Origin of the sequence: Paenirhizobium cremeum (assembly GCF_047553425.1) — a bacterium.
GTDB classification, from domain to species: Bacteria; Pseudomonadota; Alphaproteobacteria; order Rhizobiales; family Rhizobiaceae; genus Allorhizobium; species Allorhizobium cremeum.
Genome location: NZ_CP180219.1, coordinates 114609 through 170083, shown reverse-complemented (window position 1 = coordinate 170083; position 55475 = coordinate 114609). Strand labels below are relative to the sequence as shown.

56 protein-coding genes (2 of these 56 cut by a window edge) are annotated in these 55475 nt (G+C 61.9%); 24 read left to right on the top strand and 32 right to left on the bottom strand.

The window, feature by feature from the left end; translation table 11 throughout:
* The 9 genes from nifK to ACLBKR_RS22215 all read left to right on the top strand — a co-directional run.
* On the top strand, positions 1–876 hold the 3' portion of the coding sequence (gene nifK / locus ACLBKR_RS22255) for a nitrogenase molybdenum-iron protein subunit beta (protein ID WP_414902107.1). 666 nt of this gene lie to the left of the window's left edge; 876 of the gene's 1542 nt are visible here — the last part of the coding sequence; its start codon lies beyond the left edge, outside the window; it ends in the stop codon at positions 874–876.
* 67 nt (positions 877–943) lie between these two features.
* On the top strand, positions 944–2449 hold the full coding sequence (gene nifE / locus ACLBKR_RS22250) for a nitrogenase iron-molybdenum cofactor biosynthesis protein NifE (protein ID WP_414902105.1): 1506 nt from the start codon (positions 944–946) through the stop codon (positions 2447–2449).
* Positions 2449–3837, top strand: coding sequence for a nitrogenase iron-molybdenum cofactor biosynthesis protein NifN (gene nifN, locus ACLBKR_RS22245; protein WP_414902103.1), 1389 nt, complete (start codon positions 2449–2451; stop codon positions 3835–3837). The genes nifE and nifN overlap by 1 nt, the downstream gene beginning before the upstream one ends.
* Positions 3803–4300 carry a nitrogen fixation protein NifX gene (gene nifX, locus ACLBKR_RS22240; protein WP_112829773.1) on the top strand — a complete coding sequence of 166 codons (498 nt, stop codon included), beginning with the start codon at positions 3803–3805 and terminating at the stop codon, positions 4298–4300. The genes nifN and nifX overlap by 35 nt, the downstream gene beginning before the upstream one ends.
* A 15-nt stretch (positions 4301–4315) precedes the next feature.
* Complete coding sequence (locus ACLBKR_RS22235; RefSeq protein ID WP_113438521.1) at positions 4316–4801, top strand: NifX-associated nitrogen fixation protein; 486 nt, start codon at positions 4316–4318, stop codon at positions 4799–4801.
* Positions 4802–4816: 15 nt separating this feature from the next.
* Entirely contained in the window at positions 4817–5017 is a 201-nt protein-coding gene (locus ACLBKR_RS22230; protein WP_113340033.1) for a CCE_0567 family metalloprotein, read from the top strand.
* Positions 5017–5337 (top strand): ferredoxin III, nif-specific, encoded by a 321-nt coding sequence (gene fdxB / locus ACLBKR_RS22225; RefSeq protein ID WP_113438520.1) that lies wholly within the window; start codon positions 5017–5019, stop codon positions 5335–5337. The genes ACLBKR_RS22230 and fdxB overlap by 1 nt, the downstream gene beginning before the upstream one ends.
* A 17-nt stretch (positions 5338–5354) precedes the next feature.
* Positions 5355–5981 carry a nitrogen fixation protein NifQ gene (locus ACLBKR_RS22220; protein ID WP_113438519.1) on the top strand — a complete coding sequence of 209 codons (627 nt, stop codon included), beginning with the start codon at positions 5355–5357 and terminating at the stop codon, positions 5979–5981.
* Positions 5982–6194: 213 nt separating this feature from the next.
* Entirely contained in the window at positions 6195–7004 is an 810-nt protein-coding gene (locus ACLBKR_RS22215) for a TOBE domain-containing protein (RefSeq protein ID WP_113490178.1), read from the top strand.
* Between the two features lie 132 nt (positions 7005–7136).
* On the opposite strand, the gene ACLBKR_RS22210 is transcribed toward ACLBKR_RS22215, so the two are convergent.
* The 7 genes from ACLBKR_RS22210 to ACLBKR_RS22180 form a co-directional block, all read right to left on the bottom strand.
* On the bottom strand, positions 7137–7496 hold the full coding sequence (locus tag ACLBKR_RS22210; RefSeq protein WP_113340030.1) for a cupin domain-containing protein: 360 nt from the start codon (positions 7494–7496) through the stop codon (positions 7137–7139).
* 20 nt (positions 7497–7516) lie between these two features.
* A complete protein-coding gene (locus tag ACLBKR_RS22205; RefSeq protein ID WP_113446857.1) occupies positions 7517–8902 on the bottom strand; it encodes an NAD(P)/FAD-dependent oxidoreductase in 1386 nt (461 codons plus the stop codon).
* 16 nt (positions 8903–8918) lie between these two features.
* The gene (locus ACLBKR_RS22200) at positions 8919–10034 is read right to left on the bottom strand and encodes an ABC transporter ATP-binding protein (protein WP_113340028.1); all 1116 of its coding nucleotides are present in this window, start codon (positions 10032–10034) and stop codon (positions 8919–8921) included.
* A 2-nt stretch (positions 10035–10036) separates the two neighbouring features.
* Complete coding sequence (locus ACLBKR_RS22195; RefSeq protein WP_113425637.1) at positions 10037–10822, bottom strand: ABC transporter permease; 786 nt, start codon at positions 10820–10822, stop codon at positions 10037–10039.
* Between the two features lie 4 nt (positions 10823–10826).
* On the bottom strand, positions 10827–11729 hold the full coding sequence (locus ACLBKR_RS22190) for an ABC transporter permease (protein WP_162757704.1): 903 nt from the start codon (positions 11727–11729) through the stop codon (positions 10827–10829).
* Positions 11730–11789: 60 nt separating this feature from the next.
* A complete protein-coding gene (locus ACLBKR_RS22185) occupies positions 11790–12827 on the bottom strand; it encodes an extracellular solute-binding protein (RefSeq protein ID WP_414902096.1) in 1038 nt (345 codons plus the stop codon).
* A 78-nt stretch (positions 12828–12905) separates the two neighbouring features.
* Positions 12906–13601: a helix-turn-helix domain-containing protein gene (locus ACLBKR_RS22180; RefSeq protein ID WP_414902094.1), complete on the bottom strand. Its 696-nt coding sequence runs from the start codon at positions 13599–13601 to the stop codon at positions 12906–12908.
* A 177-nt stretch (positions 13602–13778) separates the two neighbouring features.
* On the opposite strand from ACLBKR_RS22180, the gene ACLBKR_RS22175 reads away from it, so the two are divergent.
* The 5 genes from ACLBKR_RS22175 (at position 13779) to ACLBKR_RS22155 (ending at position 19662) form a co-directional block, all read left to right on the top strand.
* Positions 13779–14570, top strand: coding sequence for a shikimate dehydrogenase (locus ACLBKR_RS22175; RefSeq protein WP_113444217.1), 792 nt, complete (start codon positions 13779–13781; stop codon positions 14568–14570).
* 7 nt (positions 14571–14577) lie between these two features.
* Positions 14578–15393 (top strand): sugar phosphate isomerase/epimerase family protein, encoded by an 816-nt coding sequence (locus ACLBKR_RS22170; RefSeq protein WP_113425633.1) that lies wholly within the window; start codon positions 14578–14580, stop codon positions 15391–15393.
* Between the two features lie 158 nt (positions 15394–15551).
* On the top strand, positions 15552–17315 hold the full coding sequence (locus tag ACLBKR_RS22165; RefSeq protein WP_414902091.1) for an FAD-dependent oxidoreductase: 1764 nt from the start codon (positions 15552–15554) through the stop codon (positions 17313–17315).
* Positions 17305–19023 carry an FAD-dependent oxidoreductase gene (locus tag ACLBKR_RS22160; RefSeq protein ID WP_113446859.1) on the top strand — a complete coding sequence of 573 codons (1719 nt, stop codon included), beginning with the start codon at positions 17305–17307 and terminating at the stop codon, positions 19021–19023. The genes ACLBKR_RS22165 and ACLBKR_RS22160 overlap by 11 nt, the downstream gene beginning before the upstream one ends.
* A gap of 27 nt (positions 19024–19050) precedes the next feature.
* Positions 19051–19662, top strand: coding sequence for an NIPSNAP family protein (locus ACLBKR_RS22155; protein ID WP_113446860.1), 612 nt, complete (start codon positions 19051–19053; stop codon positions 19660–19662).
* A gap of 66 nt (positions 19663–19728) precedes the next feature.
* Here the strand turns inward: ACLBKR_RS22155 and ACLBKR_RS22150 are convergent, their stop codons facing one another.
* From ACLBKR_RS22150 to ACLBKR_RS22135, 4 genes are all read right to left on the bottom strand, one after another.
* Positions 19729–20523, bottom strand: a complete 795-nt coding sequence (locus ACLBKR_RS22150; RefSeq protein ID WP_113446861.1) for an IclR family transcriptional regulator — start codon at positions 20521–20523, stop codon at positions 19729–19731.
* A 154-nt stretch (positions 20524–20677) separates the two neighbouring features.
* Positions 20678–21883 (bottom strand): 3-oxoadipyl-CoA thiolase, encoded by a 1206-nt coding sequence (gene pcaF, locus ACLBKR_RS22145; protein ID WP_113444220.1) that lies wholly within the window; start codon positions 21881–21883, stop codon positions 20678–20680.
* A 10-nt stretch (positions 21884–21893) separates the two neighbouring features.
* Positions 21894–22583 carry a CoA transferase subunit B gene (locus ACLBKR_RS22140; RefSeq protein WP_113446862.1) on the bottom strand — a complete coding sequence of 230 codons (690 nt, stop codon included), beginning with the start codon at positions 22581–22583 and terminating at the stop codon, positions 21894–21896.
* Positions 22580–23287: a 3-oxoacid CoA-transferase subunit A gene (locus ACLBKR_RS22135; protein ID WP_112829894.1), complete on the bottom strand. Its 708-nt coding sequence runs from the start codon at positions 23285–23287 to the stop codon at positions 22580–22582. The genes ACLBKR_RS22140 and ACLBKR_RS22135 overlap by 4 nt, the downstream gene beginning before the upstream one ends.
* Before the next feature lie 146 nt (positions 23288–23433).
* On the opposite strand from ACLBKR_RS22135, the gene ACLBKR_RS22130 reads away from it, so the two are divergent.
* Complete coding sequence (locus ACLBKR_RS22130; protein WP_113446863.1) at positions 23434–24195, top strand: IclR family transcriptional regulator domain-containing protein; 762 nt, start codon at positions 23434–23436, stop codon at positions 24193–24195.
* A gap of 5 nt (positions 24196–24200) precedes the next feature.
* Here ACLBKR_RS22130 and pobA read toward each other — a convergent pair whose 3' ends face one another.
* From pobA to ACLBKR_RS22115, 3 genes are all read right to left on the bottom strand, one after another.
* Positions 24201–25367: a 4-hydroxybenzoate 3-monooxygenase gene (pobA, locus tag ACLBKR_RS22125; RefSeq protein WP_112829794.1), complete on the bottom strand. Its 1167-nt coding sequence runs from the start codon at positions 25365–25367 to the stop codon at positions 24201–24203.
* A 22-nt stretch (positions 25368–25389) separates the two neighbouring features.
* Entirely contained in the window at positions 25390–25953 is a 564-nt protein-coding gene (locus ACLBKR_RS22120; protein WP_113425629.1) for an NIPSNAP family protein, read from the bottom strand.
* Positions 25954–26048: 95 nt separating this feature from the next.
* Positions 26049–26951, bottom strand: coding sequence for a helix-turn-helix domain-containing protein (locus tag ACLBKR_RS22115; RefSeq protein ID WP_414902086.1), 903 nt, complete (start codon positions 26949–26951; stop codon positions 26049–26051).
* A 113-nt stretch (positions 26952–27064) separates the two neighbouring features.
* Between ACLBKR_RS22115 and ACLBKR_RS22110 the strand changes: the two genes are divergently transcribed.
* Genes ACLBKR_RS22110 through ACLBKR_RS22100 form a run of 3 tightly spaced genes read left to right on the top strand, consistent with a single transcriptional unit; the run spans position 27065 to position 30301 of the window.
* Positions 27065–28777 (top strand): FAD-dependent oxidoreductase, encoded by a 1713-nt coding sequence (locus tag ACLBKR_RS22110; protein ID WP_113446864.1) that lies wholly within the window; start codon positions 27065–27067, stop codon positions 28775–28777.
* Positions 28774–29553 carry an SDR family oxidoreductase gene (locus ACLBKR_RS22105; RefSeq protein ID WP_113446865.1) on the top strand — a complete coding sequence of 260 codons (780 nt, stop codon included), beginning with the start codon at positions 28774–28776 and terminating at the stop codon, positions 29551–29553. Before ACLBKR_RS22110 ends, ACLBKR_RS22105 begins: the two co-directional genes overlap by 4 nt.
* Positions 29546–30301: an SDR family oxidoreductase gene (locus ACLBKR_RS22100; RefSeq protein WP_113446866.1), complete on the top strand. Its 756-nt coding sequence runs from the start codon at positions 29546–29548 to the stop codon at positions 30299–30301. Before ACLBKR_RS22105 ends, ACLBKR_RS22100 begins: the two co-directional genes overlap by 8 nt.
* Positions 30302–30379: 78 nt before the next feature.
* Here the strand turns inward: ACLBKR_RS22100 and ACLBKR_RS22095 are convergent, their stop codons facing one another.
* The 6 genes from ACLBKR_RS22095 to ACLBKR_RS22070 form a co-directional block, all read right to left on the bottom strand.
* Positions 30380–31102, bottom strand: a complete 723-nt coding sequence (locus ACLBKR_RS22095) for an ABC transporter ATP-binding protein (RefSeq protein ID WP_112829800.1) — start codon at positions 31100–31102, stop codon at positions 30380–30382.
* A 1-nt stretch (position 31103) separates the two neighbouring features.
* Positions 31104–31871 carry an ABC transporter ATP-binding protein gene (locus ACLBKR_RS22090; protein ID WP_244711577.1) on the bottom strand — a complete coding sequence of 256 codons (768 nt, stop codon included), beginning with the start codon at positions 31869–31871 and terminating at the stop codon, positions 31104–31106.
* Entirely contained in the window at positions 31868–32842 is a 975-nt protein-coding gene (locus tag ACLBKR_RS22085) for a branched-chain amino acid ABC transporter permease (protein WP_113340011.1), read from the bottom strand. The genes ACLBKR_RS22090 and ACLBKR_RS22085 overlap by 4 nt, the downstream gene beginning before the upstream one ends.
* Entirely contained in the window at positions 32839–33717 is an 879-nt protein-coding gene (locus ACLBKR_RS22080; protein WP_414902081.1) for a branched-chain amino acid ABC transporter permease, read from the bottom strand. The genes ACLBKR_RS22085 and ACLBKR_RS22080 overlap by 4 nt, the downstream gene beginning before the upstream one ends.
* Before the next feature lie 94 nt (positions 33718–33811).
* Positions 33812–34939, bottom strand: coding sequence for an ABC transporter substrate-binding protein (locus tag ACLBKR_RS22075; RefSeq protein WP_112829803.1), 1128 nt, complete (start codon positions 34937–34939; stop codon positions 33812–33814).
* Positions 34940–35227: 288 nt separating this feature from the next.
* On the bottom strand, positions 35228–36127 hold the full coding sequence (locus tag ACLBKR_RS22070) for an NAD-dependent epimerase/dehydratase family protein (protein WP_113446867.1): 900 nt from the start codon (positions 36125–36127) through the stop codon (positions 35228–35230).
* 211 nt (positions 36128–36338) lie between these two features.
* Here ACLBKR_RS22070 and ACLBKR_RS22065 point away from each other — a divergent pair, with 211 nt between their 5' ends.
* Positions 36339–37397, top strand: coding sequence for a Gfo/Idh/MocA family protein (locus ACLBKR_RS22065; RefSeq protein ID WP_162757801.1), 1059 nt, complete (start codon positions 36339–36341; stop codon positions 37395–37397).
* Between the two features lie 30 nt (positions 37398–37427).
* Here ACLBKR_RS22065 and ACLBKR_RS22060 read toward each other — a convergent pair whose 3' ends face one another.
* Entirely contained in the window at positions 37428–39329 is a 1902-nt protein-coding gene (locus ACLBKR_RS22060; RefSeq protein WP_113446918.1) for a bifunctional sugar phosphate isomerase/epimerase/4-hydroxyphenylpyruvate dioxygenase family protein, read from the bottom strand.
* Positions 39330–39440: 111 nt separating this feature from the next.
* Here ACLBKR_RS22060 and ACLBKR_RS22055 point away from each other — a divergent pair, with 111 nt between their 5' ends.
* Complete coding sequence (locus tag ACLBKR_RS22055; protein WP_113425621.1) at positions 39441–40136, top strand: TetR/AcrR family transcriptional regulator; 696 nt, start codon at positions 39441–39443, stop codon at positions 40134–40136.
* Here ACLBKR_RS22055 and aroQ read toward each other — a convergent pair.
* The 11 genes from aroQ to pcaD form a co-directional block, all read right to left on the bottom strand.
* Entirely contained in the window at positions 40114–40551 is a 438-nt protein-coding gene (gene aroQ / locus ACLBKR_RS22050; RefSeq protein WP_113425620.1) for a type II 3-dehydroquinate dehydratase, read from the bottom strand. The two genes, ACLBKR_RS22055 and aroQ, sit on opposite strands and share 23 nt — an antisense overlap.
* Positions 40548–41417 (bottom strand): shikimate dehydrogenase, encoded by an 870-nt coding sequence (locus ACLBKR_RS22045; protein ID WP_112829808.1) that lies wholly within the window; start codon positions 41415–41417, stop codon positions 40548–40550. The genes aroQ and ACLBKR_RS22045 overlap by 4 nt, the downstream gene beginning before the upstream one ends.
* Before the next feature lie 56 nt (positions 41418–41473).
* Entirely contained in the window at positions 41474–42235 is a 762-nt protein-coding gene (locus tag ACLBKR_RS22040) for an amino acid ABC transporter ATP-binding protein (RefSeq protein ID WP_113425619.1), read from the bottom strand.
* Positions 42236–42247: 12 nt separating this feature from the next.
* Positions 42248–43102 (bottom strand): transporter substrate-binding domain-containing protein, encoded by an 855-nt coding sequence (locus ACLBKR_RS22035; RefSeq protein ID WP_113425618.1) that lies wholly within the window; start codon positions 43100–43102, stop codon positions 42248–42250.
* 94 nt (positions 43103–43196) lie between these two features.
* Positions 43197–43847 (bottom strand): amino acid ABC transporter permease, encoded by a 651-nt coding sequence (locus ACLBKR_RS22030; protein WP_113425617.1) that lies wholly within the window; start codon positions 43845–43847, stop codon positions 43197–43199.
* Between the two features lie 10 nt (positions 43848–43857).
* Positions 43858–44526 carry an amino acid ABC transporter permease gene (locus ACLBKR_RS22025; RefSeq protein WP_112829812.1) on the bottom strand — a complete coding sequence of 223 codons (669 nt, stop codon included), beginning with the start codon at positions 44524–44526 and terminating at the stop codon, positions 43858–43860.
* Positions 44527–44886: 360 nt separating this feature from the next.
* Positions 44887–45948 (bottom strand): 3-carboxy-cis,cis-muconate cycloisomerase, encoded by a 1062-nt coding sequence (locus ACLBKR_RS22020; RefSeq protein WP_113446869.1) that lies wholly within the window; start codon positions 45946–45948, stop codon positions 44887–44889.
* 7 nt (positions 45949–45955) lie between these two features.
* Positions 45956–46576, bottom strand: coding sequence for a protocatechuate 3,4-dioxygenase subunit alpha (pcaG, locus tag ACLBKR_RS22015; RefSeq protein WP_112829814.1), 621 nt, complete (start codon positions 46574–46576; stop codon positions 45956–45958).
* Position 46577: 1 nt separating this feature from the next.
* Positions 46578–47318 (bottom strand): protocatechuate 3,4-dioxygenase subunit beta, encoded by a 741-nt coding sequence (gene pcaH, locus ACLBKR_RS22010; protein WP_112829815.1) that lies wholly within the window; start codon positions 47316–47318, stop codon positions 46578–46580.
* Positions 47315–47734 (bottom strand): 4-carboxymuconolactone decarboxylase, encoded by a 420-nt coding sequence (gene pcaC, locus ACLBKR_RS22005; protein ID WP_112829816.1) that lies wholly within the window; start codon positions 47732–47734, stop codon positions 47315–47317. Before pcaC ends, pcaH begins: the two co-directional genes overlap by 4 nt.
* A 4-nt stretch (positions 47735–47738) precedes the next feature.
* A complete protein-coding gene (pcaD, locus tag ACLBKR_RS22000) occupies positions 47739–48536 on the bottom strand; it encodes a 3-oxoadipate enol-lactonase (protein ID WP_113446870.1) in 798 nt (265 codons plus the stop codon).
* 86 nt (positions 48537–48622) lie between these two features.
* Between pcaD and pcaQ the strand changes: the two genes are divergently transcribed.
* The 4 genes from pcaQ to ACLBKR_RS21980 form a co-directional block, all read left to right on the top strand.
* Positions 48623–49561, top strand: coding sequence for a pca operon transcription factor PcaQ (gene pcaQ / locus ACLBKR_RS21995; RefSeq protein ID WP_113446871.1), 939 nt, complete (start codon positions 48623–48625; stop codon positions 49559–49561).
* A gap of 563 nt (positions 49562–50124) precedes the next feature.
* Positions 50125–51276, top strand: coding sequence for an efflux RND transporter periplasmic adaptor subunit (locus ACLBKR_RS21990; protein WP_112829819.1), 1152 nt, complete (start codon positions 50125–50127; stop codon positions 51274–51276).
* A gap of 2 nt (positions 51277–51278) precedes the next feature.
* Positions 51279–54419, top strand: a complete 3141-nt coding sequence (locus ACLBKR_RS21985; RefSeq protein WP_113446872.1) for an efflux RND transporter permease subunit — start codon at positions 51279–51281, stop codon at positions 54417–54419.
* A gap of 581 nt (positions 54420–55000) precedes the next feature.
* Positions 55001–55475 carry the 5' portion of a TetR/AcrR family transcriptional regulator gene (locus ACLBKR_RS21980; protein ID WP_112829821.1) on the top strand. Its footprint extends 131 nt past the window's final position, so 475 of the gene's 606 nt are visible here — the first part of the coding sequence; it begins with the start codon at positions 55001–55003; the stop codon falls past the right edge of the window.

Here is a 55475-nt window from a genome sequence, read left to right as displayed (position 1 = left end):
CTGATCCCCGGCTTCGACGGCTTCTGCGTCGGCAACAACCGCGAAATCAAGCGCATGCTGTCGCTGATGGGTGTCGATTACACCTTCATCCAGGATGCCTCGGACCAGTATGACACGCCGTCCGACGGCGAATACCGCATGTATGACGGCGGCACGAAGATCGATGACGTCAAGGATGCGCTGAACGCCGAATGGACGCTGTCGCTGCAGCATTATTGCACCCGCAAGACCGAAGAATATTGCGCGGAGGTTGGCCAGAAGGTCGCCTCGCTGCATTATCCGCTCGGCGTTCGCGGCACCGACGACTTCCTGATGAAGGTCTCGGAAATGACCGGCAAGGACATTCCGGAGGCTCTTCGTCTGGAACGTGGTCGCCTGGTCGATGCCATGGCTGATAGTCAGGCCTATCTGCACGGCAAGAAATACGCGATCTACGGCGATCCGGATTTCGTCTATGGCATGGCCCGCTTCATTCTGGAAACGGGCGGCGAGTCGACCCATTGCCTCGCGACCAACGGTTCCACGGCCTGGGAAGCCGAGATGAAGGAACTCTTCGCCTCCTCGCCGTTCGGCAAGGATTGCCAGGTCTGGGCGGGCAAGGATCTCTGGGCCATGCGCTCGCTGCTGTTCACCGAGCCGGTCGATCTCCTGATCGGCAGCTCCTACGGGAAGTATCTGGAACGCGACACCGGCACGCCGCTCCTGCGTCTCACCTTCCCGATCTTCGACCGCCATCATCATCATCGTTTTCCGCTGATGGGCTATCAGGGCGGCCTGCGCGTGCTGACGACGATCCTCGACAAGTTCTTCGACGTCTACGACCAGCAGACGATCCTCCCGTCGAAGACCGACTATTCCTTCGATTTGACACGCTGATCCTTGCCGGCCCCCGAGTGGGGGCCTGCTTCCAACGGTTTCAACTTCCATGGTGGAGACAGGTGCGATGTCGGCATTGAAGGCGAAGATCGAGGATGTGTTCAACGAGCCCAGTTGCGACAAGAACCAGGGCAAGGACGCCAAGGCTCGCAAGAAGGGCTGTTCCAAGCCGCTGACGCCGGGGGCGGCGGCCGGCGGTTGCGCCTTCGACGGCGCCAAGATCGTGCTGCAACCGGTGACCGACGTCGCCCATCTCATCCATGCGCCGCTCGCCTGCGAGGGCAATAGCTGGGATAACCGGGGCGCCGCCTCGTCCGGCTCCAGCCTCTGGCGCACCAGTTTCACCACGGATCTCACCGAACTCGACATCGTCATGGGGCAGGGGGAGCGGAAACTCTTCAGGGCGATCCGCGAGATTGCCGAGCGCTACGCACCACCGGCCATCTTCGTCTACTCCACCTGCGTGACCGCATTGATCGGCGACGATATCGAGGCGGTCTGTCGGCGCGCGGCGGAAAAGTTCGGCCTGCCGGTCGTTCCGGTCAATGCGCCTGGCTTCGTCGGCTCGAAGAATCTTGGCAACAAACTTGCCGGCGAGGCTCTGCTCGACCACGTGATCGGTACGGAAGAGCCCGATGATGTCACGCCCTACGACATCAATATTCTCGGTGAGTTCAATCTTTCCGGCGAATTCTGGATGGTGAAGCCGCTTCTCGAAAAACTTGGCATGCGCGTCAGGGCCTGCATTCCCGGCGACGCCCGTTACCGCGACATCGCCACCGCCCACCGGGCCAAGGCGACGATGATGGTCTGTTCGACAGCCCTCATCAATCTCGCCCGCAAGATGGAGGAGCGCTTCGGCATCCCCTATTTCGAGGGTTCATTCTACGGAATCTCCGATACCTCGGAGGCGTTGCGGCAGCTTGCTGCCTTGCTGGTACAACAAGGAGCGCCCCCTGAGCTCCTTGACCGGACGGAATCCCTCATCGCGGAGGAGGAGGCCAGAGCCTGGGCCGCACTTGAGGGATTCCGTCCCCGCCTTGAGGGCAAGCGCGTACTGCTCAACACCGGTGGGGTGAAGAGCTGGTCGGTTGTCCATGCGCTTCAGGAAATCGGCGTGGAGATCGTCGGCACCTCGGTCAAGAAGTCGACGCCCGAGGACAAGGAGCGCATCAAGCAGATCCTCAAGGACGATAACCATATGTTCGATTCCATGGCGCCGCGCGACCTCTACGCCATGCTCGCCGAACACAAGGCCGACATCATGCTGTCGGGCGGGCGCACCCAGTTCATCGCGCTGAAGGCGAAGATGCCCTGGCTCGATATCAACCAGGAACGGCACCACCCCTATGCCGGCTATGACGGCATGGTGGAACTGGCGCGCCAGATCGACATCGCCATCCACAATCCCGTCTGGGAGACCGTGCGCGAGGCCTCACCATGGGACGCAGACGGCAATCTGGTCTCAAGCGCACCGAACCCCGGCGAAAACGACGACACGCCGCTTGCCGAGCCAGTGCACGCCTTCCGCAAGTTCGCCAATTCCAATGCCGATGAAATGGGAGAATGCTGATGGCCCGTATTGTGCATCAGACGAAACAAGTCGCGATCAATCCGCTCAAGTCCTCGCAGCCACTCGGGGCCGCCTTCGCCTATCTCGGGGTCGATGGCGCCATGCCGCTCTTTCACGGCAGCCAGGGCTGCACCTCCTTCGCGCTCGTCCTGTTCGTCCGCCATTTCAAGGAAACGATCCCGTTGCAGACGACGGCAATGGACGAAGTCGCCACCATTCTCGGCGGCGCCGATCATCTGGAGGAGGCGATCCTCAACCTCAAGAACCGCACGAAGCCGAGTCTGATCGGCATCTGCACCACTGCGCTGGTCGAAACCCGCGGCGAGGATTTCGCCGGCGATCTCGCGAGGATCAAGGCGAAGCGCGCGGAAGAACTCGCCGGCACCGAGGTGGTGCTATCCAACACGCCGGATTTCGACGGTGCGATGGAGGAGGGCTGGGCCAAGGCCGTAACCTCGATGATCGAAGGCGTCACCATTCCCGGGGAGCGGGTGCGGGACCCGAAAAAGATCGCCATCCTGCCCGGCTGGCACCTGACGGTCGCCGACATCGAGAATATCCGCGAGACGGTGGAGAGCTTCGGCCTAACCCCGATAATCCTGCCGGACATTTCCGGCGCGCTCGACGGCACGGTTCCCGACCGCTGGATACCGACCACCTATGGCGGCACGAAAGTCGAGGACATCCGCAATCTCGGCGAATGCTTCCAGGCGATCGCGATCGGCGAGCACATGCGCGGGCCGGCGGAGGCGCTGCAGGCGGCGACCGGTGTTCCCTATGCGCTCTTCCAGCAGCTTTCCGGCATGAAGGCGATCGACCGCTTCATCACCATGCTGGCAATGATTTCCGGCAATCCCGTGCCGGCGAAGGTGCGTCGCCGTCGAGCCCAGTTGCAGGATGCGCTGCTCGACGGGCACTTTCATTTCGGTGGCAAGCGGATCGCGATCGCGGCCGAACCGGACCACCTTTACCAGCTTTCGACCTTCTTCACCGGACTTGGCGCTGAGATCGCTGTCGCAGTCACTACCACGGGCACCAGCGGCATCCTGCAGAAAGTACAGACCGAGGTGGTGCAGGTGGGTGACCTCGCCGATCTGGAGGCGATGGCTCAAGCCGCCGAAGCCGATCTGATCGTGGCCCATTCCCACGGCCGCCAGGCGGCGGAAAGGATCGGCGTGCCGCTGATGCGGGTCGGTTTCCCGATCTTCGACCGGCTGGGCAGCCAGCACAAGCTCACCGTTCTCTACGAAGGCGCGCGCGACATGATCTTCGAGGCGGCCAACATCTTCCAGTCCGTCCAGCTCCAGCCCACCCCGGAAGAGCTCAATCCTTTCCGCAACAGGGAGACCGACAATGACAGCCGTCCGACGTCTTTCACTCGTCACTGACGAGGGGCCAGCGCCTGCACCGGACCGCCCGAAGGGCGCCTTGCGCATTGCCATCGCCACTCAGGACATGAAAGGCCTCAACGCCCATTTCGGCTCTGCCAAGCTGTTTGCCGTCTATGACATCACGCCTGAAAGCTGGACCTTCGTCGAGGCTGTCGGTTTCGGCGACGTCTCCGACGAGAGCGGCAAGCACAAGACGGAGGGCGATGACCGGATCACGCCTAAGGTCGAGGCGCTGAAGGGCTGCCACCTTCTGTTTTGTCTCGCGATCGGTGGTCCCTCAGCAGCCAAGGTGGTGTCCGCGAAGATCCATCCGATCAAGGTTCCGCAGCCTTCCTCCATCGAGGAGGTGCTGTCGCGCACCCAGACCATGCTGAAAACCGCGCCGCCCCCCTGGCTGCGCAAGGTGCTGGCCGAGGCCGGCGTTTCCGTCACCAAGCCATCCTTCGATGATGAAGACTGAAAAAGGAGATTGCCCATGACCCCGACTGCCGTTCTTGAAAAGACCGCCGCCAACGACGACGTCGACGCCATGGCGACGCCGTTCATGAAATGCCTCGTCCGGCTGATGCGTGCGCAGGATACCTATGACGCCTGGGAGGGGCGCTCCGATGCTTCCATCCTCGGCGATTTCATTGTGACGAAGGAGCAGCGCCGTGAGATCCCGATTATTGGGGACCCCGATCCGGATGTGTTGTGGCGGCTGGAAATCTTCTATTCGGCGGTCGGACTTGCCATCGAGCAGGAGACCGGGATCATCGCGTCGCCGATGATGAAGATGAGCCATGAGGGGTTCGGGCGCGTGCTGCTGACGGCCGGGCGTCTTGTCGTCGTGCTGAAATCCCTGCGCGACGTCCACCGCTTCGGTTTCGAGACCCTGACCAAGCTTGCCGATGCCGGCAACAAGCTTGTGCAGGATGCCGTCGAAATGATCGGCAAATTCCCTGAAGTCGCCAGATACTGACAGGGGGAGGCGAACATGTCCGAACTTGAGGAACTCCAGAAAAAGGTCCGAAAGCTCAACTCCAGGGCCGGAAATGCCAAGATGGAGCTACACGACCTTGCAGAGGATCTGCCGGTCAACTGGACCGAGATCAGGGCGGTCGCCGAACGCACCTACGCCGTCTTTGCCGAACTGGAGGCCGCCAAGGCCGAGTTGGCGGCCCTGGAGGGGGTATGATGGGCAATTCCTTCTCCACCCGCGACGGCTCTCCATGGATGCCGGAATACCTGACGGCGATCGATGGCGGGACCTGCATCGGCTGCGGCCGCTGCTACAAGGTCTGTTCGCGCGATGTGATGCATCTCCATGGCGTGAACGAGGAAGGGGAGATCCTCGGGCTCTACGATGAGGAGGAAGGGGACGACTTCGATGGCGAACTCAACCGCATGATTATGGTCGTCGATCACGCTGGCGCCTGCATCGGCTGCGGTGCCTGCGCGCGCGTCTGTCCGAAGAACTGCCAGACCCACGTCGCGGCGGGCGAACTCGCCGCATGACCTGAAGGAGACATCCGATGTTTGCCGATCATTATGCCTGCCTGATCGCCGGCCAGTGGCCGGCCATCGATGCCGACACCGCTTTCGACCGCCACGCGCTGGCCTGCGTCCTGTCGATTGCGCGCGACGAAGACCTTTCGGGCCGTGCGACCATCGCCGAGGCGACAGGCCTCGGTCCGAAGGAACTGATGCGCCTCGTCGCCCGCAATTTTCCTGCCGTTCCCTTCGACAGCTTCGGCATCGATCCGGACGAGGCCGAGCCCGAACGGGACGAGGAAGAGGAAATCCTGTTCGAACTGCTCCTGCAGCATCGCAATCCGGGGATTGCGGCGAGCCTGCACTTTGCCCGCATTGTTGCCCGCCGCGCCATGCGTGATGACCATCTCTGGCAGGATCTCGGCCTGTTCGAACGCGCCGAGCTCACGCGGCTCCTGAATCGCCACTTTCCGATGCTGGCGGCAGGAAACACCGAGAACATGAAGTGGAAGAAGTATTTCTATCGCAGGCTCTGCGAAGCGGAAGGCTTTTCGCTCTGCACGGCGCCGAGCTGCCGTGAATGCGGCGACTTCAATGCTTGTTTCGGCGAGGAAACCGGCGAGAGTCGTCTGGCGCGCCTGAAAAACGGGGTGGTTCAATGGGCCTGACGGTCATCACCGGTCCGGTCGCCGGGTTTTGTAGCAATCGCGACCACGGCAATTGTCTGGTTCGCGACAATGTCAGGCCTGGTCGTCTGTTCTTCATATCAAAGTATTGATTTTAAATGATTATTTTAATTGGAATGGAGATTGCTTCCGATCGTTTATCGGTTTTGGTCACCGATATGAAGTCAAACTTCCTAACGATTGATCGAGGTTTCCATGCGTCCAAACTCACTGCGCCCCGTTCTCGATTTCCGCGGCGCCAATGGCAACCGCGCCGGTGAAGACCGGTTCCAGCTCCTGGCGGCGATCGACCGCACCGGCTCGATCGCCGCCGCCGCCAAGGTTGTCGGGATCAGCTATCGGGGGGCGTGGGACGCGGTGAATTCACTGAACAACCTCTTTCCCCGGCCGATCGTCATCGCCAGTCCGGGCGGGCGGCATGGCGGCAGCGCCCGCGTCACAGCGGAGGGTCTTCGGGCGCTCACCGTTCATCGGTTACTGACCGCCTCGATCGGCGAGATCGTCGCAAATCTGGAAACCACCATTTCCGGAGATCCCACTGTTTCCTTTCCTGCCCAGTCCCTGCTTTGGAGCCCGATCATGAAAACCAGTGCCCGCAATACCTATCACGGCATCGTCACCGATGTTCATCACGGGGCGATCAATGCTGAGGTGATGCTGAAGATCGCCGAAGACGTCACCTTGACCGTGATGATTACCGAGCAGAGTGTTGCAAACCTCAACATCGTCCCGGGAGTCGAGGCTTATGCGCTCATCAAGGCGAGCACGCCTATCCTGATGACCGAGACCGACAGCATGAGGACATCGGCACGCAACCGCATCTGCGGCACTGTCGTTTCCGTCGAGCCCGGCGCCGTCAATGCCGAGGTCATTCTCGATATCGGGGACGGCAAGACACTCTGCGCCATCGTGACGGACGATAGTACCGAGGCGCTCGAAATCACGCCCGGTCTGCGGCTCTGCGCCCTCGTCAAAGCCTCGCAGATCATCCTCGCTCTCGCCTGAGCCACTCGCGCAACCGGCGTCTGGCAAGCTCTAAAAACGCTTTTGCCGGCTGCCCGGGACAGCTTGGTCCTTCCTCGTCTTGAGGTTTCCTGGCGCAATCCCGTTCAGGAGCGCTCCCCGGGACCGCTGGGCCTACACGCCTTCATCGATCATGGTGTAGATCTTGCGGGTTTGTTCGTGAATGGTCCACTCGCCCCGCCATCCGATCGGCAAAACGAACATTTCTCCGGCACCGATCCTTTGCTCGGTGCCGTCGCCATTGTGCAGGGTCACGCTGCCGGAAAGAAGGTGGCAGATTTCGGAATTCCGGCTGCGATCGGCGGTAAAGCGGCCGGGTGTGCACTCCCATATGCCGGTTTCGAGCTTGCCGTCAGGGCTGGTCCAGAGCGCCATCGCAGCTTCTTGCTGATCTCCCTCGATCGAAGTGGGTTTTGGCGAAAAGGTCCCGATGTCGAGGTTGAGAAGGTCGCCGAAATTCTCGAAACTAATCATGAAGTTACCCTTTGGAAGGCTCAGTGGCCGGTAATGCTGTCGGCAATTGCCGCGAGCTTTGAGGTGTGCGGCAGGCCGGCGAACTCACGCCTGTCTGCCATACGGTAGAGTTGGTACATGGAGTGCACGCCAAGCCAGCGGAACGGCTCCGGCTCCCATTCGCGCACGGTACGGTTGACCCATGGAAGGCCCGTCAGTTCCGTTTCTCGGTTCAGGATCAGGTCGGCAAGCGTGCGACCGGCGAGGTTGGAACTGGAGACGCCGAGGCCGACATAGCCGCCCGCCCAGCCGATGCCCGTGGAGCGGTCGAAGCCTGCCGTCGTGCACCAGTCGCGCGGCACGCCGAGCACACCGCACCAGGCATGATCGATCCTCAGCGATTTGGTTTGGGGCAGGAGACGGGTCAGGATGCCATAGAGCTGGTCGATGGTCGCCTGCTGCGTCTGGCCGTTGACGTCCGTCTTCGAGCCGTAACGGTAGGGTACGCCGCGTCCGCCCATGGTGATACGGCCTTCCCGGGTGCGCTGGGCGTAGCAATAGGCATGCGCTGCGTCGCCGAGCAGTTCATGTCCCTCCCAGCCGATCTCCCGCCAGAGCGCTTCCGGTACCGGTTCCGTGACGATCTGTGCGCTGTTCAGCGCCAGCCAGGTGCGCTCGAAGCCGGGCAGGCCTGCGGAAAATCCTTCCGTCGCGCGGATGATGACGGGAGCACGTACTGTACCGCGATCCGTCTCGACGCGGCCCTTCTCGAAGCGGGTGACGGTCGTGCCCTCGTAGATCCACGCTCCCAGTGCCTCGACGACGCGGGCGAGGCCACGCACCAGCTTGGCCGGCTGTACCCGCGCCATTCCCCGGTAAGACACCGCCCCCTGAATATTGGCAAGGCGAATACGCGCCGCAGCCTGTTCCGCGGACAGGAGTTGTATGCGTTCTCGCGGTACCTGCCAGTCGAGGGCGTATTGATATTCCTGGCGTATCCGTTTCATCTGGGCCGTATTGGTGGCAGCAATGAGATTGTCGACGCGGATAAGGTCGGCATCTATGCCCTCGACCTTGGTGACACGCTCGACCTCGTCGACCGTGCCGGCCATGGCGTTCTGCATGTCGACAACGGCGCCTCGACCGGAGGTCTTTTCATACTTTTCCCGCGACCAGCTGAAGCCGCCCGAAAGCCAGCCGCCATTGCGGCCGGAAGCGCCGAAGCCCGCGAATTCCCGCTCGACGATCACGACGTCGAGCGAAGGATCGGCCTTCTTCAGGTAGTAGGCTGTCCAGAGGCCGGTATAGCCCGCGCCAATGATGCAGACATCGGCCTCGCGATCACCGGGCAGGGGAGGGCGCTTTTCCGGAATGCCGCCGATATCGGCATACCAGAAGGAGATGTTACCGTTGGTCTTGATGTCCATGGGGATGCTTTCTGGTTCAGGTCAGCGTCACGTCGGCGCTGGTATCATCGGGCAGGAGAATGGGATCGGTGGGCAGGAAGGCGATGTCGACCGCGTCGCCGATGGAAAACTCGGCCTCGCCGAGGGAGCAGCGGACGACGGCGCCTGTCCCGTCTGCGAGCCGCACCTCGTATTTCGAGCCGGAACCCAGATAGATCGCTTCGATGACATTGCCGGACAACCTGTTTTCGCCATCTGCCGCTTCTGCGCCGGATCGTTTTAGTGCCATGCGTTCGGGTCGAAGCAGGAAGACCGGGCGGGCATCGCCGCTGATGCGGCCGTGGGCGACGATCCTCTGATCGCCGATCGTCATGATCGTGTCGCCATCGGAAATCTCGGTTTCGCCACGCAGAATGGTGGATTCGCCGATGAAGCGGCCGACGAAGAGTGTTGCGGGGCTGTCATAGAGCTCGCGGCCCGTGCCGATCTGTTCGATGCGGCCGCCATTGAAGACGGCGATGCGGTCGGAAAGCACCAGCGCCTCTTCCTGATCATGGGTGACGTAGACGAATGTGGTGCCGAGTTCGCGATGAATGCGCTTGATCTCAAGCTGCAGCCATTCGCGCAGTTTCTTGTCGAGGGCGCCGAGCGGCTCGTCCATCAGGAGCAGCGGCGGATCGAAGACCAGCGCTCGCGCCAGCGCCACCCGCTGCTGTTGACCGCCGGAAAGCTCGTTCGGATAGCGATGGGCGAAATCCGCCATCTTCACCATGTCGAGCGCGCGCTTTACACGAGCCTCCCGGTCCTTCCCCTTTATCCCGCGAAGCATCAGCGGATAGGCGACATTCTTTCCGACCGTCATGTGCGGGAAGAGCGCATAGTGCTGGAAGACGACGCCGATATTGCGCTTGTGTGACGGCAGACCGGTGACGCTCCTGCCGCCGATTTCGAGAGTGCCGGAACTGATGTCCGTAAAGCCGGCGATCAGGTTCAGCGTCGTCGTCTTGCCGGAGCCGGAGGGGCCAAGCAGCGTCATGAACTCGCCGGGGCGGATGTGAAGATCGATGTCGTTCAAGGCGGTAAACGCGCCATAGCGTTTTGTCGCCTTGCTGATTTCGATCGCGGCGCCGGCCGATTGTCTGGTTGCGGTCATGGTCATGTCCTTCCGCGGCGCATGCCGAACAGCAGGCCGGCGATGATGATGAGCGACGTTGCGAAAAACAGCAGTGTACCAACGGCTGCGACGGTCGGGTCCGCATCGCGGGTGATCGAGGTGTAGATCTGCACCGGCAGGGTCTTGAGGTAAGGACTGGTGATGAACAGCGCCACGATGATCTCGTCGAACGAGGTGATAAAGGCAAAGAGCGCGCCTGAGAGGATGCCCGGCAAGATCAGCGGCAACGTCACGGTGCGGAACACCGTCAGCCGGCCTGCTCCAAGACTGGCGGCTGCAGTCTCCAGCCGCCGGTCGAAGACTTCGAGGCTGGCCTGTACCGCAATCAGCACGAAGGGGATGGCGAGCATCGTATGCGCCAGAACGAAGCCAGTGACGGTGCCAACGAGATGTGCGTCGAGATAGACCGCATAGATGCCGATCGCCAGCACGACACCCGGCACGACCATCGGCGTGATCAGAAGCGCGCGCAGCAAGCCACCGACGCGTGTGGTGGCTCTCGTGATGCCGAAGGCGGCAAGCGTGCCGAGCACCGTTGCCACCACAGCGACGATGAGCGCGATAGCAAGCGAATTGGAAAAACTCGTGGTCCAGTCCGGATTGCGGAAGAAGTTTTCATACCATTGCCAGGAGAAGCCGACCGGGGGGAAGGCGAGTGACTTGTTGCCGTTGAACGACATCGGGATCACGACCAGCGTCGGCGCAAGCAGAAGCACGGCAACAAGCAGGCAGAAAAGACCGAGAAGAACGCGGGAGAACAAGGGCATCTCGTTACGCCTCCCTGCGTGAGGAGGTGTGCTTCTGGCGCATCAGCGGAGCGGCGATGGCAAGAAGCACGAAGGTCGCGACCAGAAGGACAACGCCCATGGCGCCGCCGCGACCCCAGTTGAGGAGGCTCAGCACCTGGTTCTGTACGAGGGAGGAAAGCATGTTGCTGCGTGGTCCGCCGAGCAGGGCGGGCGTGATGTAAAAGCCGAGAGACAGAATGAAGACGATGATGGCGCCCGCATAGACGCCGGGGAGCGACAGCGGCACGTAGACCTGGAGAAAAGCTTTCCACGGTTTTGCGCCGAGGCTTCGGGCGGCCTGCAAGAGGCGTGTGTCGATGCCCCTCATCACGGAATAGATCGGCAGGATCATGAAGGGCAGCAATACCTGCGTCATGCCGATGATGACGCCGGGCATCGTCCGGATCAGCTTGACCGGTGAAAGACCGAGGCTGCGCAGGAAGGAATTTATCACGCCGGAATCCTGCAGGAGGATAACCCAGGCGAGCGTACGCACCACGCCGCTCAGCCAGAAGGGCACGAGTACGCAGAGGATGAGCGCGAGGCGCAGGTTCCGGCCGACGATAGTCATCGCGTAGGCGTAAGGGTAGGCGCAGATGAGGGAGGCGAGCGTGACCCAGGCTGCGACAACGAACGTCCTTTGCAGCACGGTGCGGTTTACCGCGGACTGGAAGAACCAGACATAATTGGCGAGGCCGGGCGCAGGGTCGGTGAAACTGCGCAACACGACGATGCTCAGGGGGTAGGCGAGCGCGGCGAGAAGCACCAGCACGGCCGGTGCGGCAAGCCACACTGCGCCGCGCGGCCGGAAACGCGAAAGCGGGGCGGGCTGGGCTGAACCGGCCACGGGGCCGGTCTTCAGGCCTCCGTCGGGGGTAGTGGTCATGGACATCTCCCGTGTTGGAGACAGGCCCGGCTCCGGCCGGGCCTGCGGTCAATCAGCGGCTCAGTTGCCCGAAAGCAGCGCGTTCCACTTCTCGGCGGCGAGGTCGTAATTCTTCACCCAGAACGGGATGTTCTGCTGGTAGCCCTGTGCGATGCGCTCGGGCGTGCTGGTGAGGAAGGCGGCCGTCGCATCGTCCACCTTCGGCTTGGCGTCCATGTTGATCGGCGTATACGAGGTCTTCTCGGTCAGGATCGCCTGGGCGTTCGCACCGAGATAGGCGTTGAGCAGCGCATAGGCCGCATCCGTGTCCTTGACGCCGACCGGGATAGTCATCTGGTCCATGACGACGAGCCAGTCTTGCCAGACGGGCGTGTATTTGGCGCCGTTCTTCACCGCAGTCATGGCGCGGCCGGTCCACATCATGACCATGTCGGCTTCGCCGGACTCGGCGAGCTGCTGGGATTCCGCGCCGGTCTTCCAGTAGATCGTGTCGGGACCCAGATCGCGCAGCTTTTGGATGCCCTTTTCGATGTCTTCGGGCGTCATTGCCTTCGGGTCGCCGCCGGTCGCCTTGAAGGCCTGCTCGATCAGCCCGCCTGTCGGATCGCCGGAACCGTCGATGGCGCGCACGCCGGGAAATTTTTCCGTATCGAAGAAATCGGCCCAGCTCTTCGGCGGGTTATCCTTGTAAGTTTCGTTCTTGTACATGAGAACGACGCCGTAGTTCATCGCCGGAACCGAGCACTCGCCGACCTGGCCCGGCGGGATTTTCGAGATGTCGAGTTTTGAAAAATCCAGTTTCTGGAACAGCGTCCCGCAATGGACATAGGGCGGCAGGTCGGCGGTGTCGACGACGTCCCAGGTGACGTTGCCGGCATCGACTTGCGCCTTCAGTTTGGCAATTTCGGTCGGGCCGTCGTTGAGCAGCGTGACGCCGGACTTGTCCACGAATTCCTTGAGAGCGGCGACCTGACCGTCCTGATAGATGCCGCCATAGGAGACGAAGGTCAGCGTCTTGCCCTTGAGCGATCCTTCCTTCACTTCGCCGGCGACCGGTTTTTCCTGCGCGAAGGCCGGCAAAGCCAGGGCACACGTCATCGTTAGGGCCAAGGCCCTCGCAAATTTCTTCATCGTTGATACTCCCAGTAACGCTCGTTTCCGTTGTTCCCGCCGCGGCTACGAGCCGGGCCGTGGCAGGTATTTGTCCAAGTCATCAGCAACGCTGGTAGGCGGCGCAATCATCCAGATAACTTCGGCCGGTTCCCTGCCGATATTGACGGTCTTGTGCGGAACCGAGGTCGGATATTCGATGCTGTCGCCGGCCGACAGCACATGGCGCTCTTCGCCGAGGGTAAGCTCGACCTCGCCGCGTATCACGAAGAAGAGTTCATGCGAATCTCCGTGGCTATAGGGCTTGTCGCCCGTTGAGCCACCCGGATCGAACTCGCCGATATAGACTTCCATGTCGCGGATCGGTCGTCGCGAAAGAAGCATTTTGCGATAACCTTCGGCCGGCGGAAGCGCGGGTCGTTCGTGTTTTCGCAGGACGCGGCCAACGGGCGGCGCTGCGTCTTCGAACAGGTCGGAAAGGCTGATCCCGAGTGCACCGGCAATACGCATCAGTGTGCTGATGTTCACGCCGCTCAGCCCTCGCTCGAGCTGGCTGAGAAAGCTCGCGGTGGTCCCGGTCGCATCCCCCAGCGCCCGGAGCGACATTCGGCGAGCCGTGCGGAAAGCTTTGACCTTCTCGCCGATGACGGCCTGATTTTTCGACGTTGCTGCGATGTCGTCCATGGCCCGCTCCTTACTTAACACCATATTAAGTAAGTCCGGGATTTGCAATGGGGAGCGGTGATAATTCGGCGTCTTCAAGAAAGCGGAGAATCCGCCCTCTCGCCCGTGCTTACCGGAAAACATATGCCCTGTGCGGGTAACCGACCTCCCTTGATCTGGCGGAAACGGTCGACCCCTCCGTTAAACTCTTCTGGACGGAAGATAAATGGATGTGTATTCAATAATGAAATTACATTCAATTTTCTGGAGGAGAGGATGAATCTGGAACTCGATGGGGCGTCGCGCCTGTGCTTTGTGATTGGTGATCCGATCGCGCAGGTAAAATCGCCGGCGGGGGTGAGCGAGATGCTGCAGGCAAGGGGACAAAACGCTCTTTGCGTTCCCGGCCATGTCGCTCCGAAGGACCTTGCAGCTTGCTGGGCGGGTCTGAAGACCCTCCAGAATCTTGACGGCGTTATCATCACCGTCCCGCACAAGATCGCGGCGATTTCGATGGCGGACCGGCTCTCCGAACGGGCCGCTTTTCTTGGGGCAGTCAACACGCTTCGGCGCACGGCCGAAGGCTGGGAAGGCGATATGTTCGACGGTCTCGGCCATGTGTCCGCGCTGATGAAGGCCGGCTGCGTGCTGGAAGGCCGGCGCGCCATCCTTGCCGGCGCCGGCGGCGCGGGCAGCGCCATCGCCCATGCCCTCGTTCTTGCGGGGGTGTCGGAGCTTGCCATTCATGAAATGGACGCTGCGCGCCGAAACAGCTTGATCGAAAGGCTCTCGTCGCTCGGCCAGGCGAGGATTTTCGCCGGAAGCGCCGACCCGACCGGTTTCGATGTGGTGGTCAACGCGACACCCGCCGGCATGAAGGAAGGCGATCCGCTTCCTTTCGACGGCGACAAGCTTACGCCGTCCATGTTCATCGGCGAGGTCATCACTCAGCCGGCGATCTCTCCGTTCGTTGCCCGGGCGCGCCGGATCGGTTGCAGCGCGATCACCGGTGTCGACATGTTCGTCGAGGTCCGCGACCTCATGGTCGATTTCCTTTGCGCGGAGTGAGGCGGATATGACGAGACAATTCGGGTTGGCATTTCTCACGGTCGCCGATCTTTCCCCCGCCGCGGCTATCCGTGTCGCAGCGGAAACCGGTTACTCCACCGTCGGTCTTCGTTTGCTGCCTGCGGCCGCGAGCGGCGAGGGACCCTATCCGGTCCTTACCGACAGGGCTGTTTTGGCAGAGGCGCAGTCCGCGCTCGACAATACTGGCGTCAAGGTCGGAGACGTCGAAATCGTCCGGCTGAAACCGGAAACGCGCCCTGAGGACTTTCTGCCGTTTCTCGAATGCGCGCAGGCACTCGGGGCCGCGAACATTCTCGTCGCTGGCGACGATACGGAACACGGGCGATTGATCCAGACCTTCGCGGCCTTTGCAGAACTTGCCGCCCGCTACGAACTGACCGCGGACCTCGAATTTATGCCCTGGACCGGCGTGCGCAATGCTGCTGAGGCGCTCGCTATCGTGGATGCCGCCGGTCAGCCGAATGGTGGTGTCCTGGCCGATGCCCTTCATTGGGATCGTACAGGAGGCGACATCGAGGAACTGCGGCGAATCCCGCGGGAGCGCATTCATTATTTCCAGCTATGCGATGCGCCCCGCGATTACGACCCGAGCGATGCCGGATTGATTTCGATTGCCCGCGGCGGTCGTCTCTTTCCGGGCGACGGTGGCATCGACCTGCGGTCCTTTGTTCGGGCCTTGCCGGCGGATGTTCCGGTCAGTGTGGAGGTGGCGTCGGTCGACCTGATGAAGCGCCTGACGCCGCGCGAGCGCGCGGAGAGAGGGCTTGCATCGGCAAGGCGCGTTATTCAATATTCGGAATGAAATTATTAAATTGAATATCATTCCAATTTATGTATAAAGGAGAGGAGGAAACGGGAAGTACGCGCCGGCGAGGAGAGGCGCGTTTCTCCAAAGCACCGGAAGTCTTGTCTCCGTCGTTTCGGCGGGGTCGGCTGTTTGCGCTCCTGAGGAGGAGGTAGATGAGCGGAGAGAATGCAACGGGCAAACAGGCCGCCGCCGAAGTCGTGTGCGACGTTCTGGTGATCGGGTCGGGAGCGGCCGGCCTTTCGGCCGCCGTCGTTGCCGCGCATTCGGGCCTTGATGTTATCGTCGTGGAAAAGGCCGACGTGTTCGGAGGGACGAGTGCCTATTCCGGCGGCTGGCTTTGGGTGCCGAACGCCCCTCATGCTGTCGCCGCCGGCTGCGGAGAAGACCCCGAGGGGCCGAAGACCTATTTGCGCGCCGTTCTCGGCAATCGCTACGACGAAACGATGATCGGTGCCTTTCTTGAGGCCGGTCCCCGGATGCTGGATTTCCTGGAGAAAAATACGGAGGTCCGTTTCAGCCCGGGGAGCGGGGTGCCGGATTTCCATGGAACCCTGCCGGGCGCGGCAACCGGCTGGCGGTCGGTGGTCGCCGCCCCCTATGACGGGCGAAAACTCGGTTCACTGATGGCGAAGCTGCGGCCGCCGATCAGGGAGACAACTTTTTTTGGCATGGGTATCGCCTCCGGCGTCGACATGCGCATGTTTCTGACGGCGCTGCGTTCGCGGAAGGCTTTCTTCTATGTCACGCGGCGCGTGCTCAAGCATGTTCGCGATCTTGTCGTGCATCGGCGCGCCATGCAACTCGTCAACGGCAATGCGTTGATTGCCAGGCTGCTGCGTTCTGCGGTGGATGCCGGCGTTGAGCTTCGGTCCAGCACACCGGCGCGCGCGCTGATGCGTGAGGGACGCCGGGTTACGGGTGCGATACTGGAAACGAAGGCGGCCCCGATCCGCGTGAAGGCGCGGCGCGGCGTCGTCCTCGCTGCCGGCGGCTTTCCGCACGATCGGCGCCGTCTTCACGATCTCCTTCCCCATGTGCAAACCGGTACCCCGCATGAATCGGCGGCCCCTGACAGCAACAGTGGAGATGGACTGCGGCTCGCCGAGAGCGTCGGCGGACGCGTATCCACGACGCTTGCCCATGCCGCGGCCTACGCGCCTGTGTCCCTGGTTCCCCGTCCGGATGGCAGTATCGGACGTTTTCCGCATCTGGTGGAACGCGGCAAGCCGGGCGTCATTGCGGTGACTGCCGCAGGCAGGCGTTTCGTGGATGAGGGTGGGCCTTATCACGACTATGTCCGCGAGATGATTGCCGCGACTGCGCCGGGCAAACCCACGGTGTCCTGGTTGATCTGCGACCGCCGGTTTCTCAGACGTTACGGTCTCGGTGCGGTGAAGCCCGCGCCGGTTCCGATCGGCCGGTTTCTGAAAAATGGATATTTGACCGAAGCGCCGACGATCGCCGAACTGGCGAAACGCTGCGACATCGATCCAGTCGCATTGGTGAAGACCGTCGAAGCCTTCAATCACCATGCGGCGAAGGGTGATGACCCGGAATACCACCGGGGCACGACGCCGTACCAGCGGGTGCAGGGCGATCCGGACCACAAGCCGAATCCCTGCCTCGCCCCGATCGAGCGCGCTCCCTTCTATGCCGTCAAGGTCGTGCCGGGCAGTCTCGGCACGTTTGCCGGCATCGAGACGGATGCGCAGGCTCGCGTGCTTGACGGGTCCTGTATGCCGATCCCGGGCCTTTTTGCCGTCGGCAACGACATGAACAGCATCATGGGTGGGCATTATCCGAGCGGTGGCATCACGCTCGGACCGGCCATGACATTCGGATTTATCGCCGCCGAGACCATTGCAGCCGACGCGGCGCAAGACGGGCATAAGGGGAGGAGAGAGCATGCGGTCTGACGATAACCGGGAGATAGCCGAAGAGGTGGATCTTCTCGTCTGCGGTGCCGGCGCGGGCGGCATGACCGCCGCCCTCATTGCAGCGCTCGAGGGCATGGACGTCGTCCTCGCCGAAAAGACAGCGCAGGTCGGTGGTACGACCTCCACTTCGGGCGGCACGACCTGGGTGCCGGGTACGCATCTTTCGGAACTGGCCGGGGTGCCCGACAAGGTCGAGGACGCGCGCGCTTTCCTAGACTCCGTGGTCGCGAACCGGGGCGGTGCGCGCCTGCGGGAGGCCTTTCTCGACTCCGGCCGTGCGGCGATCGAGGAACTGGATCGCAAGACCGATGTGAAGTTTGTCGCCTCGGCCGCCCACCCGGATTATCTCGATGGTCCGGGAGCCGCCTATGGCGGTCGCGCTCTGGCGCCCGTGACTTTCGACGGGCGGCTCCTGTCTCCTCAAGACTTTGACCGTGTGCGCCCTCCGCGCCGCGAGTTCCTGGGGCTCGGCGGCATGATGGTGGGGCGAAACGAACTCGGCGCGCTGCTGTCGCCCTTCTCCTCCGTCGCCAATCTGCGCAGCACGATCGAGATCGTCGGCCGCTACGCGCTGGACCGCCTGCGCTATCGGCGGGGGACACGGCTTCTGATGGGCAATGCCCTGGTGGCACGGCTGCTCCACAGCCTGCGCAAGGAAAATGTGCGGATTCTGTTCGAGGCTGGTGTGAAGGAACTGATCGTCGAGCATGGCCGCGTTATCGGCGCGGTGCTGGAAGGCCCGGCTGGAGAGCGTCGTGTCCGCGCCCGCAAGGGCGTCGTTCTGGCGACGGGCGGGGTCTGCTGGAACCGCAGGATACGTGAGCGCCTCTTCCCGGCCGGCACCCGCGATTATGCGCTCGGTCCGGAAACGAACACGGGTGACGGCGCCGATGTGGCAACTGCTATTGGCGCGCGTTTCGACGACGGAGGCGACAGCCCGGCGCTCTGGATGCCATGCTCGTCCTATCGCCGCCCCGACGGCACGCTTGCGGTCTGGCCGCATATCATTCTCGACCGTGCCAAGCCCGGCATTTTCGCCGTCGATAAAAACGGACGTCGTTTCGTCAATGAGGCGAATTCCTATCACGATTTCGCCATGGGCCAGCTCGCCAGCGGAGCAATTCCCGCTCATCTCGTCTGTGACGCAGTCTTCATGCGTCGCTACGGCATGGGGATGATCCTCCCCGGAGCGGGCAATCTCAGGGCCATGCTCAGGGCGGGCTATGTGATCGAGGCAAAATCGCTGGCCGAGCTGGCGTCGAAGATCGGCTGCGATCCCAAGGCACTCGCGGAAACAGTCGACGCCTATAATCGGGCCGCCGCTTCCGGCGTGGACCGGGAGTTCGGCCGTGGCGGGACGGTGGTGAACCGTTTCAACGGTGACGGGGAGGCCGGAGGCTTCAATCCCTGCCTCGGTCCGGTTGGAGCCGGTCCCTATTACGCCATGGCCGTTCGTCCGGCAGATCTCGCCTCGAGCGCCGGGCTTGCAGGCGACGAATTCGGCCGTGTGCTGGGAGAAGACGGGGAACCGATCCCCGGCCTCTATGCCTGCGGCAACGATCTCGCTTCGATCTTCCGCGGCACCTATCCCGGCCCGGGTACCACTCTCGGTCCCGCCATCGTCTTCGGCTGGCGGGTCGCCAAGCATGCTGCGGGCAAGTTGAAGAATATTGCGGCGGCCGCGTGAAGGCTGCGACAGATGAAAGGACAGTTCATGCAACGTTATGAAATCGCCACGCTTTCCACCGCCATGGGGGCGGCCGCCAAAGCCGCCCCTGCAATCGAGAGCTTCGCGGCGGAAGGCAAGGGCAGGCTGCTCGGCATCTTCTATGCCGATATCGGTGTGCTCAATCGTGTCCTCGTCTTACGGGGTTTCGACACGGCGGCCGATTATGACGCGGAACGCGAGCGCACCTTGCGGGCCGGCAACCCCTTCGGATCGGCGGAATGGCTGACCGGGCTGGACCTCGAGGGCTATGCGCCGTTTCCCTTTTTGCCGCCGGTCGAGACCGGTACGTTCGGCCCCGCCTACGAGTTCCGTACCTACGTGCTGAAAACCGGCGGGCTCGAACCGACTATCAAGGCCTGGGAAGCTGCAGTGCCGGCACGCACCGAACTGTCGAAACTGACCGTCTGCATGTACGGCCTCGATGGCAGGCCGCGCATGACCCATATCTGGCCTTTTTCGTCCGTCAACGAACGCGGCCAGATCCGCACCGACTCCGTGGCGCAGGGTGTGTGGCCGCCGAAGGGCGGACCGGACTGGCTGACCACCGACATGCGCTCGACCATCGCCTTTCCGACGGCAAATTCGCCGCTGAAGTGAGCCGGCGACAAACGAGAAGAAAGGCTCGCATCCTCGGCGATGCGGGCCTTCTTTGTGTCGGGACCGTCAGGCCCGCTTGTGCAGGCCGGGAAAATAACGCGATCCGCTCGCGGCAATGCCGATTTCCTCTGCCGCACGGGCAAGATGAGGTGCAAGTTCTTCCATTCGCTCCGGCGTCATGCGAACCGCTGGTCCGGCGATCGATAGGCAACTGATGACCTGGCCGTTGCTCAAGACCGGCATGGCCATGGCAGCCATGCCGACGATGTAGCTGTTGACCGAGACGGCATAGCCGCGCTTCCGGGTCTCGGCCAGAATCTCCAGAAGTTCGGTGATGGTCCTCGGCGCACCTGGTCCGCTCGGCTTGCCCGTTTTGGCGAGACCTTGCCGGGAAACACGTTCAAGCGCCTCTTCGTCGCTCATGGAAGCGAGCCATGCCTGTCCGCCGGCGCTTGAGGCAAGATGGACGACGACGCCCTGTTCCTGGCCGGGATCGTATCGCAGGCCTCCGGTTGCCCCCTGTGCGACCGCAACCCAGATCAGGTCGTCGCCATCGATCACCGAAAGGCGAATCAGTTCGCCGCTGGTCTGCGCCAGCCGGTCCAAAATCGGTTGCGCCACGTCGCCCACACCCGTTCGGCCGAGAAAGCCCACGCCGAGGGCGGCGAGTTTCATGGTCAGCGCGTAGTCGCCCTGGTCCTGCACTTGCCGTACATAACCCAGTCTTATCAACTCGTTGAGCGTGCGGTGAACCCCGCTCGCCGGCTGGTTTACCTGCTGGGCGATGGTGGACACGGAAAGGCCGCCGGGTTTGGCCGCAAGAAGCTCGATGATGGTCAGGGATTTTTCAAGAGTACTCATGTGCTTTCCAATCTGGATTACCATTCCAGTTTTGGCATGCGCTGGTGGCCAGTCAAGGTTTTTCCATCGGCATCGGCCGGAATATGTCGGCCAAAGAAAAAGCCGCATGCGATTTCCGCATGCGGCTTTTCCGGGAGGAGGGCGTCAAAGGATGTCAGGCGGCTTCCAATGCGATGGCGACGCCCTGTCCGACGCCGATGCACATCGTGGCGAGTGCCTTCTTCTTGCTTGTAAGGGACAGTTCAAGGGCCGCCGTCCCGGCTATGCGCGCTCCCGACATGCCGAGCGGGTGGCCAAGCGCGATGGCGCCTCCGTTCGGGTTGGCGCGCGGATCGTCGTCGGCAATGCCAAGCGTGCGAAGCGTTGCAAGACCCTGGGAGGCGAAAGCTTCGTTGAGTTCGATTACATCGAGATCCGCTGCCTTCCACCCGATACGGGCAAGCAGCTTCTGCGAGGCCGGCGCCGGCCCGATTCCCATGATGCGCGGCGGAACGCCGGCTGTAGCGCCACCAACAATCCGGGCAATCGGGGTGAGACCATATTTCTTCGCCGCCGCTGCCGAGGCGACAATCAGTGCCGCCGCACCGTCGTTAACGCCTGAGGCGTTGCCGGCCGTCACTGTCGCGCCGTCCATCCGGTTCACAGGCTTCAATTTGGCCAGTGCCTCGATGCTGGTGGCGCGGGGGTGTTCGTCTCGCGTCACTGCCAATGGCTCCCCCTTCTTCTGAGGAATGACGACTGGAACGATCTCCCTCTCGAGGCGGCCGTTCTCCTGAGCCGCAGCGGCCTTCGCCTGGCTGCGCACAGCAAATGCGTCCTGATCCTCGCGCGAGACGCGATAGTCGATTGCGACATTGTCACCGGTCTCCGGCATGGAATCGACGCCGTATTGCGCTTTCATCTGCGGATTGACGAACCGCCAGCCGATGGTGGTGTCGTAGATCTCGGCCTTGCGGGAAAAAGCGGCGTCCGCCTTCGGCATGACGAAGGGCGCGCGGCTCATGCTCTCGACCCCGCCGGCAATCATAAGTTCCGCTTCGCCCGATCTGATGGCGCGCGACGCGGTGATGACGGCGTCCATCCCCGAGCCGCAGAGGCGATTGATGGTTGTTCCTGTCACCGAAACTGGCAGCCCGGCCAAAAGTAGCGACATGCGGGCGACGTTACGGTTGTCTTCGCCGGCCTGGTTGGCGCAACCGAAGATCACGTCGTCCACCGCTTCCCAATCCACGGAGCGGTTGCGCTCGACGAGTGCCCGAAGCGGGATTGCGCCGAGGTCGTCGGCCCTGACCGAAGAAAGCGCGCCGCCGAAGCGACCGATGGGCGTGCGGATGTAATCGCAGATGAAAACTTCTGTCATGGGAAATTCCTCACAAATCCGGTGCCACGAGATCGATGACCGTGCCGTCGATGTGCAGCTTCGCTCCGGTCATGGCCTGAAGTGCTTCCAGGCTGATGCCCGGCAGCTTCTCGCGCAGCACGAACCGGCCATCGACGATGTCGATCACGGCATGGCTGGTATAGATCCGGGTGATGCAGCCGACGCCGGTCAGGGGAAAGGTGCAGCGTTCCACCAGCTTCGGCTTGCCGTCCTTGGTGACGTGTTCGGTGATGACGAAAACCTGTTTTGCACCATGCACCAGATCCATGGCGCCGCCGACAGCGGGCACCCCCTTCGATCCGACGCGCCAGTTGGCGAGATCGCCGTTTTCCGCGACCTGATAGGCACCGAGGATCGCTACGTCGAGATGCCCCCCGCGTACCATGGCAAAGCTGTCGGCGTGATGGAAGAAGGCCGCGCCCGGCTTCAGCGTCACCGCCTTCTTGCCGGCATTGATGAGATCCCAGTCTTCCTCGCCCTCGGACGGCGGCTCGCCGAAATCGAGAATGCCGTTCTCGGTGTGGAAGATCGCCTGCCGGCCCGGCGGCTGGTAACGCGCCACCATTTCCGGGAAGCCGATCCCGAGATTCACATAGGCGCCATCCTGAATGTCCTGCGCGGCGCGCCAGGCGATCTGGCCGTTGGAAAGCTTTATGTCGTCTTGGGCTTCGGCGATCATGCGTAAACGGCTCCCGACCGGATGAGAACTTCTTCCTGTTGCGGATTGGCGATCTCGACCACGCTGTCGACGAAAATGCCGGGCGTGACCACCTGCTCCGGGTCTATGCCGCCGAGCGGCACAAGTCTGGAAACCTGCACGATGGTCTTTGCCGCCGCCATGCACATCAGGGGGTTAAAGTTGCGGGCGGCCTTGTTGTAGGTGAGGTTGCCGTGGATATCGCCGACATGCGCCTTGATGAGGGCGAAATCGGCCTTCAGCCAGCGTTCCTGAACGTAGGAGCGGCCGTCGAAGTCGGCAATCACCTTGCCCTCGGCCAGTTCCGTGCCGTAGCCGGTCGGCGTGTAGAAGGCGGGAATTCCCGCCCCGCCTGCGCGAATGCGTTCTGCAAGTGTGCCCTGCGGCACGAGTTCCAGTTCGATCTTGCCCGCCAGATAGGCGTCGGTGAAGGCGCGGGGATCGGATGAGCGCGGGAAGGAGCAGATCATCTTCTTCACCATGCCGGCGTCGATCATCGCGGCGATGCCGATGCGACCGTTACCGGCATTGTTGTTGATGACGGTAAGCCCCTTGGGCCCCTTGTCGATCAACGCATGAATGAGCTCGATTGGTGCGCCGGAGCCGCCGAAGCCGCCGATCATCACGGTCGCGCCATCGCCGATCCCGGCGACGGCCGCTGCCGCGCTCGCGATTGTCTTGTTCATGTTCGAAACCTCCATGCAGCGCCGGATGCCCGGGCAGGGTCGGCGCTGTTTCCGGTGCTGAAATTAAGGCCGTTGGCCGCTCGACGGCAACCGATTTGTGCGTTATATGATTTTTGTTCGGTTATCGCACAAAATGGAGATATGCCATGACGGTCAAGGAACGGGACATCATGGGCGGTCTTGCCAAGGGGCTCAGGGTAATCGAAGCGTTTAGCGCCGAGCGCCCGCGCCTTTCCATTGCGGAGGCCGCCGAAATCGTGGGGCTTGATCGAGCCACTACACGCCGGTGCCTGCTGACGCTTTCGGAACTGGGCTACGCCGCTTACGACGGCAAGTTCTTCACGATGACGCCCCGCGTGCTGCGGCTCGGAACGGGATGCCTTGCGACCATGCCTTTGCCGCGCATTGTGCAACCGACGCTTAATCGGCTGTCGGAGGAAATTGGCCAAAGCACCTCCGTCTCGATCCTCGACGGCGGTGAGATCGTCTACGTGGCGCGCGCCGCCCAGCGGCGCGTCATGTCGATAGCCCTGATGCCCGGTTCACGGTTGCCAGCCTATTGCACGTCGATGGGGCGTGTGCTGCTCGCTGCGCTTTCGCCGGAGGAGGCGAGGCTTGTGCTGGACGCCTCGCCGCGCCCGGCGAGAACGCAGCGCACGGTCACGGATGTGGATGCCTTGATGGCCGAACTGGAGGCCGTACGGGAAAGCGGCTACGCCCTCATCGATCAGGAAGTGGAGATCGGCTTGCGTTCCATTGCCGTGCCGTTGAAGACCATGCGCGGCAAGACGATTGCGGCCCTCAATGTGGGATTGGCTGCCACCGCCGAACCGGCCGACATCCTAGTGGAACGCTACCTGTCGTCCCTGCTTGCCGTGCAGGCCGATCTGGCGGGCATGCTGACCTGACCGGGTCAGTAGGGCAGACCGACATAGTTTTCGGCAAGCGCCGTCTGCGCAGCCTTCGAACCGGCGAGATAATCGATTTCCGCTTCCTGCATGCGGTCCAGAAAATCTCCCTCGTCGGGAAAATTATGCAGCATGCGGGTCATCGACCAGGAGAAGCGCGAGGCCTTCCAGACGCGGGCGAGCGCAGTGGCCGAATAGGTCTTCAGCAGCCCTTCGTCGCCAGCGTAGCGGGCGATCAGCGCCCGGGATAGATAGTAGACGTCCGAGGCAGCAAGGTTCAGCCCCTTGGCGCCGGTTGGGGGCACGATATGGGCCGCATCTCCGGCAAGATAGAGACGCCCCCAACTCATCGGCTCGGATATGAAGCTGCGAAGCGGTGCGATGGATTTTTCGATGGAAGGCCCGGTTTCGAGCGTATCCGCAAATTCCGGGGGGAGGCGCTTGCGCAGTTCGTCCCAGAAGGCCTCGTCGCTCCAGTCCTGCGGCCTGTCGGTCAGCGGCACCTGCAGATAATGACGGCTGAGATGCGCATTTCGCATGGAGCAGAGCGCAAAGCCTCGTTTCGAACCGGCATAGACCAGTTCGTGATAAAGCGGTTTCGTTTCCGAAAGGATGCCGAGCCAGCCAAAGGGATAGACATGTTCGTATTCCCGCCGGGTGTCTTCGGGAATGGTGCGGCGGCTTACGCCGTGAAAACCGTCGCAGCCGGCGATGTAGTCGCAGTCGATGCGATAGCCCTGTCCGTTCCGGGTAAAGGTCACATAGGGCGCATCGCCATCGGCGCCGTGGATTTCGACACCTTCGGCCTCGTGAAAGACCGGGGCTTCCGTACGATCCAGTTCGGCGTAGAGGTCGCGCGTTACTTCCGTCTGGCCGTAGATCGTCACCGTGCTGCCGGTCAATGTCTTGAAGTCGATGTGGACCTTCCGGCCATGGGCCGCGATGACCGTGCCCTCATGGACGAAGCCCTCGGTGTCGAGCCTCTTGCCCACGCCCGCTTCGCGCAGGAGATCGCAGAGCCCCTGCTCCAGAACGCCGGCGCGAATGCGTGCCAGCACGTAGTCGCGCGTGCGCTGCTCTACAACCACGACGTCGATGCCGGCCCGGCGAAGAAGCAGCGCCAGAAGCAAGCCGGACGGACCTCCACCAATGATAACGACCTGATGACGCATATTTTTCTCCTTCCGGATTTCTTTAAAGTGGCGAAAAGGCAAGGGGCCGAAGGATGATGTGATCCACGCCCCGAAAGGGTTCGACGGGCACGGGATCGGCGTTGCGCGGCATGAGCGAGCAAGGGCCGCCGGAGCAGCCTGACAGGCTTTCCCACACGGCGATTGCCCCGGGCACGGCAAATCCCGAGACGAGTGCTGCGCAAGCGGACGCGAAGAGTGGGGCTCCGGCTTCCCGGGCCACCCTTATCGTTTGCCGGTTTCGAAGTATCGTCTCGAATGCGGGCGATGAGGTCAGAAGGCGCAGAAAACGGTTCTCCTGCTCTTCCACCAGCGCGAAGGCGCGGGGGATGAAACCCTTGATCCAGGCTTCCTCCGTCGCAAGCGAGGCTCGGCAAGCCTCGCGCTCTGCCCAGTCCGCGTAGCTCCAGAGGTGGTGGATCGTGTTGAGCGGTCCGGTTTCTCCCAGCCAGTAGCCTGTCAGCGGCAGATGCCGCGTCACGAGCGGCAGGCCCTCGTCGGCCAGAAGGGCGAGATATTCCGGAGCCGCGCCGGGCTTCAGCCGATAGCTTCGCCATTCATGGATCATGTCGTCCTCCCTCGCCCGGGAAACTGCGCAAGGAAGGCGATTTGGGAAATGGACGAAGCGTCGGAAAGATTGGATGATGTCCGGCGCAGAAGGGTTCAGGCCTCCTGGCGAAGGGCCTGCTTGCGGAATGCCCCGGGCGAAAGGCCGACGCGCTGTGTGAAGAAGCGGTTGAAATAAGCCGGGTCGTCGAAGCCGGTTATGTGCGCCACCTGTGCGACGTTGCTTTCGGTGTAAACGAGGTAACGCTTGGCTTCGATCACAATGCGCTCGTAGAGCAGGTCCGAAGCGGTCTTTCCGGCGCGCGTCTTGCAGGCGGCGTTCAGCCGAGCCTGGGTAACGGCGAGACGACCGGCATAAAAGGTGAGCGAGCGCTCATTGCGGAAATGTTCCTCCAGAAGCGCACGATAGCGCACCAGCAGGTCGTAGTCGCGGTCGGGTGTCGCGATGCCGGGGTCGTCATGCGTGACGAACAGCCTGAGCACGACCACGAGAATACGCATGTACTGCGCCATGATCGCCGTGCGCCGACCCGGCGCCGACCAGATGAATTCGCGATGCAGCCATTCAAAGGTATCGTTGACGGCCGGAATGCTGACGCCCGTGCCCTCAAGGGGGTAAACGGCGGGCCTTTCCGCTGCCTTGGCCAGGCGCGGATCGGATGAGGATGCGGCTTTCAGGCAGCCGAGCGCGGCGGTCACAACGAAGCCATCCGTACCGGGATCAAAGTCGATCTGGTGAACGATGCCAGCCGGCACGACAAGGATGCCGGGCACGGTAATCGGAAGAACGCGGTCCTCCATGCGGATCGTTCCGCCGCCGCTCTTCACCAGCAGCACCTGCATGTGATCGGGATGGGCGTGCGGACGAATTCTCCAGTCGTTGGGGCCAGATCGGTCGCGGATCGGTTCCACATGAAGGAAGTCGAGTTCCACATCTGCGCCTTGATCGCCATATAGATAGTAATGCGGAATCCCGCTCAAGGCTTCCTGCGCCATCATTCCTCCCGAAAATCGCTGATGCGAATTGTGCAACAATTGCGTCGGTGCGTCCATTGGTCCGATCGGGGTCGCAAGTTAGCAAAGATCAATGCCACACAGACAGGGAGGAACCGATGGAGCGGCCTAGCGAGGAAGAGTGCGTCTGCGACGTGCTGGTCATAGGATCGGGCGCGGGCGGGCTTGCCACCGCCATAACCGCGAAAAAGCACGGGCTCTCCGTGATCGTCATCGAGAAGGAGCCGGTCTACGGCGGTACGACCGCCTTTTCCGGCGGTGTGCTGTGGATACCGGGCAACCGTCACGGCAAGGCAAACAATCCTGCCGACACACGCGAAGCCGCTCGACGCTACCTGAAGGCCGAAACCGGCAACTGGTTCGATGATGCGTCTGTCGATGCGTTTCTGGAGGCCGGTCCGAAAATGCTCGACTGGTTCGAAAAGGAAACCGCGGTGCAGTTTCTGCCGACGCTCTATCCCGATTATCACCCCACGGTGGACGGCGGCGTCGAGGTGGGCCGCTCGGTGCTGGCCGCGCCGTTCGATACGAGCGCGCTCGGGGACGATCTGAAGCGACTGCGTCCGCCGCTTTCGACGATCACCTTCATGGGCATGATGTTCAACTCCTCGAATGCCGACATCAAGCATTTCTTCAACGCCACGAAGTCGCTGGCTTCCTTCGTCTATGTGCTGAAGCGTCTTGCCGCGCATGCGGGCGAAGTCGCGCGTTACGGACGGGGCGTGCAGGTGACGAGCGGCAATGCGCTCGCAGCGCGACTGGCAAAAAGCTGCTTCGATCTCGGCATTCCGATCCTCACCGAAACACCGGCGCTGCGTCTCGTCAAGAAAGACGGTCGCGTGACCGGTGCCGAGGTAGGGAGAAGGCAACCGCGCATCATCACTGCCCGCCGCGGTGTGGTGCTCGCCTGCGGCGGCTATGCTCAAGATCTCGCCCGAAGGGCTGAGGTTTACGGGCATCTTAAGGCCAGAGCGGCGGGACACTATTCGCCGGTGCCGGAAGGCAATACCGGTGATGGTATCCGCCTCGGCGAAGAGGTGGGCGGGGCATTCGACGCCATCTTCCCGCAGCCGGCGGCCTGGATGCCGGTGAGCCGCGTGCCGGGACGAGGCATTTTCCCGCATCTGCTCGATCGCTACAAGCCGGGGATGATCGCGGTTCTTTCGAACGGACGCCGCTTCACCAATGAGAGCGAGAGCTATCACGATGTCGGTGCGGCGATGGTCGAAACCGGCGAGGCCTCGGCCTGGCTGATCTGCGATCATCGCGCCATCCGCAAGTATGGCCTGGGCCATGCCAAGCCTGCGCCCATGCCGCTCGCCCCCTGGCTGCGCTCGGGATATCTGAAGAAGGGGCGAAGGCTTGCCGATCTTGCCCGCGCCTGCGGCATCGATGCCGGCGGACTGGAGGCGACGGTCGCGGATTTCAATCGCGGTGCCCGACACGGTCTGGATGAACAGTTCCATCGCGGGGAGACCGCGTTTAACCGCTATCTCGCCGACCCAGAAAACAGGCCGAATGCCTGTGTCGCGCCCATCGAGCAGGGACCGTTCTATGCGGTGAAGATGGAAATGGGTGACCTCGGCACCTTCGACGGGCTGAAGACCACCGTTCCCGGAGAGGTTCTCGATCGCCAGGGCGCGATCATTCCCGGCCTCTTCGCCGTCGGCAACGACCGGGCTTCGATCATGGGCGGAAACTATCCCGGCGCAGGCATCACGCTCGGCCCTGCCATGACCTTCGGCTGGATCACCGGCCGTTATCTCGCCGGTGTCGCATTCGAAAAGACCAACAGGGAGAACGCCGCATGAGCTGGCTTGCATTGCAGGGAAAGACCGCCGTCATCACCGGCGCCGGCGGGGGTATCGGTCAGGCGCTGGCCCACGCCTTCGCCGGGCAGGGAGTTCGCGTCGTATTGCTCGATCGGGATGATGAGCGTACGCGGCCACTCGCCGCCGAAATCGGCAATGGCGCCTTCGCGCTCGCCTGCGACCTCTCGAAAACGGATGAAATTGCCGCCGCGGCTGAAAAGGTCGAGGCCGCCGGAGGAGCCGACATTCTCGTCAACAATGCCGGAATCCTGAGGCCGGGTCCGCTCGAAAGCGTGTCGGAGGCTGACTGGTCGGCGATGCTCGCGGTAAATCTCACCGGTTATCTTGCGGCCGCGCAGGCCTTTGGCAAGGGGATGATCGAGCGGGGAGAGGGCGCCCTCGTTCATGTGGCGAGCATCGCGGGTTCGCAGCCCCAGCCGGCGAGCGGAGCATATTCCGCCTCCAAGGCGGCTATTCTCATGCTGTCGCGGCAGCTTGCTTACGAATGGGGAGCGAAGGGCGTCCGGTCGAATACGCTCAGCCCCGGCCTCGTACGCACACCGTTGTCCGAAGCCTTCTATCGTGACGAGGCGGTCAAGGCGAAGCGCGAGGCGATGGTGCCGCTTGGGCGGATCGCGACGCCCCAGGACATGGCGGATGTGACGCTCTTCCTCGCTTCTCCGCGCGCCTCCTACGTATCCGGCCAGGATATCGTCGTCGATGGCGGGTTGTCGCAGGTGCTGATGGGGCTTGTGCCGAGGCCCGGCTATGTCTGAAGTCAGATACGCTCTGGTCACCGGCGGGGCTGACGGGATCGGCCTTGCCATTTCGCAGGCGCTGGCCGCAGCCGGCTATCGCGTCACCATCGCCGATCTCGACGGTGACAAGGCCGCGATGCGGGCGGACGAACTGGGCGAGGGCCATCGCGGCTTCGCCTGCGACATCACCGACGAGGCGCAGGCGGCGTCGGTTTGCGCCGCCGCTCCATTCGACGTCCTGGTGAACAATGCCGGCATCGGCGATAGCCACCTGCCGACGCTGGAACAGGAGATCGATGCTTTTCGAAAGGTGCTCGACGTGCATCTTTCCGGCACCTTTCTCATGTCGCGGGAGGTCGGCAGGGGCATGCTTGCACGACGTTCGGGCGCCATCGTCAATCTTTCATCCATCGCCGGGCTGACCGGCTTGCCGAAGCGTAATGCCTATGGTGCCGCCAAGGCAGGCATAGTCGCCATGACGCGGGCCATGGCCTGCGAATGGGCCGGCAGGGGTGTTCGCGTAAACGTCGTCGCCCCCGCCTTCGTGGAAACAGCACTGGTCAGAAAACTTGCCGATGCCGGCCGTATCGATCTGCCGACATTGCGCCGCCGCACACCCATCGGCCGGCTCATCCGGGCGGAGGAGGTGGCGGCAGCCGTTGCCTTTCTTGCTTCTCCGGCCGCTTCCGGCATTACCGGCGCCGTGCTTCCGGTCGATGGCGGCTGGACCGCTTTCGGCGATTTCGGAGACGCATCGGCGGGCTAGAAGCCACCAAATGGACAACAGGAAAGGCCCGGCGATGATCTCGTCGGGCCTTCCTTTTTCTGCCTGCGGGAGAAGTGGTCAGGCGGCGTCCTCGATGTGGCCCCCCAGGAAGAGCTGGCCGACGCGGGGGTCTTTCAAAAGCGTGTCGGCCTTGTCGAACATACGGGTCTGGCCGAGTTCAAGCACGAGACCGTAATCGGACATGGCGAGCGCCGCCTTGGCGTTCTGTTCGACCATGAGGATTGTCACGCCCTGATCGCGAAGACGGATCAGCGTCTGGAACACTTCCTGTACGAGGTTGGGCGACAGGCCGATCGAGGGCTCGTCGATCAGGATCAGCTTCGGATCGAGAAGCAGGGCGCGGGCGATTTCCAGCTGCTTTTGCTGGCCGCCGGAAAGCTCGATCGCCTTCTGGTCCTTGCGCTGGCGCAACATGGGAAACTGGTCCATGACCTCCTCCATGCGCCGCTTCACCTTGGCTTGGTCCTTCGAGGTGATGCCGCCCAGTTCGAGGTTATGATAGACGGAGAGCTGGGGTACCACATTGCGGCCCTGCGGCACATAGGTGACGCCGCGGGCGATCATTTCGGCCGGGCTCTTGCGGGTGACGTTCTCGCCATCCAGCAGGATTTCGCCGGAGTGGATATTGAGAAGCCCGAAGATCGCCTTGAACACGGTCGACTTGCCTGCGCCGTTCGGGCCGATCACGGTGGTGATCGATGCCTTTGGAATGGTGAAGGACGTGCCGTTCAGGATGGTGATGCGGCCGTAGCCGCCGATGATTTTCTTGAGTTCCAGCATGTCAGCCTCCGAGATAAGCGTCGATGACCATCTGGTTCGACCGGATCTCGTCCGGTGTCCCCTCCGCGATAATCTCGCCTTGCGCTAGCACGATGATGCGGGTGCAGAGCGACATGACGAACTCCATGTTGTGTTCGATGACCACGAAGGTCGTACCGTGTTCGCGGTTGTAGGTTATAAGCCGCTCCTTGAGGTGGCCGAGCATGGTGAGGTTCACGCCTCCCGCCGGCTCATCGAGCAGCACGATGCCGGGGCCGGCCATAAAGGCCATCGCAGCGTCGACCAGCTTCTGCTGACCGTAGGAGAGCGAGCCCGCCGGCGTATCCCGGTAGGGCGTCAGGCGGAAGAACTCGATGAGCTGTTCGGCCTTTCCGGTCAGGCCGGCATCCGGCTTGCCGAAGAGGCGCGAGAGCATTGAGCCTTCGTGCTCCTGTCCGGCGAGGATGACGTTGTCGAGCACCGTCATCTTGGGGAAGACAGAAAGCTGCTGGAAAGTACGGCCGATGCCCATCAAGGAAAGGTCTGCCGGGCGCACGCCGTCGGTAGACCTGCCGTTGATCTCGCAATGGCCTTGGGTCGGGCGGAGCTGGCCGAGTATGCAGTTGAAGAGCGTCGACTTGCCGGAGCCGTTCGGTCCGATCAGGCCGAGGATTTCGCCGCGCTGGACGTCGAAGCTGACCCCGTTGACGGCACGAATGCCGCCGAATTGCTTGGAGATGTTGCGGACCGAGAGAATGGGTCCTTCGGTGTTGCGGATATGCGCGTTCACAGTTGGACTCCCTGTTTCAGATCGCGGCGGGCTTCCTGCTTGGGCTTCAGCTTGTCGAAAAGCTTGTGGCCGAGGCCGATCAGGCCCGTCGGGGAATAGACCATCAGCACGATGACCAGCGTCGCATAGATGATGAGGTAGTAGCCCTCCGTGAAGCGAAGCACTTCCGGCAGAAGGATGACCACCGCCGCGCCGAGCATCGGGCCGAAGAAGAAGCCCGAACCGCCGACGACCACCATGAGCAGCAGCTTCAGGGAGTGGATGAGTGCGAAGCTGGACGGTTCGATGAATTGAACCAGCGGCGCCTGCATGGCTCCGGCGAGCCCCCCGAAGGCCGATCCGATGGCGAAGGCGAGCAACGTCTGGCGGCGAACCTTGAGGCCGAGGCTTTCGGCGCGGATCGGGTTTTCGCGCAGCGCCTTGAAGGCGCGGCCCCAGGGCGAGCGCAGTATCCACCACAACGAACCGGCCGCAAGAAGGAAGCAGACCAGCGAGAAATAGTAGAAGGCGATATTCGAATCCGTAGTGAAGCCGAAGAAGGATGGGCGCTCCATGCCGCTGAGGCCGAAGGAACCGCCGGTAATCTCCTCCTCGTTGCGCAGCACCAGGAAGAGAAGCGTGTTGAAGGCCAGTGTCACGAAGGCGAGAAAATGGTGTTGCACGCGCAGCGCCGGATAGCCGAGCAGAAGGCCCATGGCGAAGCTGGCCGCGATCGACAGGACGGCCGCAAAAAACCAGTGGATGCCGGCCAGCGTCATCAACGCCGTGATGTAGGCGCCGATGCCCATGAACGCGGCCTGCGCGAGACTGACCTGACCGGCATAACCGAGCGTCAGGTTGAGACCCATGGCGGCGATCGAAAACAGCAGCCATGAGCACAGCGTATAGACGATATAGTTTCCCTGGCCGATGGGAGCCGCCACGAGCGCGGCGATGCCGAGGACGAGAAGGGCGGGTTGAAAGCGGATCATACGGTTCTCCCTTCCGGGGTGCCGAGCAGCCCCTGCGGACGCAGCAGGATGATGGCGATAAGCAGGATGAGCGGCATGGCCGAACGATACTCGGCGGAGATATAGACCGCTGAGAGATTGTCGATGATGCCGATGAGAAGGCCGCCGACGAGGGCGCCGCGGATCTGGTCGAAGCCGCCGACGATGGCGGCGATGAAGGCGACGAGGCCGAGCGTTTCGCCGTTGGAAAACTTGGCGAGATAGATCGGCGAAATCAGCACCGATGCGATGGTCGCGAGCGCCGCATTGATGAGAAAGGTGTAGAGCACCATACGCTTGACGTTGACACCGAGAATTTCGGCAACGCCGGGGTTCTGGGCGCTCGCCTGCATGCAGCGGCCGGTGCGCGTGCGGCCGAGGAAGAGCTGCAGGCCGCCGATGGCGAGCATCGAGACGGCGAGATTGCAGATGTCCTGCACGGACACGCTTGCTCCAGCAACCTGATAGACCGTCTGCGGAAAGATAGCCGGGAAAGGCTGGGCAGTGGCGCCATAGAATTCCTTGACGCTTTCCTTCATCAGAAGGCCGAGCGCGATGGTGGCGATGACCATCGGCAAGGTGCCGTGGGGCAACATCGGCTCGACGATCAGCCGTTTGAAGGCGACACCCAGTATGAGAAGCGACAGTGCGAGGCCGAGGATCACCGAGGCCCACAGCGGCATGCCGAGCACGGTCATGCCGATCAGCACGAAGAAGGCGGGCAGCATGATGAACTCGCCCTGGGCGAAATTGATCGTCTGCGAAGCCTGCCAGAGCAGGGTGAAGCCCACGGCGGCTAGGGCATAGATGGACCCGGCGGCAAGGCCGGAAACGAGAATTTGAAGAAGCTCAGCCATGGTATCGTCCTCAAAGGCTGTCGGTCGGCTTTGCGAATGTGGATGAGACAGGCCGGCGGCACATGTCCGCCGGCCATGGGACTGCCCTTCGGGGTCAGTTCGGCGGCAGGATGGCTTCCACGACCTGCTGGCCGTTCTCGACCTTCACGAAGAAGCTCTCGCGCGACATTTCGCCGGTCTCATCCCAGCTCACATCCATGAGGACGCCCGGATATTCGGAGGCCTTGAGGGTGAGACCGTGCAGCTTTTCGGCGATTGCCTTGCTGTCGGGTTTCCCGACCATTTCGGTCACATATTTCAAGATCCAGGCCGCGGTGTAGCCCTTGATGGCGTTGTGATCCGGCGTGTACTTGTACTTCGCCTTAAAGCGTTCGACCATTTCCTTGAGGGCTGGAATGTTTGCATCCGGCGTAAGGCCGACATGGCCGGCAGCGCCGTTAGCCGCTTCGCCGGCGAGCTCGATCACCTTGTGGCCGATCAGCGTGGTTTCTCCGAGCAGTGGCTTGGAAATGCCCTGTTTGCGCGCTTCGCGCAGGAAGCGCGCGCTTTCTTCCTCGGTATAGTAGACGAAGAAAGCGTCGGCATCCGAGTTCTTGAGCTTCAGCACGTCGGCGGAGAAATCGGCCTGGGCCTGTTCGGAGGGAACGTCCACGACGATTTCCAGGCCGGCCTTCTTGGCTTCGTCGAGGAAGGCCTGATGACCGCCCTTGCCGAATTCGGTGTTGGCCCAGGCGACGCCGACCTTCTTCACACCCATCTTCTCGACCATGTATTTCACGAGCTTCGGCACGCCCTTCTGGGAGCCGAAGGCAGTGCGGAAGATGTAGGGATTGCCCTTGGCGGTGATGGACGGCGCTTCGGAACCGGTGAACTGCGGAATGCCGTATTGTTTGGCGACCAGCATGTTGACGACAGTGGACGAAGAGAACACCGTGCCCATGATGGCATAGACTTCTTCGTCGATCGCCTTCTGCACCAGTGCACGCGAAACCTGCGGGTCTGTCTGGCTGTCGTATTCGAAGATCTTGACGGGTTCCTTGAGGATGCCACCCTGGGCGTTGATTTCCTCGAAGCCCATGGCCACGCCATCCCGGAAATTGGTGCCGGCAGCAGCTCCCGGGCCGGACAGCTCGACAATGGAGCCGACCTTCAGTTCGGCGAGTGCGGGCATGGCGCCCAGCGCCAGAACCATAGCGGTTGCGGAAAGCAGTTTCTTGATCATCGACATCCTCCCGTGAATGATCGTTTCTAAAAATCCGAGCGGCGGCCGGGTGGGCCATCCGTCAGAACGCAAGGCCCGGAGGTCTCCTCCCGCCGGGCTCGCGATTTCGGTATGCGGTAATCTCATCCTCCCAGATGAGAGGCGGGAGCGAAACCGGTTCCGTTCTCCCGCCGAACGCCAAGTGCTCTTCCGGAATTTCCTTTCAGGATGGAAATCGCACCGGTGCGACCCCTGTTTTGATTATTGACAAAATCACGCAGCCCGCATCCGGGAAATGGACGATGGGGACTAAACATTGGATAATTCCTTCTCGTGCCCAGCCTTCAGTTCGGCAATGGCGAGCCGAATTCCGCTTCCGATGTCGGTGACCGGTTGAGCACCGAGAAAGGCCAGTACAGGGTCCGATGCGAGCTCGGAGGGAATGCGGAGCGGAGCGCCGTTGATCGCGATTTTCGTCCAGCCGGATTGCCGGGCCAGTTCCGCGACGAAGTCCTTCATGTCGGCAGTATCGCCGGACATTGTGAGAACGGCGGCCCCCTCAAGCGGGGAGGTCATGGCCGAGGCCAGCATTCTCGCGACATCGTCGACATAGACGAAGCCAACCCGGCCGGAAAAGCATATTTCCGCCGGTTCCCGACGAATGGCGGCCGCAATTGCAATGGAGGGGCCGGCCGCGATGCCGGCGCTGACGCCTGGCCCGTAGATGATGTAGGGGCGCAGGCCGAGGCTCGGTATGCCGTAATCCAGGAAGAAGGCCCGCGCAGCACCTTCGACGGCAAGTTTTGTAGAACCGTAGACGGTCATCGGCTGCGGATGAATGGCATCTTCCGGCCCGAACACGCCTGCGGTTGAAAGATAGGCGACCGGGAGGCGGCGTGCCTTTGCTGCTTCGAGCACATTCAGGCTTCCGATCAGATTGACGCGCACGCCGAGTACGGGATCACGGGCGCAGTCGACCGTCATCAGCCCCACGAGATGGACGATTCCATCGCAGTCCCGAGCGGCCTGGAGAACGGTATTGGGGTCGGTGATATCGCCCGCGACGATTTCGACGGGGATACCAGCGGGCAAGCGGTCTGGGCGGGGCGAAAGATCGAGGATACGAACCGTGTGGCCTGCCTCATGGAGCGCGGCGACCGTGCGCACGCCGACGAAGCCTGTACCGCCGGTAACGAGGATGCGGCTCATCGGCTGAACTCCCGGCGCAAGGATCGGCAGCCATGGCTAGCAAGACCGCAGTGGCGTTGGCGCATCGGCGCGGTCTGGTGCATGCGATCCTCTCCTCATTCTTCCTCGATCCAGACAATTGCAAAAAATGGAATGATGTTCAATAATAAACTTCAATTCCATTTTGATTTTTGTTTTGATGGTCTCCGGTCAAGGACCAGGGAGGATTTTGATGACTGAAGAAATAAGCGTTGCCGTCATCGGCGCCGGCGCGATCGGGCGCACCCATATCGACACTCTTGCCAAGGCTCCAGGCTTGCGCCTCGGCGCAATTGTCGATCCGATGCCAAACGGAGCGGCGCTGGCGCAATCGCTCGGCATACCCTGTTTGCCGGACGTTGCTTCGCTCATTGCATCGGGACTTGTGACGGCTGCCGTCGTCGCCACGCCGAACGAAACCCACCTGCCGATTTCCGCAGCGCTTCTCGAAGCGGGAATGCCTGTGCTGCTCGAAAAGCCGGTCGCCGAAAGCCTTGCCTCGGCCTTGAGCCTGATCGCGGTTGCGCAGAGAACAGGCGTTCCGCTCCTTGTCGGCCATCATCGCCGCCACAATCCGATCGTTCGGGCGGCTCACGCCGCGATCCGTGCGGGCCGTATCGGTGATCTCGTCATGGCGACCGTCACCTGCACGCTTGCCAAACCGCCTTCTTATTTCGAGGCCGCCTGGCGCAAGACACCCGGCGCGGGTGGGCCGCTGCTGATCAATCTCGTGCACGAGATCGATCTTCTGCGCCATTTCTTCGGCGAGATCGCGAGTGTGCAGGCGATGACCAGCAATGCACGCCGCGGTTTCCCGGTAGAGGACACCGCGGCCGTTGCATTGACCTTCACGAATGGCGGGCTTGCCACGTTGTGCATCTCCGATACCGCGACCGGTCCCTGGGCCTGGGATTTGTCGGCCGGCGAAAACCCGGCGCGGTTCCCCGCTCATCCGGTGACGGCGCATCATTACGCCGGAAGCCGGGCGGGCCTTTCCCTGCCTGATCTGATGCTCTGGGAGCCGGAGGACGAACCTGACTGGACCCGCAGGCTGAGGTCCTCGATGCTTCCCGTTATGCCAGCAGATCCCTATGAGGAGCAGCTTCGTCATTTCGAGGCGCTGATCCGCCTGGGCGGCACGCCGCTCGTTTCCGCCCGCGATGCGACCGCCAATCTCATCGTGCTTGACGCGATCCGCCTTGCCGCCGAGCGTGGCACAGCGGTTCGCGTCGATTTGACGCCGCTCGGCTAGCCGGGAGAGACGCGCTATTGCCATGGTCCGTCACTCCTTCGGCATGCCGTCTGGACGCAGCAGACGTCGTTGCGCGGCGATACGGAACGGGGCGTTCATCGCCCCGTATCCACCATAGGCGCCACGCCGCTCCACAATCTCGAAGAAGAAGCCTTCGCCGAAGGTGCGGCTGTAGATCTGGAAATATTCGCCGCTATCGTCCCGGTCGTAGAGGATGCTCGCAGCGCGTAGCGCATCGGAAAAATCCGGCTCGAGGCCGAAGCGCGCTTCAAGATCGTCATAGTAGTTGCGGGAGATGGGTAACGGCTGGAAACCGAGCTCCGCCAGCCGTCGGGCGGTGGCGAAGATATCCGTTGTCGCGAAGGCGATGTGCTGGATGCTCGTCCCGAACCCTTCGGCGAGGAACTTGCCGGCGAAGGTCTTTCGGCTATCGGCTCCGTTCATCGTTAGCCGGAAACCAGGTTCCGGAACGCTTTCGATCGCCTGGCTGCGCACGAGACCGCCGGGATCGACCACGTCGACCATCGGGGTACGCCGGGTCGAGAATATTGATGTGTAAAACAGGAGCCAGGTCGGCATTTCGTCATAACGCGTCGTCTGGGCCAGATGATCGATCCGGGTGAGCAGCGCATCGCCCGCGTCTTTCTCGTTCTTCGTGGGAAGGAATTCGTTCGTCCAGATCGAGGCGAGCGCCGGTGAATCGTCGAGGAAGTACATGACACCATTGCCGACCCCCTGAATGGCGGGCACCGTGACCTCGCCGGGCTTGCGCGGCTCCGAGAAGGTCGGCGCGCCAAGCGCGGATGCGCGCTTCACGGCATCCTGTGCGTTCTCCACCTTCAGGCCGAAGGCATAGGCGTTCGTGCCGTGCACCGAATAGGATGCACCGGCGAAAGTGTCGCCGGTGTTGTCGGTGTTGATGACGATGCGGATATCGCCCTGCGTATAGAGATCGACCGCACGATTGCGGTGGCTCCCCGTCTTCCGGAAGCCGAGCGTCCCGAGCAGTGCTTCCAGATTGGCCTTGTCGGAAGGTGCCGTTGTGAATTCCACGAATTCGACACCGCGGGCCGCGATGCGGTCCGGCATGTCCGGGACGTCGATGCGGATGTCGGGCTCCAGCCGTTTTACCCGATCCATGACATAGACAAGCGAACGATGACCGTCCTCTGCAAGCGCGCGGGCCGAGCCGCCGCGAAACTGGTCGTTGAAGATTTCCAGCGAAAGCGGCCCGGTATAGCCGGTGGCTGCGACGGCGCGCATGAAATCCACCACCGGCAGGTCGCCTTCGCCCGGCATGTTGCGGAAGTGGCGGCTCCAGTAGAGCAGATCCATATCGAAGAGGGGTGCATCGGCCAGTTGCACAATAAAGATCTTGTCTCCCGGTATCGAGCGGATCGAGTTCGGATCGATCTTCCGGGACAATGTGTGGAAGCTGTCGAGGATGATGCCGACACTCGGGTGGTCGGCGCGTCGCACGATTTCCCAGGCGTCGCGATGATCGCTGACATGACGGCCCCATGCCAGCGCCTCGTAGCCCACGCGAACGCCGTGTCTGGCCGCGAGATCGCCCAGTTCATGAAAATCGGCTGCCGCCCGATCGATGCCGCCCAGCGAAACCGGCGAGACATTCGAGCAGATCAGCATGAGGTCTGTGCCGAGCTCCTCCATGATGTCGAACTTGCGCTGGGCGCGCTCGACGGTTCGGCCGCGATGCGGTTCCGGCATGCCCTCGAAATCGCGGAAAGGTTGGAAGAGGGTAATGTCGAGACCGTGGTCGCGAGCCATCTTCGAGACTTCGCGCGGCGATGCGTCATAGGTCAGGAAATCGTTCTCGAAGATTTCGACGCCGGTGAAGCCGGCTTTGGCGATGGCGGCGAGCTTTTCCGGAAACTCGCCGCTGATCGATACGGTCGCAATCGATGTCCGCATCTTCACGCTGTGTTTGCCTGTCTCGGGGGCTGCCATATTGCCTTCCTTTCCGGCATTATGTACTGGTTAGTTAATAAAGGCCGGAACGATGGGTCCGGCGACGGGGGAGCGATGAAACAGGCTGCAACGGCAAGCGTGGCCAGAGAGGCTAAATCCGCGAAGCGGGATCCGGAGGGCGTCCGCCGCGACATTCTGACTGTTGCCATGGAAGAGTTCTCGCAGAACGGGCTGTCGGGTGCCCGCATCGACGAGATAGCGGCCCGCACGCGCACGTCGAAGCGCATGATCTACTATTACTTCGGCGACAAGGAAGGCCTTTACCAGCGTGTTCTGGAAGAGGCCTATGGCAAGGTGCGCGGCGGCGAAAGCGACTTGGAACTGGAAGGGCTCGATCCCGCGGCCGCCCTCGAAAAGCTCTGTCGCTTCACCTTCGATCATCATCGTCGAAACCCGGCCTTTATACGCATGGTGATGATCGAAAACGTTCATCATGGCCGGCACATGCGGCTTTCCGAAACCATTCGCGACCTCAATCGCCCGGCAATCGAGGCGTTGGAAAAGGTGCTGCGGCGTGGACAGGAGAGCGGCGTCTTCCGCAAGGGTGTCGATCCGCTCGAACTGCACTGGGAGATCAGTGCCTTGTCCTTCTTCAACGTATCGAACAGCGCCACTTTTTCGCATATTTTCGGCGGCTCTCTTTTCACCGACGAGGGCCAGGAAACATTGTCTCGCCATGTCGCCGAGATGGTGCTGCGTTATGTGCTGCGAGCCGACCATATCGCCGCTACCGAGAAAGCCGGCCGATGAGGTGGCGAAGCGCCATTTCGTAGCCTTCGATGCGAAGTCCGGCGATGACGCCTTCCGCCCGCGTCGAAACGTAGGAATGATGGCGGAAAACCTCCCGCTTGTGAATGTTGGAGATATGCACCTCGATCACCGGCGCCTCGAAGGTGTTGAGCGCATCGAGGATCGCGACCGAGGTGTGTGTGAAGGCCCCCGGATTGATGACGATGCCGGCAGACGTGCCGCGCGCCTCGTGGATCCAGTCGATCAGTTCGTATTCGCGGTTGCTCTGGGCAAAGAAGATCTCGTGGCCCGCGGCCACAGCGATCTCTCGGCAGGCCGCCTCCACATCCGCAAGCGTTTCCCGGCCGTAGATTTCCGGCTGGCGCTGTCCCAGCAGATTTAGGTTAGGACCGTTCAGGATGGTGAAAAGGCTCATGCATTGCCCTCCGCGGCGCAGATCTCATTAAAATGGGCGGACATTCGCTCCGCATCCGGCTCGCGGCCGCAGAACAGGCGGAAGGCTTCTGCCGCCTGAAACACCGTCATGCCGCCGCCCTGAAGTGTGCGGCATCCCTTCGACTTCGCCGTCGCCAGAAGCTCGGTGACGAGCGGCACATAGACGATATCGGTCACCCAATGGCGGGGCTCGAGAAGATCGGGCGAAACCGGAATGCCGGGATGGGCAAGCATGCCGATAGGCGTGGCATTGATGAGACCGTCCGCATGCGGCAGGGAGGAGGCGGGATCGTCGACGGCAGAGGCTCTGCCGGCACCGAAGCGTCCGTTGAGATCGTCGGCCAGCTTCTCGGCCCGCGCCTGGTCCCGGTCGAAGATGTCGAGCCGTCCCATACCGAGTTTCAGCGCGGCATGCGCCACGGCGACGCCAGCGCCTCCGGCTCCCAGCAGCAAAGCCCGATCGCGCTTTGCGTGCGGGAGCCCGCGGGAAAAGTTCTCGTAGAAGCCGTACCAGTCGGTATTGTGGCCGATGCGTTTGCCGTCGGTGAAAACGACGGTATTGACGGCGCCAAGCATGCGGGCGTCGTCCGAAAGTTCGGAGAGATAGGGAATAACCGCCTGCTTGAAGGGGTGGGTTATGTTCGTACCGGCAAAACCACGCGCCTCCAGCTCATCGAGGAGGTCGGGAAGCGCGCTGTCCGGAAGGTGGCGGGCGGTGACATCGACGAGTTCGTAGGAATAGTCGAGGCCATGGGCAGCGCCTTCACGCATGTGCAGCGCAGGAGATTTCGAAAGTTGTATGCCCGCGCCGATCAGACCAACGCGATAGGAAGTTTTCTCTGTCATGGTCCCTTACCGTTCATGCGACCTGGAAGCGAGGCGGGGGAACCCGCCTCCTGGGTTCAGTGATGGGCGAGGATTTCGCCGAGGAAGGTGCGCGTGCGCTGGTGTTTCGGATCACGGAAGAATTCCTCCGGCGGACCCTCCTCGATGATTTCACCGGAGGCCATGAACACAACGCGATCCGCCACCTGCCGGGCAAAACCCATTTCGTGGGTCACGCAGATCATCGTCATGCCGTCGCGGGCAAGGCCGATCATCGTGTCCAGCACCTCCTTGACCATTTCCGGATCGAGCGCCGAGGTGGGTTCGTCGAAGAGCATCGCCTTCGGCTCCATGCAGAGCGCTCGGGCAATCGCCGCGCGCTGCTGCTGGCCGCCGGAAAGCTGGGCCGGGTATTTGTCGGCCTGATCGAGAATGCGCACCCGCTCCAGATATTTCCGGGCGACCGCCTCGGCGGCGGCCTTGTCCAGCCCCTTCACCCGCATCGGCGCAAGGGTGCAGTTTTCCAGGATCGTCTTGTGCGGGAAAAGGTTGAAGCTCTGGAACACCATGCCGACCTCTCTCCGCACCGCGTCGATCGCGCGGCTGCTGTCCGTCAGCTTCATGCCCTCGACGACGATCTGTCCCTCCTGGATTTCCTCCAGGTGATTGATGCAGCGGATCAGGGTCGATTTGCCCGAACCCGACGGGCCGCAGAGCACGATCTTCTCGCCCCTGCGAACCGTGAGATTGACATTTTTCAGCGCGTGATAGGCTCCATACCACTTACCCACCCCTTCGAGGGCGATCAGCGGAACCTGTTTGGTGGCGGATTGTGGCATGGAAACCTCCGTTTACTTCACGGTGAAGGGGATATCGGGCAGGGAGTCCGGGAAGGCCGGAACGTCGCGCTTCATCCACTTTTCATAGATCTTGGCGAGCGTGCCATCCGCCTTGATCTTGTCGATGAAGGTGTTGACCGCCTCGTTCCAATCCTTCTCGCCCGGACGTGTGCCGGCACCGTTATAGAGGGTGATGAGATCGAACTTCGCTTCGTACTTGTCAGCGGCAGCGGCGTTCAGGCGGTCGCCGTAGAACTGGTTGCCGCCCACGGCCTCGACCTGACCGGAAAGCATGGCCTGGATATTGGCCGCGTCGTCGTCGAAGCGCAGGATATTGGCCTTGTCGCCGGCGCCTGCGGTAATCGCGGTGTCCATGGCGCTCGACTTCGGCACGCCGACTGCCATGCCTGCGAGATCCTCATAGCCGGCGATCTTCTTGTCCTTCGGGCCGTAGACCGAAAGCACGTTGCCTGCATAGGGCTTGGAATATTGGATGGTTTTGGCGCGTTCCGCGGTCATGCCCATCGTGGCGAAGAGCACGTCGACCTTCCCGGTGACGAGCGCCGGGATACGGTTGGCGACGGCCAGCGGCACGAATTCCGCTTGCACACCCAGCGATTCCGCAAACGCCTTGCCGATATCGGCGTCGAGGCCGTCCTGAACGCCGCTCGAATTGACGAAGCCCCAAGGCGAGTTGTCGCCCTGAATGCCGATCACCACCTTGCCCTTGGCCTTGGCTTCCTCGAGCGTGCCGGCATGAGCAACGGCGGGAAACGAAAGCGGCAGGGCGGCTGCCGCCATGAGGGCGAGCACGGCGCGGCGCGCCATTCTCTTGCCTGTCTTGTTCAGGTCATTCTGGGATTTCATCTTTTGCTCCTCCTTACAAAGCTGATGAAAAGTGCATTTCCGGACAAAGTCTTAGGCGGTTCTCCGTTTGGAAATGCGTGAAAACGAAGAGGCATTAACGGGTCGCGGTCTGTAGCCGTCTTTCGACGCCGGTGCCCCAGAGCGAAAGCGGCCAGCAGATCAGGAAGTAGATGAGACCGACCAGCGCGAAGACGGTCAGCGGACGGAACGTCTGGTTGGAGACGATCTGTCCGGCGCGCGACAGTTCGACGAAGCCGACGATGGCTGCAAGCGAGGTGCCCTTTATGAGCTGCACCAGAAAACCGATGGTCGCAGGCAGGGCGATCTTGAAGGCCTGCGGCAGCACCACGTCCTTCATCCGCGAGATGTAGTGCAGGCTGAGCGCATTGGCGGCTTCCGTCTGGCCCTTCGGCACGGCCTGGATGCCTCCGCGCCAGATTTCGCCGAGGAAGGCGCTGGCATGCAGGGTAAAGGCGATGGCGACCGCGATCCATGCGTCGACATTCAACCCGAGAAGCGCCACACCGTAATAGACCACGAAAAGCTGCATCAGGAGCGGCGTGCCCTGAAATACGGCGATGTAGCCGGCCGTGGCGCGCTGGACCAGCGCACTCTCCGAGACACGGGCAAGCGCGACGCAGAGACCGAAGACGCCGCCGCCGATGAAGCCGATCACGGTCAGCGCCAGCGTCCACTTCAGGCCCTGCAGCAGGAAGAACAATTCATTGGGACCGATGGATGCCATGATCGTCGCCTCACTTGACCGGATAGCTGAAGGAAACGCGCGAGATGAGAGCGAACACACCCATCATCAGCGCGGAAATGGCGAGGTACATCAAGGTGATGGAGAAATAGACCTCGAAGGAGCGGAACGTATCCGCCTCGATCTTCTGGGCGACCGAGGTCAGCTCGTAGGCCGCGATCGACGTGCAGACCGAAGTCGTCAGTGTCAGCATGATGAACTGGCTGGTGAGCGACGGGTAGACCGCTCTCAATGCCGGCTTCAGGACGATGTGGCGGAAGATCTGCGCGCGGTGCAGGCCAAGCGCCAACCCTGCCTCCACCTGGCCTTTCGGAACGGAATCGACCCCGCCGCGAATGATCTCGATGGCATAGGCACCTCCGTTCAGCGCCAGCGCGATGATGGCCGTGACTGTCGGGTTGAGCCTAAGGCCGAACTGGGGCAGCGCGAAGAAGATGAAGAAGATCTGCACGAGGAAGGGCGTGTTGCGGATGACCTCGACAAAGCCGATCACCAAGCCGCGCAGCAACCTGAACCGCGAGCGGCGGGCGACGACGCCGAGAACGCCGATGACGGTCGCAAGCGACATGCCGGCGACGGCCAGTCCAATCGTTGCAAGGCATGCAAGCAGCAACTCGGGCAGCCGATCGGCGACCACCGAGAAATCGAGACTGTACGACATTGTTCCTCCGGACCCGCTTCGCGGGTCTGAACAGGCCTTGCCTGTTTTCCTCCTCTCGAAATCCAGGGACTTCGAATTCCTCTGACTGTTCACCGGACCTGACGTTGATGCGATTTCCTCCCGCATCCGGTTTCCGAACATGAATGTTTGTACCAGTTAGTTCATTTTTGTGTCAAGCCTTCGATCCTCACAAATCGCTTCCGAAATCGCTTTTTTGACGAAATCCAAGATCAAGAAAACGCTTGTGTTTCAATATCTAAAAGGCGGAAAGCCGAGATATGACGCAACAAAAAACGTCCCCCGCGGCCTGCCGCGTGGGTCACCGAGATTCCACAGGCGGAAAACGCCGATGCGTTCCAGTCAGTCTTTTTCCGACCCGAGCCGCTCGATCTGGCCGATCAGGCGCCTTGCGGTCGACAGCGCAGCGCCAGTCGCTATTACCATCTGCGGCAGGATCATCCATTCGAGCATCCAGGCTGCTCCCGAGCGTTCCTGCTCATGCACCAGCGACTGGTGCATGGCGGAAAGCTGCACGGCGTTGAAGCGCGCAAGGGTGACGAGAAGCTCGGCGGTAACCGGATTCTGCTTGTGGGGCATGGCCGAGGAACCGCCGCCTCCGGAAAGCCGGATTTCCGATCCCACTTGGGCGAGCAGGGCGATATCCTGTCCCAACTTACCAAGGCATCCTGAAATCAGCGACAGCAGGGCTGCAAACTCCGCCAGTCCGTCACGCTGACTGTGCCATTGCGGCTGGTCGGCAAGATCGAGGCGGGCCGCAAGTGCTGCGCGTACGGCCGGCCCTTTGTCGGCGAGTTTTTCCAGCGTGCCGGCCGCATCGCCGAATTGCAGGGCAAAACCCGATTTGGAGAAGGCCGCAAGCCGCGCATGGTGGCGTTCGAGCGGTTCCTTCCACGAGGAAATGCGGTCGCCGGCGGTGATGGCAATTGCTGCCTGCATGCGGGTGTAGCCCATCAGCGTAAGGTTTCCGTCGCGCTTCGAAAGGGCACCAAGACCGGCGGTCAAAACCGCCAGCCTTTCCATCAGGATACCCGTTGCCGCCTTGAGACGGAGTACGAGGCTTGTGTCGATGACGTCCTGGCTGGTTGCACCGAAGTGAACCTTGTCCGATGCGGCGTCCCCCACCTTCCGGCGCAGTTGCCGGACGAATTCGGGCACGACCACGCCATCCCTTGCCATCCCGTCCGAGAGCGCCGCCATATCCGGCACAAAGCCGGCGAGATGGGTGACGATGGCGTTTGCCGTCTCGACAGGGAAAATGCCGCATTCCGCTTCCGCCTTCGCAAGCTCGGTCTCGAAGCGAAGCATGGCGGCGACATCCGCATCCGCCGAGAAGAGCGAAGCGATTTCGGCATCCCCCATAAAGCCGGAAAGAAACGGATGCTCGAAGACGGAAATGCTCATGGCCCGCTCAGATATCGAAGAACACGGTTTCACCTTCGCCCTGCAGACGAATGTCGAAGCGATAGGTGCTGTCGCCCTCCTTGCTTGCGATCAGCGTCGGAATGCGATTCTTGTGTTCTATACGCGCGAGAACCGGATCCTCCGCATTGGCCGCCGTTTCCTCGGGGAAGTACATGCGGGTGTGGAGTCCGATATTGATGCCGCGTGCGACGATCCAGAAGGTAACATGCGGGGCCATCCAGCGCCCATCCTTGAACGGCACGCGACCGGGCTTGATCGTCTCGAACACGAATTCGCCGGTTTCCATGTCGCCCGGGGAGCGCCCCCAACCGATGAAATTCGGGTCCGCCGATCCGCGTGTCTCGCTCGGGCTGTTGTAGAAGCCTGCGTCGTCGGCCTGCCAGATTTCGATCAGCGCGTCCTTCAGCGGGTTGCCACCGCCGTCAAAGACGGTTCCGCGAATGGTGATGCGGGTGCCGCGGGTCTGCTCGTTATAGAGCGAGCCGGAGCCAAGATCCTTCTCGAAGATTCCGTGAATGCCGACGAAGTTGGGCGTGCAGCCGATATGGACGTAGGGTCCTGCGGTCTGGGAAGCGCTTTCCTTGAGGTAGCCAAGCGGTTGAACCATGTCAGTTGCCCTCCGGGCGGTTCTCGAAGAAGGTGGAATGGCGGCCGCGCAGGACGATATCGAACTTGTAGGCGCGCATATCCATCGGAATGGTGGCGTTCATGTCGAGCGGCGCGACGAGGCGGCGTATGGCATCCTCGTCCGGGATCGTCTTGACGATCGGACAACGCCAAATCAGCGGATCGCCCTCGAAGTACATCTGGGTGATGAGACGCTGCTGGAAGCCATGGCCGAAGATCGAGAAATGGATATGCGCCGGGCGCCAGTCGTTGACGCCGTTCGGCCAGGGATAAGGGCCGGGCTGGATGGTCTTGAACCAGTAGTAGCCGTTCTCGTCGGTAATGGTACGGCCGACGCCGCCGAAATTCGGATCGATCGCCGCCAGATAGGTTTCTTTCTTGTGACGATAGCGGCCGCCGGCATTGGCCTGCCAGAACTCCACCAACGCGCCTGCAACGCCGCGCCCCCGCTCGTCGAGCACACGGCCGTGGACGAGAATGCGCGGGCCGATCGGCATTTCTCCGGGCTTGGCATAATTCAGGATCAGATCGTTATCCAGCGGATTGAGCATTCCGTGTCCGAACACCGGCCCGGTAATCTCGCTCTTGGTGCCCTCCAGCGAAATCAGCGCGCGCTGCGGTGAACGAAGGACGGTCGTCTTGTACCAGGGCGCGTAGGCCGGTGGATGCATATCGCGATCACGTGCGAAGAAAGGCCCGGTTTCGGGTGGTCGATTGTTCATTTCGTCTCCTCCATCTGCGAATTATCGGCATCGCGTTCGGCCAGCGCAAGCTTGGCGATCTTGAAGGCGTGGTTCGCCGCGGGAACGCCGGCATAGATGGCCACATGCATCAACGCCTCGCGGATATCCTCCTCCGTGGCGCCAGTATTGGCGGTCGCGCGGACATGCATCGCCACTTCGTCGTCATGGCCGAGCGCCGCCAGGAGCGCGATCGTCACCATGGAGCGTTCGCGCTTCGTCCAGTGGCTCCCCGACCAGACCGTCCCCCAGGCCGTTTCGGTAATCAGGGTCTGAAAGGGTTGGTCGAAGGACGTTGCGTTCGCGCTTGCGCGGTTCACATGGGCATCACCCAGGACGGAGCGGCGGACAGCCAGGCCCTTCTTGTAACGATCGGAAGGCTGCGAGGGGTCAGTCATCTTTTCATTGCTCCGGCAGGGATTTCAGGAAAGCGGAAACCGCGGCTGCATAGGCCGCCGGCTGTTCGACACAGGGGATATGACCGCAGGCCGCGATCTCGACGAAGCGGCTTTGAGGAATGAGGCCGGCGAGCGAGCGCACGAGGTCAGGGGGCGTCGACCCGTCCTGATCGCCCACCAAGCAGAGCGTTGGTGCTGCGATACGCCTTGCCGCATCGGTATAATCCGCATCGCGGATCGCCGCGCAGGTGCCGCAATAGCCATTGACTGCCTGGCGGGCAAGCATGATGCGGCAACCGGCGTAAAGCGCGTTGTCTTCGGTGCGAAAGGCCGGCGTGAACCAGCGTTCCATGATCGGGTCGATCATGTCGCCGAGGCCGTTCGCAAGGATCGCATCGATGCGGGCGTTCCACATTTCAGGCGAACCGATCTTGTGGGCGGTGTTGGAAAGAACGAGCGCCGTGACGAGGTCGGGACGAATCGCATAGGCGGCCTGAGCGATGAGCCCGCCGACCGAAAGACCCCAGACAATTGCTTGCCGGACGCCGAGTTGTTCGAGCAGCACGATGAGGTCGTTCGCATGGGTCTCGATGGAATAGGGCGGCGCGCCCGTGCCGGAAAGACCATGACCGCGCTTGTCGTGAACAACATAGGCATAGGTGTCGCCGAGTTCCTCGATCACCTCGTCCCATATGCGGAAATCCGTGCCGAGCGAGTTCACGAAGGCGATGACCGGCTTGCCGGTCGCGAGACCTTCGGCACGGTAATGGATCGTCGTCCCCTCCACTGTCAGAAAATGCATGTCCGCTCTCCTCTTGCTAGGGATATTGCTATGTGAATTTGGTTAAGTAAAATGAGTTTTTGTCGCTAACTTATAATCTGCAGGTTATGTCTCAGCAGGTCGATCCGCGCATCAAGTTTCGTCACCTTCAGGCCTTCGTCGAAGTCGTGCGCCAGAAAAGCGTGAACCGAGCGGCGGAACGTCTTCATGTCAGCCAGCCGGCGGTGACGAAGACGATCCGCGAGCTGGAGGATATTCTCGGCGTCTCGCTTTTCGAGCGGGAAGGCAGGGGCATTCGTGCGACCCGCCACGGCGAGGTCTTCATGCGTCACGCGGGAGCCACGCTGACGGCTCTGCGCCAGGCTGTCGATTCCGTTTCCCAGGAAAGCGCCCGCGCCGGCCCTCCCGTGCGGGTTGGCGCCCTGCCCACGGTCTCCGCCCGCATCATGCCGCAGGCGATGACGCGCTTTCTGGCCGAGGACACGGGCAGCGCCGTGAAGATCGTGACCGGCGAAAATGCGGTTCTGATCGAACAATTGCGGCTCGGCGATCTCGACCTCGTCGTCGGTCGTCTGGCAGCACCGGAAAAGATGACGGGCCTGTCCTTCGAGCATCTTTATTCGGAACGGGTGCTGTTCGTGGTGCGCGCCGGACACCCGCTGCTGGCGCCGGCAACCAATGTCTTTGACCGGTTGCGCGACTTTCCGGTGCTGATACCGACACGCAACTCCGTCATTCGTCCGATCGTCGAACAGTTTCTGATCGCCCACGGCGTCCCGCTTCCGCCGACGCAGATCGAGACCGTCTCCGATTCTTTCGGTCGCGCGTATCTCAGGATGAGTGAGGCGGTGTGGATCATTTCCGAAGGTGTCGTCGCAGGCGATATCGCCGATGGCGTATTGGCCGCCCTGCCGCTGGATACGGATGATACCCGCGGCCCCGTCGGCCTGACCATGCGGGCCGACACGGTGCCGTCTCTGACGTTAAGCCTGCTGATGCAGGCCATTCGCTCGGCATCGGCCGAAGGGTCTGTCGGCGCGGGGTGACGGCGAGCCAGGGAAACGCTCGGACATTTGCGACCTTGCCCCGGCGGATGCGTGCCGACGGTCCGGGCGGTAGGACTTCGGATCGACGAGCAGCGCGTGGTCGCATCGTTTCCGACGTTCCGAAACCGGATAGGGCATGGGAACTGCGGCTGCAATTCCTGCCTCCAGGATCGTATCTATGGAACACTCGGCCGGCGCCGACTGCGCCGAAGGAAAAGGCCGTTCCTGCCGCGGGGGGCGTGCTCCGACCTTCCCAACGATCTCGCCCTCGATGACGTCGAGCAGACGAGGAGTGGCGCCAGAGGCATTCGGGAAATCTACCGGTCTCCTATCGGATCTCCAGCTTTTCTCTGTCGATACCCCCGCCCGTGCAACAGGCCGCCCTCCTTGCTGCCGGAGTCGCTCGCCCGGTAATCTCTATTTACAAACGTTATGTATGTATATATTTTGACGTCGAGGCTGAATGCACGCCGGGATCCTGAACGGTTCCGGCTTGCATTTGCGCTGTTTGTTGTGGGGCGATCCATGTGTGCCCGGCAGCATTCCCCACAGAAAGGTTAGATATGTCCAGCAATGCTATTCGGACGATCGGGCGGCGCTTTGCGCTTGCTGCTCTGATCGGCATCCTTCCCGTCGCGGTTCACGCACAGGAGCAGCCTTTGCCGACGGTAACGGTCGAAAAGGTCAGCGTCGCCGATTTCACCTTGACTGCCCGCCTGCCGGGACGCGTCAAGGCATCCACCGTGGCGGAGGTTCGCCCACAGGTATCCGGCATCATCCGCGACCGGCAGTTCGAGGAAGGCGTTCGCGTCGAGGAAGGCCAGCCGCTCTACAAGATCGAGGACGAGACCTATGTCGCGGCCGTCGCTTCCGCGAAGGCCGCGGTGGCGGAGGCGCAGGCGAACTACGACCTCGCCGTGATCGAGGCGCGCCGGGCCGAGGAGCTTTTTGCCAACAAGAGCGGCACGGCGTCCAATCGGGACAGCAAGGTTGCCGATCGTAGCAAGACCGATGCGGCGCTGCAGGTCGCACGCGCCGAACTGACCAGCGCAGAAATCGATCTCGAGAGAACCACGATCCGCGCCCCGATCACCGGCGTGATCGGCTTTTCCCAGACGACCCCGGGTGCGCTGGTCGCCGCCCAGCAGACAACGGCGCTGACCACGATCCGCGCCCTTGATCCGATCTACGTCGATGTCACGCAGTCGGCGACCGATCTCCTGCGGTGGAACGCACTCAACAAGTCCGGTTCTGCGCGGGCGACCGGCGTTGCCACGATGATCCTGCCGAACGGCGAGGCATATCCGCTGAAGGGGGACCTCAAGGCCGCCGAACCGCAGGTGGAACCGACCACCGGCATGGTGACGCTGCGCATCACCTTCGCCAATCCCGACCAGTTGTTGCTGCCGGGCCTCTACGTCGAGGTCGAACTGCCGCAGGATACCGCGAAGGACGCCGTGCTGGTTCCGCAAAGCGCGGTGATGCGAACCGCCAAGGGCGAGGCCTTCGCCTGGATTGTCGAAGATGGCAAGGTTGCGGTACGACCGCTGACCATCCTGACCGGTTCCGGAAACTTCTGGGTAACCAGCAGCGGGCTGAAGGCTGGCGACGCACTGATTACCTCGGGTTTCCAGAAGATCGCGCCCGGTGCAGCGGTTCAGATAGCTGCCGAACCCTCGGCTGAGCAGCAGGCTGCTGCAAGCGGGAGCAACTGAACATGGCGCGCTTCTTCATCGACCGCCCGATCTTTGCCTGGGTGATCGCGATCATCATCATGGGCCTCGGGGTGCTTTCCATCCTGCGGTTGCCGATTTCCCAGTATCCCTCGATCGCGGGACCATCCATCGTGATCGGTGCCAACTACCCTGGCGCCTCGGCCGAAACCGTGGCCGACACCGTCGTACAGATCGTCGAAAAGGAGATGACCGGTCTCGACGGGCTTCGCTACATCGACTCGTCGACCACATCGACCGGCCGCGCAACCATCACGCTGACCTTCACGCTCGGCACCGATCCCGACATTGCTCAGGTGCAGGTCCAGAACAAGCTCAGCCAAGCGGAGGCCAATCTTCCCGAGGAGGTTACCCGCCAGGGCGTTACCGTGGAAAAATCGGCGACCGGCTATCTCATGGTCATCGGCCTGATTTCGCAAGACGGCTCGCGCACCGCCATCGATCTCGCCGACTACCTGAATTCCTATATGGTGGAGCCTGTCTCGCGCCTGTCGGGCGTGGGCAAGGTCGAGGTGTTCGGTTCGGAGTATGCGATGCGGATCTGGCTCGATCCGCAGAAGTTGAAATATTACGACCTGTCTCCCGATACGGTAGTCTCTGCGATCAGCGCCCAGAACGCGCAGATTTCCGCGGGCAGCTTCGGTGCGATGCCCGCGCCGGAAGGCACGCAGCTGAATGCGACCGTAACCGCCCAATCGCTGCTCAAGACGCCGGAAGATTTCGAGCGGATCGTGCTGCGCGCCGACACGGACGGCGGGCTTGTCCTGCTGCGGGACGTCGCCCGTGCCGAGCTTGGCTCCGAGAACTATGAAATTTCCAGCTTCTATAACGGCAAGCCCGCGGCGGGCATGGCAATCCAGCTCGCTTCGGGCGCGAACGCGCTCGAAACGGCCGAACTCATCAAGGCAAAGGTGGCGGATCTCGCCGAATTCCTGCCCGCCGGCGTCAGCTATGTCATCCCGTATGATACGACGCCCTTCGTCAGCCTCTCCATCGAGGCGGTGATCCACACGCTCATCGAGGCGATCGCCCTTGTCGTCCTGGTGATGCTGCTGTTCCTTCATAACTTCCGGGCAACGCTCATTCCGACGCTTGCGGTTCCGGTGGTTCTTCTTGGAACCTTCGGCATCATGGCGGCACTCGGTTTCACCATCAACACGCTGACGATGCTCGCCATGGTGCTGGCCATCGGGCTGCTGGTCGATGATGCCATCGTGGTGGTGGAAAACGTCGAACGCATCATGCGCGACGAACATCTCGATCCTGTTGCGGCGACGAAGAAATCGATGGGCGAGATTTCGGGAGCCCTCGTCGGCATTGCGATGGTCGTTTCCGCCGTTTTCGTGCCCATGGCCTTCTTCGGCGGCTCGACGGGGGAAATGTACAAGCAGTTCTCCGTCACCATCGTTTCGGCGATGGCCCTTTCGGTTCTCGTCGCGCTGATCTTCACTCCGGCGCTCTGCGCGACCGTGCTCAAGGCGCATTCACATGATAGCGGCAAGGGGCTGGGAAGACGGTTTGGCAATTGGTTTGAGCGGTATTTCTCCCGCCTGACCGCGATCTATGGTCGTGTTGTCGGGATGACGGCCCGGCGTCCGCTGCGGATGTTCGTCGTCTACCTGGTTCTGGTCGCAGGGATGGTCGGTCTTTACCTGCGCACCCCCACCTCGTTCCTTCCGGATGAGGACCAGGGCACGATGTTTACGATCGTCCAGGCCCCGTCCGGCGGCACGGCGGAAAATACAGAGAAACTGCTGCGCCAGGTCGAAGGCTACTTCATGAATGCCGAAGGCAAGAACGTGGACTCGGTATTTTCCGTGCGAGGCTTTTCATTTGCCGGGCAGGGACAGAACATGGGCATGATGTTCATCAAGCTCAAGGACTGGGACGAACGGGACGGACCCCAAAACTCGGCCCAGGCCATTGCGGGCCGCGCCTTCGGTCCGCTCATGGGCGGCATCCGCGAGGCCATCGTGGTGCCGATCGTCCCGCCTGCCGTCATGGAACTGGGCAACTCGAACGGGTTCACCGCCTTCCTTCAGGCACGCTCGGGCCAAAGCCACGAGGCCTTGCTTGAAGCACGCAACGCCCTGCTTGGGATGGCATCGCAAAGCAACAAGCTCATGGCCGTCCGGCCGAGCGGTGTTGAGGATGCCTCGCAATTCGAACTCAACATCGATTGGGGCAAGGCTGGGGCCGTCGGTCTCAGTGCGTCGGACGTCGGTTCGTTCCTCACTACCATCTGGTCGAGTTCCTATGTCAACGACTTCCTCTATGAGGGCCGTATGAAGCGCGTCTATGTCCAGGGCGAGCCTTGGGCACGTACGGGGCCGGAAGACCTGGCGCTCTGGCGCGTGCCGAATTCGAACGGGGATTTCGTCGATTTCTCCACCTTCGCCACGCAGGATTGGGTTTTCGGTCCCCAGCAGGTCAGCCGTTACGACGCGTTGCCGGCGATGGAGATCGAAGGCTCGTCGGCGCCGGGCTTTTCTTCCGGTGACGCACTTGCCGAAATGGAACGCCTTGCCGCGCAGCTCCCTCCGGGCTTCAGCCTGCAATGGACAGGCCTTTCGCTGGAGGAAAAGGATTCCGGGGCAGGAGCGCTGCCGCTCTACGCTCTTGCACTGGCAACCATGTTCCTGTGCCTTGCCGCGCTTTACGAGAGCTGGACAATTCCGATCGCGGTATTGCTCGCTATGCCCGTCGGCATTCTGGGTGCGCTCATTGGAGCCCAGATCGGCGGACAGTCCAACGGGGTCTATTTCCAGGTCGGATTGCTGACAGTGGTGGGTCTTACCGGCAAGAATGGCATCCTGATTGTCGAATTCGCCCGCGAGCGGATGGCGAAACTCGGCGAGACCGCCTTCGAAGCGGTTTACGAGGCAGCAAAGCTCCGTTTTCGGCCGATCCTGATGACCTCGCTTGCCTTCGGTCTCGGCGTCGTTCCCCTGGTCGTGTCGACCGGGGCAGGTGCGGGCGCACGCCAGGCGATCGGCTTCGCGACGTTCTTCGGAACGGTCACCGGAACGCTGCTCGCCATCGTCTTCGTACCGGTGTTCTTCGTTCTGGTGAACCGCCTCTTTAGCCGTCGCAGATCGGAGGCGGCGGTGGAGGCGACCGTCTGAGGCCATCGCTACCTGCGGTCCCGGGCTTGTTTCCCGCCCGGGACCGCGAAACCTCGGCTTCCTCGAAAATGTCGAGGCTGAAAGCAGTCCTTCAGTTCAATTCCGAAGGTCGAATGCGGGAAAGAAGAGTGGCTCCGTGCAAGCGTTGCCCTTAAGCGGTGGCACAGAAAAAAGTACGCATGTGCGTTCGAACCTTTTCCCACAACGGATCGTCTCGGATACGACAGCAGCGTTCCTCGGCGACCCGCCCGATGTACGCGCTTCATTTCGAAATTTTCTGTTTCGTTCGTTGTTGCCGGCAAGGAAGGGCGGCGGCCGGACCGCATCCCGCTTCATCTTCTGCGACGTGCAATGAAGAGATCGGGCGGTCTCGGTTGACGGTTCGGTCGTCGTAGTGATTGCGACCCGTTGTCAATCACAATCGGATGCGGTGTTGGAGCTGTAAAGCTTGACAGGACACTGGATAAAGCTATGCCGCACTGGCGTTTCATCAATGATAACTGCGGCGGTTCTGTTATCGATGGAAGACGTTCCATATCCAGCCTTCTTCTTGCTGCAAAAAAAGAAAATGGAGAAACACAGTGAGGCGAACCAAAGAACAGGCGGCGGAAACCGGCCGGCAAATTTTACAGGCGGCGGAGGATCTTTTCCTCGAGAAGGGTTATGAGGATGTCACTCTCGAAGAGATCGCCGCACTCGCAGGTGTGACGCGCGGAGCGGTGCACTGGCATTTCAAGAACAAGCAAGGCCTGCTGCTCGCATTGCGCGATGCGGCGCAGGAGCCGTTCCGCGTATTGGCCGATGAACTGGCAGCCAGCAATGGGGCCGCCTCGCTGAAAAAGTTCGGGGACATTTTCGCGGACATTTTCGACCGGCTCGAAAACGATCCTCGCCAGCAGGCTCTGCTGCGCGGCATGATACGGCTGGACATCGCGCTTTCCGAAAAGGACGAACCGGGTGGTACCACTTTCCGTGCTGAGATGAACGGTATCTTTGTACGGCTATTTCAGGCGGTTGAACGCGACACCGGAATGCCGCCGCCATGGACACCACATA

Bases quoted from the DNA above. Each gene is read 5' to 3' on its own strand.
- nifE (WP_414902105.1), top strand. From the start codon at position 944: ATGTCGGCATTGAAGGCGAAGATCGAGGATGTGTTCAACGAGCCCAGT.
- nifN (WP_414902103.1), top strand. From the start codon at position 2,449: ATGGCCCGTATTGTGCATCAGACGAAACAAGTCGCGATCAATCCGCTC.
- nifX (WP_112829773.1), top strand. From the start codon at position 3,803: ATGACAGCCGTCCGACGTCTTTCACTCGTCACTGACGAGGGGCCAGCG.
- ACLBKR_RS22235 (WP_113438521.1), top strand. From the start codon at position 4,316: ATGACCCCGACTGCCGTTCTTGAAAAGACCGCCGCCAACGACGACGTC.
- ACLBKR_RS22230 (WP_113340033.1), top strand. From the start codon at position 4,817: ATGTCCGAACTTGAGGAACTCCAGAAAAAGGTCCGAAAGCTCAACTCC.
- fdxB (WP_113438520.1), top strand. From the start codon at position 5,017: ATGGGCAATTCCTTCTCCACCCGCGACGGCTCTCCATGGATGCCGGAA.
- ACLBKR_RS22220 (WP_113438519.1), top strand. From the start codon at position 5,355: ATGTTTGCCGATCATTATGCCTGCCTGATCGCCGGCCAGTGGCCGGCC.
- ACLBKR_RS22215 (WP_113490178.1), top strand. From the start codon at position 6,195: ATGCGTCCAAACTCACTGCGCCCCGTTCTCGATTTCCGCGGCGCCAAT.
- ACLBKR_RS22210 (WP_113340030.1), bottom strand. From the start codon at position 7,496: ATGATTAGTTTCGAGAATTTCGGCGACCTTCTCAACCTCGACATCGGG.
- ACLBKR_RS22205 (WP_113446857.1), bottom strand. From the start codon at position 8,902: ATGGACATCAAGACCAACGGTAACATCTCCTTCTGGTATGCCGATATC.
- ACLBKR_RS22200 (WP_113340028.1), bottom strand. From the start codon at position 10,034: ATGACCGCAACCAGACAATCGGCCGGCGCCGCGATCGAAATCAGCAAG.
- ACLBKR_RS22195 (WP_113425637.1), bottom strand. From the start codon at position 10,822: ATGCCCTTGTTCTCCCGCGTTCTTCTCGGTCTTTTCTGCCTGCTTGTT.
- ACLBKR_RS22190 (WP_162757704.1), bottom strand. From the start codon at position 11,729: ATGACCACTACCCCCGACGGAGGCCTGAAGACCGGCCCCGTGGCCGGT.
- ACLBKR_RS22185 (WP_414902096.1), bottom strand. From the start codon at position 12,827: ATGACGTGTGCCCTGGCTTTGCCGGCCTTCGCGCAGGAAAAACCGGTC.
- ACLBKR_RS22175 (WP_113444217.1), top strand. From the start codon at position 13,779: ATGAATCTGGAACTCGATGGGGCGTCGCGCCTGTGCTTTGTGATTGGT.
- ACLBKR_RS22170 (WP_113425633.1), top strand. From the start codon at position 14,578: ATGACGAGACAATTCGGGTTGGCATTTCTCACGGTCGCCGATCTTTCC.
- ACLBKR_RS22165 (WP_414902091.1), top strand. From the start codon at position 15,552: ATGAGCGGAGAGAATGCAACGGGCAAACAGGCCGCCGCCGAAGTCGTG.
- ACLBKR_RS22160 (WP_113446859.1), top strand. From the start codon at position 17,305: ATGCGGTCTGACGATAACCGGGAGATAGCCGAAGAGGTGGATCTTCTC.
- ACLBKR_RS22155 (WP_113446860.1), top strand. From the start codon at position 19,051: ATGCAACGTTATGAAATCGCCACGCTTTCCACCGCCATGGGGGCGGCC.
- ACLBKR_RS22150 (WP_113446861.1), bottom strand. From the start codon at position 20,523: ATGAGTACTCTTGAAAAATCCCTGACCATCATCGAGCTTCTTGCGGCC.
- pcaF (WP_113444220.1), bottom strand. From the start codon at position 21,883: ATGACAGAAGTTTTCATCTGCGATTACATCCGCACGCCCATCGGTCGC.
- ACLBKR_RS22140 (WP_113446862.1), bottom strand. From the start codon at position 22,583: ATGATCGCCGAAGCCCAAGACGACATAAAGCTTTCCAACGGCCAGATC.
- ACLBKR_RS22135 (WP_112829894.1), bottom strand. From the start codon at position 23,287: ATGAACAAGACAATCGCGAGCGCGGCAGCGGCCGTCGCCGGGATCGGC.
- ACLBKR_RS22130 (WP_113446863.1), top strand. From the start codon at position 23,434: ATGACGGTCAAGGAACGGGACATCATGGGCGGTCTTGCCAAGGGGCTC.
- pobA (WP_112829794.1), bottom strand. From the start codon at position 25,367: ATGCGTCATCAGGTCGTTATCATTGGTGGAGGTCCGTCCGGCTTGCTT.
- ACLBKR_RS22120 (WP_113425629.1), bottom strand. From the start codon at position 25,953: ATGATCCATGAATGGCGAAGCTATCGGCTGAAGCCCGGCGCGGCTCCG.
- ACLBKR_RS22115 (WP_414902086.1), bottom strand. From the start codon at position 26,951: ATGATGGCGCAGGAAGCCTTGAGCGGGATTCCGCATTACTATCTATAT.
- ACLBKR_RS22110 (WP_113446864.1), top strand. From the start codon at position 27,065: ATGGAGCGGCCTAGCGAGGAAGAGTGCGTCTGCGACGTGCTGGTCATA.
- ACLBKR_RS22105 (WP_113446865.1), top strand. From the start codon at position 28,774: ATGAGCTGGCTTGCATTGCAGGGAAAGACCGCCGTCATCACCGGCGCC.
- ACLBKR_RS22100 (WP_113446866.1), top strand. From the start codon at position 29,546: ATGTCTGAAGTCAGATACGCTCTGGTCACCGGCGGGGCTGACGGGATC.
- ACLBKR_RS22095 (WP_112829800.1), bottom strand. From the start codon at position 31,102: ATGCTGGAACTCAAGAAAATCATCGGCGGCTACGGCCGCATCACCATC.
- ACLBKR_RS22085 (WP_113340011.1), bottom strand. From the start codon at position 32,842: ATGATCCGCTTTCAACCCGCCCTTCTCGTCCTCGGCATCGCCGCGCTC.
- ACLBKR_RS22080 (WP_414902081.1), bottom strand. From the start codon at position 33,717: ATGGCTGAGCTTCTTCAAATTCTCGTTTCCGGCCTTGCCGCCGGGTCC.
- ACLBKR_RS22075 (WP_112829803.1), bottom strand. From the start codon at position 34,939: ATGATCAAGAAACTGCTTTCCGCAACCGCTATGGTTCTGGCGCTGGGC.
- ACLBKR_RS22070 (WP_113446867.1), bottom strand. From the start codon at position 36,127: ATGAGCCGCATCCTCGTTACCGGCGGTACAGGCTTCGTCGGCGTGCGC.
- ACLBKR_RS22065 (WP_162757801.1), top strand. From the start codon at position 36,339: ATGACTGAAGAAATAAGCGTTGCCGTCATCGGCGCCGGCGCGATCGGG.
- ACLBKR_RS22060 (WP_113446918.1), bottom strand. From the start codon at position 39,329: ATGCGGACATCGATTGCGACCGTATCGATCAGCGGCGAGTTTCCGGAA.
- ACLBKR_RS22055 (WP_113425621.1), top strand. From the start codon at position 39,441: ATGAAACAGGCTGCAACGGCAAGCGTGGCCAGAGAGGCTAAATCCGCG.
- aroQ (WP_113425620.1), bottom strand. From the start codon at position 40,551: ATGAGCCTTTTCACCATCCTGAACGGTCCTAACCTAAATCTGCTGGGA.
- ACLBKR_RS22045 (WP_112829808.1), bottom strand. From the start codon at position 41,417: ATGACAGAGAAAACTTCCTATCGCGTTGGTCTGATCGGCGCGGGCATA.
- ACLBKR_RS22040 (WP_113425619.1), bottom strand. From the start codon at position 42,235: ATGCCACAATCCGCCACCAAACAGGTTCCGCTGATCGCCCTCGAAGGG.
- ACLBKR_RS22035 (WP_113425618.1), bottom strand. From the start codon at position 43,102: ATGAAATCCCAGAATGACCTGAACAAGACAGGCAAGAGAATGGCGCGC.
- ACLBKR_RS22030 (WP_113425617.1), bottom strand. From the start codon at position 43,847: ATGGCATCCATCGGTCCCAATGAATTGTTCTTCCTGCTGCAGGGCCTG.
- ACLBKR_RS22025 (WP_112829812.1), bottom strand. From the start codon at position 44,526: ATGTCGTACAGTCTCGATTTCTCGGTGGTCGCCGATCGGCTGCCCGAG.
- ACLBKR_RS22020 (WP_113446869.1), bottom strand. From the start codon at position 45,948: ATGAGCATTTCCGTCTTCGAGCATCCGTTTCTTTCCGGCTTTATGGGG.
- pcaG (WP_112829814.1), bottom strand. From the start codon at position 46,576: ATGGTTCAACCGCTTGGCTACCTCAAGGAAAGCGCTTCCCAGACCGCA.
- pcaH (WP_112829815.1), bottom strand. From the start codon at position 47,318: ATGAACAATCGACCACCCGAAACCGGGCCTTTCTTCGCACGTGATCGC.
- pcaC (WP_112829816.1), bottom strand. From the start codon at position 47,734: ATGACTGACCCCTCGCAGCCTTCCGATCGTTACAAGAAGGGCCTGGCT.
- pcaD (WP_113446870.1), bottom strand. From the start codon at position 48,536: ATGCATTTTCTGACAGTGGAGGGGACGACGATCCATTACCGTGCCGAA.
- pcaQ (WP_113446871.1), top strand. From the start codon at position 48,623: ATGTCTCAGCAGGTCGATCCGCGCATCAAGTTTCGTCACCTTCAGGCC.
- ACLBKR_RS21990 (WP_112829819.1), top strand. From the start codon at position 50,125: ATGTCCAGCAATGCTATTCGGACGATCGGGCGGCGCTTTGCGCTTGCT.
- ACLBKR_RS21985 (WP_113446872.1), top strand. From the start codon at position 51,279: ATGGCGCGCTTCTTCATCGACCGCCCGATCTTTGCCTGGGTGATCGCG.